The organism is Paenarthrobacter sp. TYUT067, assembly GCF_023656375.1.
Lineage (GTDB): Bacteria > Actinomycetota > Actinomycetes > Actinomycetales > Micrococcaceae > Arthrobacter.
On record NZ_JAMOIT010000007.1, the window covers coordinates 111975 to 167474 of the forward strand.

Genomic DNA, 55500 nt, shown 5'->3' on the forward strand with positions numbered 1-55500 from the left:
CTCGGAAAAAACCATGTAGGACGGGATTTCCACTGGTCGAGCCTTCAGGCCCGTGCCATCCCCAACACGTCCTCGATGATCTCCCGCCCAATAAACCGCAGCAACTCTGCCGACAACCCGGGGTCCTTGGAGGAGTCCCTGTCCGTGTAGTCGGTCAGTGCGTAGACGGACGTCAGGGACATTTCGGCCCACTGTTCACGTGCCAGCAGTGAGCGTCCCGCGACGGCGACGATGGGCCGCCCAAGGGAACGGCGGGCGACGGCGGCGGGCAGCTTTCCGGCCAGCGTCTGCTCATCGATGCTTCCTTCACCGGTGATGACCAGATCGCAGGCGTCTTTGCGGGTGTCGAAGTCCAGAAGGTCCAGGAAATAGTCTGCGCCGGAGACCTGCTCTGCGCCGAGGAGCAGGCAAGCGAAGCCGATGCCGCCGGCGCTTCCGGCGCCGGGGTGGTGGGCAAGTCCGGGATCAGCGAGTCCGGCGTCGGTGAGGACCGAAGCGAAGTGGACCAGTCCGGCGTCGAGTGTTGAGACCTCGGCGGGAGTGGCGCCCTTCTGGGGGCCGAAAACGGCCGCCGCGCCGGTGGGCCCGTGCAGGGGGTTGTGGACGTCTGTGGCGAGGATGAGTTCGACGCCGTCCAGCTCCGGGATGAGGGAGCCGGTCACCGAGTGGAGGCGGGGCAGCGAGCGGCCGGTGCCCTCCAGCAAAGAACCGGAGTTGTCCAGGAACTCCAGGCCCAGGGCGGTGAGCATTCCCATGCCGCCGTCGGTGCTGGAACTGCCGCCCAAAGCCAGCACAACCCGGGATGGACCCAGCGTCAACGCGAACCGGACGGCTTGGCCGAACCCACGGCTTGAAGCATCCAGTGGGGCAAGGGCGGAGCCCGGCAAGACGGCCAGGCCACAGGTGTTGGCGACCTCCACCACTGCCGTAACGCCGTCGAACGCTACGGTGGCGTGAACCGACTGCCCGGTGGGGCCGGTGACGGTGACGGAGTGGCGGCAGAAGCCGGAGGCGACGGCGGCGTCCACGCTGCCGTCACCTCCGTCTGCGAGGGGAAGGAGCTCACAGTGGACCGTTCCGGAACCATCCGACCCTGCTGAGCGGAGCCCTGCTGCCAGTGCAACGGCTACTTCGGCGGCGGTGAGGCTGCCTTTGAATTTGTCGGGAGCAATGAGAACGGTGCGGGTCATCTCAGACTGTCTCCGAGTAGGCGGGGCGGCGGTCGGCTGAGGCGGCTGGCCTGGATGGTCCATGGTCCGAGGCTGGTCCCGCACCAGATGAGGGGTCCTTTGGCCCGTGGTGCCCGTACTCGATCAGGTCGTCGTCGATGTCGGTGACCTGGTCAGCGTGGACGGGGTCCTCGGCGGGCAACGGTTCTACCGGTTCGCCGCGGAAGACCCGGCGGGCGCGGTCGGCGTCGAGGGTGCGGTCCCACCAGGCGATGAAGAGCGTGGCGACGGCGTTGCCGGTGAAGTTCACCAGGGCGCGGCATTCGGACATGAACTTGTCGATGCCGAAGATGAGCATGATGCCGGCCGCGGGGATGGTGCCAAGGGTGGTCAGTGTTGCGGTGAGGGCGATAAACCCGCCGCCCGCAACGCCTGCCGCGCCCTTGGAGGTCAGGAGCATGACGGCGAGGAGGCCCAGTTGCTGGCCGATGGTGAGGTCCGTGTTGGTGGCCTGGGCGATGTAGAGGGCGGCGAGGGAGAGGTAAATCGCGGCGCCGTCCAGGTTGAAGCTGTAGCCGGTGGGGACTACCAAGCCAACGGTCTCCTTCTTCACGCCGGCGTGCTCCAGCTTGCGCATCAGGCCGGGGAGGGCTGGCTCGGCGGTGGAGGTGCCCAGGATGAGCATGTATTCCTCTTTGAGGTGGCGGATCATGGTGAAGATATTCAGCTTCAGGAACGCCATGACGGAGCCGAGGACGATCACGACGAACAGGATCGAGGTGACGTAGAACAGTGCGATCAGTCCGCCCATGCTGGTCAGTGAGGAAACCCCGTATTTGCCCACGGCGTAGGCCATGGCCCCGAAGGCACCCAGCGGGGCGGCCTTCATGATGAAGCCCAGAATTTTGAACATCACGCTGGTGAGGCGTTGGACGCCGTCCAGCACGGGGGCACCGACCTTGCCCATGGCGTTCAGGGCGATGCCGAAGATCACTGCGATGAAGATGATCTGCAGGATGTTGCCTTCAACGAAGGGCGAGACCATGCTTTCGGGGATGATGTGCGTCAGGAACTGCCACCATTCCTGGTGCTGGCCGGCGTCGATTAGCTTGGCAGCGGAGTCGGAGGTTTCGATGGTGCTCGCATCTGCGTTGACGCCGTCACCGAGCCGGAAGATGTTGATGGCCACGAGGCCGAAAAGCATGGCGCAGATGGTCCCGATCTGGAAGTAGGTCAGGGCTTTCAAACCCGTCATTCCCACCTTCTTCAGGTCAGCCACGCTGGCGATGCCACCCACGATGGTCAGGAAGACGATGGGTCCGATGAGCATCTTCATCGCATCCACGAACGTGGTACCGATCGGTTCCATGGCGATGCCGGCCGCGGGGGCAAGCCATCCGACCAGGATGCCGACAACGATTGCGGTCAATACCCAGAAGTACAACTGCCTGTACCAGCGGGTCTTTGGTGGCGCCTTGGTGCCTGAAGTGGCTGATGTGCCGGAAGCGGCTGCGCCGTGGGTGCTGCTGTGGTCCATGATTCCTACCTCGTTGTGGAATGTCTCTGGAGTGAAACTGAAGGGAACGTTCGACGGCGGCGGGCCGGCCGCCGTCGAACGTTTGAGTCCGCGCTTTAGACGGTTGCGAGAGTGGTGACCAGTGCCTTGATGATGGCCTCGGTGACATCCTCGGTAGTGGCGTCGCCGCCGACGTCGCGGGTCAAGTGGCCTGAACCGGTGGCGGCTTCGATGGCGGCCTCCACACGGCGGGCTTCCTCATGCAGGCCGAAGTGGTCCAGCATGAGCGCGGCGCTGGCGATCGCACCGATCGGGTTGCTGATTCCCTGGCCGGCGATGTCCGGTGCGGAGCCGTGGACCGGTTCGAACATGGACGGGAAGCGGCGCTCCGGGTTCAGGTTGGCGCTGGCGGCCAGGCCAAGGCTACCGGCCAGTGCCGAGCCGAGGTCCGAGAGGATATCGGCATTAAGGTTGGACGCCACCACCACCGACAGGTCCTCGGGCTTGAGGATGAATTTGGCGCTCATCGCATCGACCAGCACGCTCTCGGTCTGCACATCCGGGTAGTCCAGGGCCACGCGGTTGAAGACTTCGTCCCAGAGCACCATGCCGTACTGCTGCGCGTTGGACTTGGTGACCGAGGAAACCTTCTTCACGGTGCGGGTCCGGGCGAGGTCGAACGCGAAACGCATGATGCGCTCGCAGCCCTTTTCGGTAAAGAGCGCAGTCTGAAGGGCGACTTCGTTGCCGGGGCCTCGGCCGCTCAGGTTGCGACCACCAAGGCCGGCATATTCGCCTTCGCTGTTCTCGCGGACAACCACCCAGTCGAGTTCGGTGTTGTCAGCCTTGCGGAGTGGGGACTGGACGCCGGGGAGGAATTTGACCGGGCGGATGTTGGCCCACTGGTCAAAGTTCTGCGTGATGTTCAGCCGCAGGCCCCAGAGGCTGATGTGGTCCGGTACGTTCTCCCAGCCAACGGCTCCAAAGTAGATGGCGTCAAAGTCCTTCAGGGCTTCCAGGCCCTTGGGATCCATCATGAGCCCGGTCTTTGCGTAGTACTCCGATCCCCACGGAAATTCGGTCCAGTCGAACGCGAACTTGCCGTTGGAGTTCTCAGCCAGAGCGTCTAATACGCGGCGGCCGGCGGAAACAACTTCCTTGCCTATGCCGTCGGCGGGGATCGATGCGATGCTGAATATCTGGGTGGCGCTCATGCCTACCTCCTCGTTGAGTTTGTTAGCAGTGAGCCTGTTAGCCGGGTCACACTGTTCTTCCTCTTCAAGTAGACGGCGGAGGGGTAGTCGGCGTCCAAGACCAGGTTTCGATACGGCTGATAGGTAGTACCTATCAGTCCCTGGTCCCAGCAGTGCTGGCGGTGTGGGAGGCAGCAACCTGTAGGAAGGCCTTGGCCGCAGGGGTGAGGTTTTCCTTCCGGCTGAGCACCGCGACATCCAGGTAGTTCACCGGTTCCACCAGCAAGGTCCGGAGCCCGGCCTTATGGGCAGTAGGCGCCCACGACGACGGCATCACGGCATGCCCCACACCGGCCAGGACCAGCGGCAAAATGGAGGTCCGGTGGGCAACTTCCACCACGATCTCCACCTCCACGCCATGGGCCAACGCATCATCCACGAGCCAGCGCATGAGTGATCCCCGCTGGCTGGCGATCAGCCGGTGGCCGCCGAGCTCCTCGCGCTGGATCGCTGTGTGGGTGGAGGGGAACGTGTCCGCCCGTGGATTGACGATTAGGATGAGCGGTTGCCGCTCCAGTTCAAGGACCTCGACGCCGGGTACCTTCACCGGCGTCGAAGAACCGGCCAGCCCTACCTCGTGGCTGCCGCTGCGCACCGACTCGATCACTTCCTCCGGAGTGAAAGCCGCACCAACATTGAGCCGAACGGACGGATGGCGTTGCGTGAACGCCGAGATCATGGAGGTCAGGGGCTCGATTCCCGGGGAGGGCATGGTGATGATGTCCAGCTTCCCGCTGCGGATCCCACGCAGGGACTGGACGGCTGCCTGTGCTGCATCCAGGTCCCGCATCACCAGCCTGGCTGGTCCCACCAACTCCTTGCCCGCCTCGCTCAGCACGGCCCGCCTGCCGATGCGGTGGAAGAGCGGAACGCCGAGTTCCTTCTCCAGGCCGGCTATGGTCTGGGACAGCGACGGTTGCGCAATGAGGAGATGCTCGGCTGCCCGGTTGAACCCGTCATGATCGACGACGGCGAGGAAGTACTTGAGCTTTCGCGTGTCCATGGGTTTCCTTCGGATCCTGGGTGGGGGCTCCGATAGTTTATGCCTATCAATCGGCTGGGTCAGTGGACGTCATGCCACCAGCCGTAGCGGCTTCTGCCCCAACTGCACCGTGATCTCCTGCCCCCACGATGCCGTGAGCCGGTCATCTTCCATGCCGTCGCCGAAGACCACCAGCTGATCGGAAGCGACGGTAATCCGCAGAACCTCGCCGCTTTCCAGGATGCCCTCGGTCAGTGAAGCTCCAGTGACGGGGGAGGGCCATGCTTCGCGGACGAACCACGCGAGCCGCGGATCGGTGGGTGCCGGGAGGGCCCGCCCTCCGCGTTCCAAGGCGATCGAGGCGCACCAGCCCGTGGCGCCGGTGCCCGTGGAAACGATAAGGCCCGACGACGACTGCCGCTCGTTCTGCCCGCCTGGAACCGTGACGCTCGGAACGGTGATGGAGTACTTGGCGGATTGGTGTGAGGCGTGCCCGATGAAAACTTCGTTGAGCGCCGAAAGCTGCTGACCGTCGTCGAGCGTTGCCGTCACGGTGGTGAGATTTTGGCAGCGAAGGCGGGCAACGTCTCCACTCCCCAGAAGGGCCGCGGCCGCTGCAGGGGTGTGCCGGACCAGGACGCCGGGGTTGGCGCCGGGCTCGGGGTCGATTCCGATCACCGGCTGCCCGTTCAGGTATTTAGCGACATTCGCTACGAGCCCGTCCTGCCCCACCACGGCAATGATGTCCTCGGCGGTGAGCAGGAAGCGGCTGAGGTCGGCACGTTCCACTTCGGCCTGCCGCCAATCAGATGGTACGGAAGCCCTGATGGTGGCGAGGGCGGAAGTGAGCCGATCGTGCCGGTCTTGAACGTCCTGGATGCTGCGGCCGCGGGTGCGGAGGAAAAATTCGGCCTGGCCGCGGGTAGCGTGCCGGTCCAGGAGTTCCTGGAGTTCCGTCCGCCGGTGGACGATGACGATGCGCGGGGTTGCCATGGGGTGACCTTACTTGGCTTCGGCTGTTGCGTTGGGTTCCTTCAACAGGCCGGCAAGTGCTCCGCTGAGCAGGTCCGGGGTAATGGTGAGGTTACCGATGTTCGGCAGGCTGCCGGCCGCATCCTTGAGTGCCAACGCGAGGAGCGTGGCCTGTTCCATGCCGCGGTAGACCTCCATGGTTGCTGCTTCGCGGGCCGCTGCTGCTTCGCCCACCAACCGGATCTGGTGTGCTTCAGCCTCGGCGCCAATACCTTTTCGTTCAGCTGAACCCTGTGCCTCAATCAGACCGGCGGCAGCTTTCTCTTCGGCGGCGCGGCGGGCGTTGGCACCCTCCTGGGCCACCAAGTTCTCCCGCCGGACGGCGAGTTCAATCTGGCTCGCCATCTCGTTTTCGGAAATAGTGCGTTCGCGTTCGACGGCGACTGCCCGCCTCTCGTACACGGCCCGGTCCGCTTCGGCTTGGAGCTGTTCACGCACGGGTGTCTGCAGGGCACGTTCCACGTCGGCTTCGGGGCGAATAGCGAGGACCTGAACGCCGAGGATTTCGATGCCGGTGGACTGGAGCCTCGCGTCGGCACGGAGTGCGTCGGTCAGCACCAGACGGAGTTGGCTGACTCCGCGTGCCAATGCTTCGGCCAGTGTGGTGGTGGCGATCTGGTCGATCGCGTGGCTCTGGCAGAGCTGGCCGATGATGGTGGACACCTGCTCGCGTCCGGTTGCAGGTGCTTTGCCGGCGGTCTGGAGCCCGAAGTCGAGTCGGGTGGAGACGGCCACGGGATCAATGAAGCGGTAGGTTACATTGGCCTGAACGCTGACGTCCTGGTGGTCGCGGGTGATGGCGTGGAAGAGGGTGGGCAGTTCCTGATCGTCCACAGGAACCTCGCTGAGGACGGAGTTTGCGGGGCGGAAGAAGAATGCCTGACCCACGCCCTGGTGCCTGACTGTCCCTTTCTGGAGGTGTACGACGTAACCGGTGGGGCTGCCAAGGAAGTGGCTGATCCAGGGGTAGCGCTTGATGATTGCCATGATGTTCGCCTCTTTCGTTTGTTTCTCGTCAAGTTGACGATAACTAAACAATAGAGTCACCAAGCTTTATTGTCAACATGACGATAACTATCTAGAATTGATGCATGCCTGCATCCCATCCAGCGCCCGAACGCTTCCCGGTGACGGTCGACGTCGTCGCCCTGACTGTGCGCGACGGCGAGTTGAACGTCCTTCTCATCACCCGCCTCATCGACCCCTTCAAGGGCAAGCCTGCGCTCCCCGGCGGTTTCGTTCTCGCCGGCGAGGAACTGTTTGAGGCAGCCGGCCGGGAGCTCGCGGAGGAAACCGGCGTCGAGCATCTTCCGGGACACCTGGAACAGTTGGGCAGTTACGGCCCGAAGGGGCGCGACCCCCGCGGTGACGTCCTCACTGTGGCGCACCTGCTCCTGGCACCGGACTTTCCGCTGTTGTCGGCGGGCAGCGACGCTGAACATGCCGCGTGGTATCCGGTGCGGGACATCCTTGACGGGAAGCTCGAGCTGGCCTTCGATCACGCACGCATCCTTGACGACGCCTTGGAGCGGGCAAAGTCCAAACTCGAATACTCACCCCTGGGCGCCGCATTCTGCGACGAGGAATTCACCATCGCCCAGCTCCGCGCAGTGTACGAGGCAGTGTGGGGGACGCGCCTTGACCCGCGGAACTTCCACAGAAAAGCCACCGGAACGCCGGGCTTCCTGGAGGACACAGGACGAATGACAACGGGCGACGCCGGTCGGCCGGCTGCCCTGTTCAGGCTCGCCCCCGAGGCGCGTCCGACGCCGGGCCAGCCCACCCGCGCGGTACTGAACCCGCCGCTGATGCGGCCGAGAGAATAACGTACCTGCGCACCCACCTGGGTAACAGCAAACGCTCTACTGAGGGCTCAATAGGCCGTCATCTGTCCCTCAGTTTGCCAGCATGGGTCAGGATGGACGCTGCTGTGGACTCGGGGTCCTGCGTGGAGATGAGCTACGTGCGGCTGGGGGTCTCCAGGACGATGGCCGGACCGCCGACCAGCAGCCCCCACGTTCGCTGGCCCAAGTACCGGACGCCGAAGCCTTCGATCATGGAACTGGATGGCGCAGGGGAGGCATCAACGATGTCCTGCAGCGGAATTGTCTTGGAGTAGAACGGCCGACATTTGACCGTCAGGTTCTGGCCTGTCGCTTCGATGGTCACGCTTATTCGGAGTACCGAAACTGTCAGGAGCGCAATCGCCGCAACCAGCGCTGCGCTCATCATCAGAACTCCGCTGGGAATGGCCGTTGCAATGATGAAGAAACAGAGCAGGCCCACCACGCTAGCGATGACCTTCTGAGAGCCGCGACCGATTCGGGCCTCTGAAATCATTGGTGACTTCCATGGGAGTGTTTGCCAAATGTGCGCATGGGGCGAGCCTACTTGTCGTGGAATGGGGAACCAGTCAAGTGGTCACGTGGCCAGAAGGTGACGGGCTGCCCAACTGGGTAGCAGCAGAGCGCGTTTTGAGCCGTCAAAACGCGCTCTGATGCGACTCAGTTGGGAGAGCGGGCGGGGGGTTTGGTGGCAGATGTGATCGCGCGGTTCAGCTGGGCCAGGGCGTCGCCGGGTTTGCCGTTGGCGTCCACCTCAACAAAGTTTTCATACTCGGGTAGCGAACGGTATGCCTCCCGGAACGCCCGCAGATCCGCCACGGTTTCCTTGTCCGTGCCACGGGCCATGACCCGCGCGTGGGCAACGGTGGGATCTGCGTCGAAGTGAACGTGAGCGTCGGCTGCGGGCAGCTTCTCCAGCAGCCACGGAAGCAGCCGCCCACGCCGCAAGCCGTATGCTTTCCGGAGTGCCAGCTGGCAGTGGAGATGGCGGTCCATCACCACCAAGCCATCAAAATGCCGGGCCCGCGCATGATTGACCAGCACGTTGAACAATCGAACGCCGGTTTCAATGACGTCCAATACGCGCGGTGGCAGCTGCCAACCGAAACGTTCAGACCACAGCGATAGTCGGCGCCGGGCGGCGTGATTACTGAGCAGCAGGGCGCTTCGTCCTTCAGCTCGAGCGGAATCGACCAAGGCATGGGCCGCCGTCGTTTTTCCTGAGCCGTCAATTCCCGTCAGAACAATGAGCATGAGCCCTCCCTTCGTCTTCTGTACAACTCGTTCCATGTACAACGCGGGGAGGGCGCCACTTGTGCCGATTGAGGCGCAGATCACATCACGGGGCAGCTTAGTCCACAGGCCGCCACGTGAAGCGGGGCTGTTCCCGATTCAGGAATGCGCTGATGCCGATCCCCATATCCGGGCTGTCCGGCATCGCCGACCAAGCCTCAGCCCATTCCCGATCAACATCGGATGGGGCGGCGTTCATCAGTCTTTTCATGGCATGCATGGAGAACCGGGAGCGGCTCCGCAGCGTGCTGACAAGTGCTGCGCACTTGTCCTCAAAGGATTCGGAAGGCACGACGTCGGCCACCAGCCCGAGCGCCCGGGCCTCGGTTGCGCTGAACGTCAGTCCGGTGAGGAGGATGTACTTGGCGTTGGCATGTCCCACAAGGCGGACGAGCCGTTCGATGCCCGGGCGGGGGTAAATGATCCCGATCTTGGCCGGAGTCAGCCCGATCACCGCACGTTCGTTGGCGATGATGAAGTCGCAAGCCGAAGCGATCTGCCAGCCGCCGCCCATACAGGCGCCATCCACCAAAGCGACGGAAGGCTTGGACAGGGAAGCGATGGCTGCATCGGCCCCACTGAGATGATCCACGGAGGTGCCGTCCGGTTGAGGATCCACCAGGACCGACGCCAGCTCACTGATGGAAGCCCCGGCGCAGAACGTGTCCCCGGCACCCCTCAGCACCACCACCGCAACATCCGGATCGGCGTCCAGGCGTGGCATGAGTTCCTGGATTTCCAAGCACATACCCCGGGTCAGGGCGTTCCGCTGTGCCAGGTTGCAGATCTCCACGGTGGCCACGCCATCAATGATCGAGACGGACATACGGCCTGCCCTGACGTCGGAAACCGTGGTCATCGCTGTGCTCCAATCTTTGCCGGCCCGCACATGATGCGGCCTTCGCGCTCAAGCCGGGTGACGTCGTCGTGCGTCATTCCAAACTCCATCAGTACATCCGCGGTGTGCTCGCCCAGAAGCGGTGGGGGCGAGAGGACCTCGCTGGCCTCGCCATTCAGGCTGAGGGGGCCACGGAGCAAGGGGAGCTCGGAGCCGTCCAGGCGCTCGCGGCGTTGCACCAGTCCCAAAGAAGAAACCTGCTCCGAGGCGAGGGCCTGCGTGTAGTCATAAATAGGGCCGCAAGGGATCCCGGCCTGGCTGATCAGAGGAACCCACTCGGCGGCGGATTTGGCCGCCAGGGCAGTTTCGATGAGCTCCGACAACTGATCCCTGTTGGCAGATCTGTCCGCCCCGGTAACGAACCTGGGGTCCTCTACAGCCCAGGGAACACCGATCAAGCCGCAGAACGCCCGCCACTGCTTGTCGCTTCCCACAGCAATATTGATGGACTCCGTGGCTGTGGCGAACATGCCGTAAGGGGCAATCACAGGGTGGTTATTGCCCTGCGGTGTGGGCGCTTGGCCGAGGCTAAGTGCCTTCTGTCCTTGGAAAGCGGACAAATTCAGTGCGGTTTCCAGAAGGGACGTGGACACCCGGCTGGGACGCTCGCCGTTCCGTGCACCCATGAGCGAGGCCACGATTCCAAACGCGCAGATCATTCCGGAGGTGATATCCACAATGGGCACACCTACGCGGTAGGCCGAGCCCGGTCCGGGGCCTGTCACCGACATCAGCCCGGACATACCCTGGATGACCTGGTCCAGGCCGGCGTCGTCCTTGAGGGGGCCGGTATTGCCGAATCCGGTCACGGATCCCACTACGAGCCCCGGGTTCAGCTCTTCCAGCCGGGCAGGAGTGAAGCTCATTTTCTCCAGTGTGCCGGGCTTGAAGTTTTCCACCAGGACGTCCGCGTCGGCGATCAAGCCTGAGAGGATTTCGCGTCCCTCTTCAGAGTAGAAGTCGATGCACACGGAGACTTTGTTGCGGTTAACGGAGTCGAAGTACAAGCTATGGCCGTCCTGGAACGGGGGCCACTGGCGGGCCGTGTCACCGCCGTTGACGCTTTCCACTTTGATGATCCTGGCACCCATGTCGGCCAGGAGCGCGGTGCAGTAGGGGCCGGCGAGGGCACGGCTGAGGTCGATAACGGTTATCCCGCGGAGTGGTTTGAGCATGGTGTGCACCTTTCGTGCCTTCAAAACTTGCGCTTGCTTCATCGGTTCACTGGATGAACCGTTGGTTCATTTTGGGAATTCGCCTGTAATGTAGGGCACTGAGGGAAGTCGGTCAAGCAGGAGTGTGGATGAGTACGCAGAGCGTGGTCACGGCGATTCGTGTATTGGAGGCTGTCTCGGACAACCAGCCGGCAGGCCTGTCCGAGCTGAGCCGCGAGGTGGATGTACCCAAGGCGACGGTGCTGCGCATGCTCAGGACACTGGGTGAATTGGGGTGGGTAACTCAGTCGGAGTCCCAGGCCGGCAAATGGGTGCTGACCAACCACGCCTTTGCTGTTGCGAGCCGTGGAAGCAGCGGCTCGGTCATTCGTGATGCCGCCATGGGCCCACTGAACGCGCTGCAGCTGGACACCACCGAGACCGTTCACCTGGCCGTGCCGGACCGCGGATACATGCTGATCATCGAGCGACTGGACACCCCGCACGTTCTCCGGGCGTTCCTGCCCCTGGGGTCGCGGCTCCCCATGCACGCTTCCTCCACGGGGATGGCCTACCTTTCGGCAGCCGACGACGCATTTGTGGATGAATATCTGGCCGGTCCGCTGGAAGCTTTGACGCCCCAGACCGTAGTAGACCCTGCCCGGCTTCGGGCGATGATCGCAGACACCAGGGCCCGGGGGTACTCCATCAACGAGCAAGGCCTCAGCACAGGAATCACATCAATCGGTGTTCCCTTGTTGGGCACGGGCGGTGTCGCGGCGGGCTCTATCTCCATTTCCGGACCATCAAGCAGAATTGTTCCGGCCAAGTACCAGGAGTACGGCGAGGCGGCGGCGGGGACTGCTTTGGAGATCAGCCGCGCCTTGGGAGCGTTCTCCACAAAGGGCTACTAAGTTTCCTCTCTGAATACTTCGTTCCGGCCTAATGCGCGCCTATCATGATGCTATGTACGTACCCCTTCACGGGCAGAGGGTCCGTTTGAACTAATTCCGTGGGGGTACGTAAGCGATATAGGGAAGAAATTCTCTCATCGGTGCCCGTTGGCATGGGTGGCGCTTCAGTAATGGAGTACCAGCGGACGCCTTCCTGAATAGACAACAGTTATTGAAAGGGATGCGTAGCTCAATGAACACTCTCTTAATAATCGCCGGTGTTATAGCGATCATCTTGCTCTTGGTAGGCGGATTCAATCAGGCCCTCAGCTTCCTGCTGTGGGTGGGAATCATCCTGCTGGTGCTGGCACTGATTGGCTGGGTAGTAGGCCGAGGCCGGTCGCGCGTATGACAACAGACCCAAGCGAAGTTGCAGGTTTTGCCCAAGTTCGCGATGGGACCACCACCCCCGGCAACCCCATTCCCAGGGATCCGGGGACGCCCGGCCAGAGCAGCCAAGTGCCTGCAGGTGATGCTTCGTCGGAAAGTCCGGACGACGCCGTCGATACCGGTCCCAGCGAATCGGCCAGTCCGCCCGGACCAGCCGAAGAAAAGGACGAGAAGACCGCGGACCCGCGTGGTCTGACTACCGAAACAAATCCTACGGATTGATCGGCACCAGCGCGGCCGCGAGCAGGAGATATCCCCTCCGCGGCCGCGCTCTCGTGGCAAACCAGGATCTGTGGTCTGCTGCTAATTGCCGGGCCTTGTCTTAGCGATTGGGAAAAAGATGCGAATCGGTTCAATCATCGGGTTGTTGGTGGTGGTGTGGCTCATTATTGGAGCTATTGCTGCCGGTCAGCGGGGATATTTCACATCACCGCCCGCGCAGTGTTCGCAGTTTGCCACCATAGCGCTAAATATCGTTGCCGGCCCGCTGAATTACACAGGCTTGGATCCTCAGGGTGGCTGTGAGATTCCACAGCCGTCTTAAGTAGATCCGCAGGACACCTCGTTGGCGCGTTGGCGCCCGCGCGCACTCAAGCCCGCCCGCTCATGCCGCACGCGCTGATGGCGCCTGCCGTGATGGCATCCAACCCGCGGCGGCATCCAACCCGCGGCGGCATCCTAGCCCCGAATAGCCTTTTACTAAGTTTGCTGACTATTATCGTCAAAGGCATGGACATGCCACCAAGGGGCCTTATAGGTTCGAAGTGTTCCATTAACACGTTCCACCGCTCAGGGAAAGGACAGTTCACATGGACAAGCAGAATGCCACACCGGAAGAGGAAGTGGGAGGCTACGGCACTCCTACCGCGGAGCAGGAAGCCGGCGGAGGGCAGGCACAGCCCCGCGTGGAAGAAGATATCGAGGAGGCTTCCCTCGGAGAGGGCACTGGCGCGCCAAACCTCAGCCACCTGAATCCTGAGGACTCAGACAGTGCGGGCGAGCCCGGTGCCGGCCGATTCGGCGGTACTGAGGAGCAGGCCCACGCGGAGCAGTCCTCGTTGCCTGACGGCAATAACGGCAACCTTCCGGACGGAAGCGGCAACGACCTTCCTGAGGAAGAGTCTCCCAACGACGATGACGAAGAAAGTTTCGACGCCGGCTAAGAGCTTTGGCTGGCGCGCTTTAGACAGGCGCGCCACTGGTTAAGCAGCCAGCTGGCTGGCGCGCCACCAGCAGTACAGCATGAGCACCCGAGACGAGATCGAAGGAGCAAAATCTATGGCTACCGTCCATAAATCAGTCGAAGTGGATGTCCCCGTATCTGTCGCCTACAACCAGTGGACACAGTTTGAGGCGTTCCCCCAGTTCATGAATGGAGTGGAGGCCGTACAGCAGATTGACGAGACCGGCCTGCACTTTTCAACCAACGTGGGTGGAGTGAAGCGCGAGTACAACGCGCAGATCATAGAGCAAGTCCCGGATACCTTGGTGAGTTGGGCCAGCGTTGACGGGCCCCGCAACGGCGGCACCGTAAGCTTTGAGCCCCTCGACGCCAGCCGCACGCGGGTGAACGTTGAGATTGTCTGGGAACCCGAGGGCCTTGCTGAGAAGGCGGGTTCAGCCCTTGGTGCGGACAGCCTCCGGGTTGGCGCGGATTTGGACAAGTTCAAGAAGTTCATTGAAGCCCAAGGCCATGAAACGGGTGCTTGGCGCGGCACGGTGTCCGGGGGCGATGTTGATGACACCGGTGAACCTTTGGGCAGCGGGGGAGCGGCAACAGCTGAATTCCCGTCCGTCGACCCGGATCTCTCAGCCCCCGCAGCCAATGAGGGGCCTGCCGAGCCGCCCCAGCCGCGTGCTCCTGGTCTCTAGGCACTCTGGCGCCAGGCTGAGGACTGGCTCAAACTGGATATCGAATCATCAGTAGCCCTAGCGAGGGCCGGCCACCACAAGGGCCGGCCCTCGCGGCATAGCTAAGATCAGCGGCAGAAGGAGTTCTGACAGCGATGGCAACGTCCTGGAGTGTGGAAGCTGAGCAGAAATTCGACGCCGAAGCGTCCACGCCGCTGCCACGCCTTGACGCGATTGACGGGGTAAGCCGGGCGGGTGAGCCTGACACGTACAACCTGGAAGCCGTCTACTTCGATACACGGCATTTGGCTCTCGCCGCCCGCGGGATCACGCTGCGCCGCCGCACGGGCGGACCCGATGCAGGCTGGCACTTGAAGCTCCCACATAGCGCGGGACGGCGAACGGAGATTCAGGCACCTTTGGGTACTGCCGATATTGTCCCGGTTGAACTCATGGACCGCATACTGGCCTACACCCGGGGTCATGCAGTGGCCGCCATCGCAACTCTGAACACGGAACGTACCAGCTACTCCTTGTACGGCAAGGATGGCCACCGCATGGCCGACTTTGTGGATGACCGCGTCCGCGCCCGGTCGATGCTCGGCGAACCGCGCGATATGACCTGGCGGGAATGGGAGGTGGAGCTGGCACCGGATGGAACTGACGACGGTGACGACACCCTGCTGCGCACACTGACACAGCAACTTTCCCAGGCCGGAGCAAAGCCGAGCGAGCGTACCTCCAAGCTGGCTACTGCGTTGGGCGACGCTTGGCCTACGTCGGAACAGACAGAACGTGAAGCGCCCAGCGATAGTGGTCCTGCAGTGACACCAGTGCTCCTTTATCTGGAGGAGCAGGTGGCTGAGATGCTCCTCCAGGACTCCCACGTACGCCTCGCCCGGGACGATTCAGTCCACCAAATGAGGTCCCAGATTCGCCGAATCCGTGCAGTGCTGCATGGTTATAGCGAGCTTTTCGCGCAGGCCGCGGTGAAGGATCTGGAAAGGGAGCTGAAATCGCTTGCAAAGACACTTGGCCGGTACCGCGATGTGGAGGTTTTGCACGAACGGTTGAAGGTCAGCCTCGATCAATTGCCGGGGAAGCTTGTCCTGGGTCAGCTCGGGGACGAGTTGGAAGAGCGAATGACCCTGAGGGCCCGGAATGCGATGTCTGCCGTGAAGAACCGGTTGAACACCCCGCGCTACTTCACGTTGCTGGACAATCTGGAGTCCTTTCTTAGTCATCCGCCGCTGACATCAGAGGCTTCCGCGCCGGCGAAGAAGGCCACGGCAAGGCTCGTCAACAAAGCCGGCAAAAGGCTCCGCAAACGGCATGACGCAGCGGTGGGAGCCGCCGTCGGGCCTCAACGCGACACGGCGTTCCACGAAGTGCGGAAGGCCGCCAAAAAGTTGCGTTTTGCCGCAGCGGCAGTGGAGGCCATCCACGGCAAACCCGCGGTGAAGCTGGAGGATGCCGCCCACAGGATTCAATCGATCCTTGGCGACCATCAGGACAGCGTCATGGCCCAAACGGAACTGCTGAAGCTGGGGTCCGCGCCAGGCGTCAGCAACGGCGCTTTCACCTATGGAGTGCTCCACGCGATGGAAAGCACCGCCGCTGAAGCGACGCTGGACGAGTACCTGCGGAAGGGAAAGAAGGCGCGAAAGCTTCGCCTGAAGAAGTAGGAGTTTGTGTACAGCAAATGCCCTTAAAACGCCTTCTAAAGGTCATCTGCTGTACAAAAACTCCGGGCTTTACTTCTTGAGGAACGCCAGCAGGGCCTCATTGACTTCGGCGCCGTGCGTCCAGAGCAGGCCGTGCGGTGCGCCTTCAATCTCCAAGTACTCGGCGCTGGGCAGGGCGTCCTTGAAACGCCGGCCGGTGACGTCGATCGGGAGGATGTTGTCCGCAGTGCCGTGAACAATCAAGGCAGGCACGTCAATCTTGGGGATGTCGGCACGGAAGTCGGTGAGCCACGTGGGCTGGGCTGCCCCCGAGGCGAAAGCACCCGACTTGCTGGCCAGGTTCCAGCTCGCATCCACGGCTTCCTGACTGAGACGATCCGTGCCCAGGAAGGTGTCGCTGTTGTAGAAGTTCTTGAAGAACTCGGTGAAGAAGGCGTAGCGGTCAGCCTTGACGCCGGCGGCGAGGCCATCGAAGACTTCCTGCGGCACGCCGTCCGGGTTGTCGTCGGTTTGCAGCAGGAACGGTTCCAACGAACCGAGGAACACGGCCTTTGCAACACGGGCCGAACCGTAGGTGCTGATGTAGCGCGCCACCTCGCCTGTGCCCATGGAGAATCCCACCAGAACGGCGTCGTTCACGTCCAGCGTGTCCAGCAAGGTCTTCAGGTCAGCGGCGAAGGTGTCGTAGTCGTAACCCTCCGTGGGCTGGCTGGACTTACCGAACCCGCGGCGATCGTAGGTGATGACGCGGTAGCCGGCGTCCAGCAGTGCGGCTGTCTGCTTCTCCCAGGAGGACCCATCCAAGGGGTAGCCGTGAATCAGGACCACTGCCTGGCCGGTCCCATGGTCCTCGTAGTAAAGCTCAATCTCAGTGCTGTTTTCGTTTCCGACGGTGATGTAAGCCAAAACTCAAGTCCCTTCGATGCGGTTCAACACGAACGTTTCCAGCCTACTGTCCGGCTGCGACGCCGGCACGGGTTTACAGGTTGGTCATTCGCTCGCCAGCCTCGTTGTAGCGGCCACCCTCCACGGTGATTTTCGCCGCGGCCGCCTCGATTTCGTCCAGCTCAGCAGATGAAAGTTCGACGTCGGCCGCGGCCAGGTTTTCTTCCAGGCGGTGCAGTTTCCGTGTACCGGGAATGGGAACAATCCAAGGCTTCTGTGCCAGCAACCATGCCAAGGCGATCTGGCCCGGCGTCGCGCCTTTTCGTTCAGCGATTCCGGCGAGGAGGTCCACCACGGCCTGGTTGTTCTGCATGGCCTCGGGCGTGAACCGGGGGATGGTGCTGCGGATGTCGTTGCCGGATTCGAAGCTGGTGGAAGCGTTGATGGTGCCGGTCAGGAAACCTTTGCCGAGTGGGCTGAAGGGTACAAAACCAATCCCCAGCTCTTCGCATACACCCAGGACTTCTTCCTCCGGACGGCGCCACCACAACGAGTACTCGCTCTGAACCGCAGCCACGGGGAGAACTGCGTGGGCTCGCCGGATGGTGCCTGCGGCTGCCTCCGACATACCGAAGTGCTTCACCTTTCCGGCGTCTACCAATTCCTTTACGGCACCTGCCACGTCCTCGATTGGCACCTCCGGATCGACGCGGTGCTGGTAGTAGAGGTCCAGTGCGTCCACGCCGAGCCGCCGCAGGGATCCCTCAACTACTTCTTTGATGACCTCGGGCCTGCTGGTGACCTTGCCGCTTGGCTTCCGCTCAGCGGGGTCGATGTCCCAGCCGAACTTAGTGGCGATGACCACCTGATCCTTGAACGGTGCCAATGCTTCGCCAACAAGTTCCTCATTGGCGTAGGGCCCGTAGATCTCGGCGGTATCGAAGAACGTCACGCCGCGTTCCACGCCTGTGCGGATGAGGGAGATCATTTCGTCGCGATCCGGCCGTTCGCTGTAGCCGCCGCTCATGCTCATGCATCCCATGCCAATCGCGGAAACCTCCAGGCCGCCGGTGCCGAGTGTGCGCTTCTCCATGGTTGTTCTCCTCTGCTGTTTGGGCTGATGACTACTTCGACGTTATGGGGCCGGACCGGTGTGAGGGAGTCCCTGACATTACCCCTCACATCCCTCTAGTTGCCCACAGCAACCAGACGTAAACTGGCCTTCGGTTTACATCGCTCTGGCTCGGAGACCCCATGCTGTGGAAGGTCCTTGTTCGGTTCCTGCGGCCGCATCAGCGGCTGCTGATCGCCGTCGTCGTCTTCCAGTTGGCGCAGTCCATTGCGTCCCTTTACCTTCCGACGCTGAACGCCGACATCATCGATAACGGCGTCGCCACCGGGGACACGGACTACATCCTGCGCATGGGCGGGCTCATGCTCCTCATTACCCTGGTGCAGATCGCGTGTGCGGTGGTGGCCGTGTATTTCGGCGCGAAGGCCGCCATGGGCATGGGCCGTGATCTCCGAGACGCCATCTTCAGCAGGGTGGGGGAGTTCTCCGAGCAGGAGGTCACCAAATTCGGGGCGCCGTCCTTGATCACGCGCTCCACCAATGACGTCCAGCAGGTGCAACAACTGGTGCTCATGTCCTGCACGCTCATGGTGGCGGCACCCATGCTCAGCATTGGCGGCGTGATCATGGCCGTGCGGCAGGACGCCCAACTCTCCTGGCTGATCGCCGTCTGCGTGCCGGTGCTGCTGGTGGCCGTCGGTTTGATCGTGACGCGGATGGTGCCGCTCTTCCGCAAGATGCAGGTCCGGATCGACGCCGTGAACCGGGTCCTCCGTGAGCAGCTCACCGGTATCCGTGTGGTGCGGGCCTTCGTCCGGGAGGACATGGAAGCCGCCCGTTTTGCCAAAGCGAACGACGACGTCACTGACGTTGCGCTGCGGGCCGGCCGTCTGATGGCTCTCATGTTCCCTGTGGTCATGTTGGTGATGAATGTTTCCTCCGTGGCGGTGATCTGGTTCGGGTCCTTTCGGATTGAGGACGGCTCCATGCAGGTGGGCACGTTGATCGCGTTCCTGAGCTACCTGATGCAAATCCTCATGTCGGTCATGATGGCCACGTTCATGGCTGTGATGATCCCGCGTGCGTCCGTTTCTGCCGACCGCATCGGCGAGGTTCTGGACACCGCATCAAGTGTCCAGCCGCCGTCGAACCCTGTCACGGGCGGCATCCGTCGCGGCGAACTGGAAATGCACGACGTCGGATTCGCCTACCCGGGTGCCGAACAGCCGGTGCTGAGCGGGCTTTCTTTCACCGCCCGAGCGGGGGAGACCACCGCAATCATCGGCAGCACCGGTGCCGGCAAAACCACGCTCGTGAACCTCATGCCTCGGCTGTTCGACGCCACGTCCGGGTCGGTTCGGATGGACGGCGTGGACGTCCGCGAACTGCACCCGGATCTGCTCTGGGGTCACATCGGGCTGGTGCCGCAGCGGCCCTACCTCTTCTCCGGAACAGTCCGCAGCAACCTTCAGTACGGCAAACCCGATGCCACTGAGGACGAGCTGTGGCAGGCGCTGTCCGTCGCCCAGGCCCGGGATTTTGTGGAAGAGATGGAAGGCGGACTGGATGCGGTCATTTCGCAAGGCGGCACCAACGTTTCCGGCGGTCAACGGCAGCGGCTTGCGATCGCCCGGGCGCTGGTGAAACAGCCGGAGCTCTACATCTTCGACGACTCCTTCTCATCCTTGGACACCGCCACCGATGCCCGGCTCCGGCAGGCCCTCAAACGCCACACCAACGGAGCCACGCTGGTGATCGTGGCGCAACGCGTGTCCAGCATCGCGGATGCGGACCAGATCTTAGTGCTCGACGACGGCAGGATTGTTGGGCGCGGAACGCACCATGAGTTGCTGGAGACCTCCGAAACCTACAGGGAAATCGTGTCCTCCCAGCCCGCGGCGGAGGAGGCAGCATGAGTGCAGTATCAGCCGGGCCGCGCGGTCCTCAACGGCCAGCCATGGGACCGGGCCGCGGAGGACCCTTCGCTGGGATGAACATCCCGGCCGAGAAGGCCACGAACTTCAGTGCCTCCGCCCGGCGCTTGCTGGGAACCTTGCGGCCGGAGCGATTCTGGCTGATCCTGGTGCTGGTGTTCGCCGTGGTCAGTGTTGCCTTGTCTGTCATTGGTCCGAGGCTACTGGGCGAAGGCACCAACCTGATCTTCGCCGGCGTCGTCTCAAAACAGCTTCCCGCCGGCGCCTCCAAAGCCGACGTGATCGCAGGGCTGCGCGCCTCAGGTGAGGACAGCAAGGCCGACATGTTGAGCGCCATGACCCTCACTCCCGGCGTCGGAATCGACTTTGCTGCGCTGTCCTCGGTGCTGCTGTGGGCGCTGGCGCTGTATGTCCTGGCCTCAGCGTTCGGTTGGATGCAGGCGTACGTGCTCAACGGCGTTGTCCAACGCACCGTGTACCGCTTGCGTGAACGGATCGAAGCGAAAATACACCGGCTGCCCCTGAGCTACTTCGACAAAATCCAGCGTGGAGAACTGCTCAGCCGCGTCACCAATGATGTGGACAACATCTCCCAAAGCCTCCAGCAATCCATCAGCCAAGTGGTCTCCTCCCTTCTGACCGTGCTGGGTGTGCTGGTGATGATGTTCCTGCTCTCACCGCTGCTGGCCCTGATCGCCTTGGTAACCATTCCGCTGACGCTGGGAACCACACTGCTGATCGCCAAACGCTCGCAGAAATTGTTCGTGGCGCAGTGGAAGAACACCGGTGAACTCAACGGCCAGATCGAGGAGACCTACACCGGGCATGCGCTGGTGAAAGTCTTCGGACGGCAGAACGAGGTGCAGGAAAAGTTCCGTCTCAAGAACTCGGAGTTGTACCAGGCGAGCTTCGGGGCGCAGTTCGTGAGCGGCCTGATCATGCCGGCCATGACGTTCATCGGAAACCTGGTGTACGTGGGGATCGCCGTAGTGGGTGGCCTGCAAGTCGCCTCCGGTTCCATGCAGTTGGGTGACGTCCAAGCCTTCATCCAGTACTCGCGGCAGTTCACCATGCCCTTGGCGCAGCTGGGGTCCATGGCCAACATGCTGCAATCCGGCGTTGCATCAGCCGAGCGGGTGTTCGATCTGCTGGATGAGGAGGAAGAGTCGGAGGAGCCCGTTGCTTCTGCTTCCGGGCCGTCGCGCGGGCGGCTCGTATTCGAGAAGGTGTCCTTCAGGTACTCGCCGGACAAGCCGCTCATTACGGACCTCAGTCTGGTTGCCGAGCCAGGCCAGAGCATCGCCATTGTGGGGCCGACAGGAGCGGGAAAAACCACCCTGGTGAACCTCATGATGCGGTTCTACGAGCTGGACTCCGGGCGCATCACCCTGGACGGCGTGGATATTGCGTCTCTCTCGCGGCAGGAACTGCGCTCGCGGATGGGGATGGTTCTCCAAGACACTTGGCTGTTCGGCGGGACCATCCGGGACAACATCGCCTACGGCAGGCCCACGGCTTCGGAATCTGAAATACAGGAGGCCGCCCAGGCAACCTATGTGGATCGCTTAGTTCGGTCCTTGCCCGAGGGGTACGACACCTTGCTGGACGACGAGGGAGGCAATGTTTCGGCCGGTGAGAAGCAGCTGCTCACCATTGCCCGCGCCTTCCTGTCCCGACCCTCGGTGTTGATCCTGGACGAGGCCACCAGCTCCGTGGACACCCGGACCGAGGTGTTGGTTCAGAAAGCCATGAACGCGTTGAGGTCTGACCGGACCAGCTTCGTGATCGCCCACCGGCTCTCCACCATCCGCGACGCCGATCTCATCCTGGTGATGGAGGCCGGGCAGATCGTGGAGCAGGGGACACACTCGGAGCTGCTTGCCGCGGGTGGGGCGTACTCGCGGCTGTACGAGGCCCAGTTCGCGGCGCCCGTCTCTGAGGTGTGAGGTCTGGCCTTTCGCTTCTGGCCCAACTTTCGACGCCGATGGGCCGCTTTGCAACTAGTATAGGTTGATTTTGGGGTATTGATGGCTCAAAGAAGGGCTGGAAGCGACGGGATTATGGCAACCTCGATGGTCTCAGCACGTTGGCGTCCCCGGCCTTAGCAGGGTCGAGCGGCACGGGGCTCACGAGTACTGCCGGGCCTCGATGCAGCACGCCGCCTGTGATCACCTGGCACCGTACGCCACCCCGCCCGCGCATCGCCTTGTGGGCGCCGGGAGCGAGCATTTCATCCATCCAGGCGCAGGGGTGGGCGGGTCGCCCGGCCTTGAGCCGCACGGTGTCTCCGCCGGCCTCAAGGGTGAACTCGTGTCCGAGCAGGGGAGCCAGCTCAACGCCTCGCAGCACCACATTTCGACGGGTCAGGAGAGGGTCAAAAGGTCCAGCGCCAAGCTCAGTTGCGATGGACTCAAGAGCCTCCACCGCGAACAACGTCACGGCAGCATCCATGTGTGCGGCCTTGCCGAAGAACCTGTCGCCAACAATGCCTTTGCCCGATACCAATTCCGCGTGGTCCGCGTCGGTGGTGGGGACATCTGCAGCTCCCTCGCGGGCGCGGCCGAAGTAGGCGTGGGCCGGCGACACCAGAAGGTGCAGCACCTCGACGTCGTATCTGTGGTCAGCGCTCATCCCTCAACGCTAGCGTCGATGCGCAACCATTGCCTCCACGTGTAAAGGATGCTTTACTTTGAAGATGAGTAAAGCTTCCTTTACATCTAGGCGGGCACCGTTCCATCACTACGTGTTGGCGGTGACGCTCGGCATCATCCTGACCATGGCGGTTTCTGTTCTGGTGGGTGCATCAAACCCGGATGACTTCTGGCTCGCTGCGGGGATTGGAGCCCTTTGTGCCGCCTACCCGGCCATGTCGCTGGGTGCCAAGGTTTTCGTGTCGAACCACACGGTGGCCCGCGATGCCCACGGCGAACAAAGCGTGGAGCTGCAGTGGATGCGCCAAGCCGGCGCCGGAGCTTTCATCGACGTCCTCGTCGCCACCATCGCGGCCGCTATGGTGCTGGTCATCGGACGCATCGCTGTGGATGCCCTTCCGATCCTTCTGGCCCTGGTCGGCTTGAGCGCGGTGGACGCCGGAGCGCGCTACCTCGTCATCCGCCACCGGGCTCTGAAGTGAAGAACAACCTCGCGGAGCGTCGCGCGGAACGGCGCTGGACGCAAGCGGATCTGGCTGCCGCGCTCGGAGTGTCCCGCCAGACGGTGATTTCCATCGAGCGGGAGAAGTTCGATCCCTCGCTGCCGTTGGCGTTCCAGATTGCCAGGACCTTCGACTGCGCCATCGAGGACATCTTCACTGCTGATTGACACACTGTGTCCTGCGCCGCAGCGCTTTGAGGGCGGCCCGGATACTGTGGCACGGTGAACTTTGCTGAGGCCGCCGACGGCGCTGAACTCGCCTGGACGTCCGAAGGCGAGGGTGAACCAATGCTCCTGATCGCAGGACAGGCCACGTCCATGGACGGTTGGGGTCCGACGGCGGAACTTCTGTCCCGCTCATACCGCGTCATTCGCTTCGATCACCGCGGGATTGGTCGGAGTGGGAAGGGTGACGCCGAGCGCTACACGACGCGGCTTCTCGCCGAGGATGCCGTAGCCGTCCTTGACGCCGCGGGTGTGGATTTAGCACACGTGTACGGTCACTCGATGGGCGGGCGTATAGGCCAGTGGTTGGCCATCGACTACCCGAAGAGAGTCCGTACGCTGGTTCTTGCCGCAACGAGCGGTGGAAAGTGGCCCGACGCTGTGACCCAGCCGGATCGAGAGGCATTGGACGCCTTGACCAGTGGAGATATGTCCCGGCTGGAGCCGCTCTTCTTCGATGCTGAATGGGCGCAAAGCAATCCTGCGGCGGTTCACACGTTCTTCAACTCCCACGCGTCGGCATGGGCCAAGGCGCGACACTTTAACGCTAGCCGCGAGCACGACGCCTGGAGTCATCTCGGTTTCATCCAAGCCCCCACGCTCTTACTCCATGGAACTGAGGACGTGCTCACGCCCTTGCCCAATGCACTGCTGATGCGCCAGCACATCCGTGGCTCCGTACTGGTGCGGCTTCCCGGCGCAGGGCACGGCCTCCACTTGGACCACCCCGAGACAGTTGAATGGATCCGGCAATTCATCGCCAGAAAGAGCCGCTAGCCAGCGGGAACCTTCAACACCTCCAGGGCAGCCAGCAGGTACGGGGTTGGGTCTGGCTCCGAGCCCGCGGCCCACTGCATCCATGCTTCGAAGGTGGCTGCGAGGTACGCGGCGCTCAGGTAGCGGGCAGCAGAGTCGGGCAAGCCATTCTCAACAAGGAAAGCCAGGGCCCTTTCGCGCTGGGGGGCCAGGGACTCGTAGCTGCGGCTGGTCAGTTCAGGGTGCTCGGCAATCAGGCGGAGTCTGCCGCGGGTGACGGACAGGTCCGGGATGACGGCTACTCCGGCGATCGCCGCCGCGCGCAACCCTGCCAGCACGCCGCCGTCGGGCGTTCCGGGGCCGTGGAACGAGCCGAAGGCGAGCGTCGAGGCTTCCACCACCGGTTCGCTTCCGCCCCACACGAGGTCGGCTTTGCTGGCGAAGTAGCGGTAGAGGCTCTTGCGTCCGATTCCGGCGGCCTTGGCGATGTCCTCCATGGAGGTGTTCTCGTACCCGTGTTCAGCGAAGAGGCCCAAGGCCAGTCCGGCCACGGCGTCTGGGTCAATGGTGGCGGGCCGGCCGCTGGGACGCGGGGGTTTGGCAACTTCCGAAGTCATTCCTCCAGTATTCACTCTTACATAATGACACAGAGTGTCATAAGCTGGCGGGATCACCCAGCAATCATCGGAAGGACATCATGGGCAACGACGCTTCATGGCAGGAGGCCATTACCAACGGCCGTTTCGCCGGCAAGACCATCATCGTCACGGGCGCAGCCTCGGGAATCGGCCAGGCGACCGCGCTTCGGATTGCAAAGGAGGGCGGCAGGGTCATTGCTGCCGACATCAGCCAAGAACGGTTGGAGGCTCTTGTGGAGGAGAACGCCGGCCTGGACCTGATACCGGTGGCTGGCGACATTTCCTCTGAAGAGACGGTGGCCTCTGTCATCGCCGCTGCGGACGGACGTGTGGACGCCTTGGCCAACGTTGCGGGAATCATGGACAACTTTGCGCCGATTCACGAGGTTGATGACGAGCTCTGGGAGCGGGTTTTCCGGATCAATGTCACGTCCCTCATGCGCCTCACCCGCGCAGTGGTACCACTGATGCTCGATGCCGGAACGGGCTCCGTCGTGAACGTTGCTTCCGAGGCAGGCCTGCGTGGTTCGGCCGCCGGGGCCGCCTACACCGCGTCCAAACATGCGGTGGTGGGCCTGACCAAGAATTCTGCCGTGATGTACGGACCCAAGGGGCTTCGCTTCAACGCTGTGGCTCCGGGGCCAACCATCACCAACATTGTGGCGAACTGGGGATCGCAGTTGGCTGCTGAACGCTTGGGTCCCCTGATGCAGGCCACTGTTCCCACCCCCGCAACCGCAGCACAATTGGCTGCTTCCATCACCTTCCTGCTCAGTGACGACGGCACCAACGTCAACGGCGCCATTCTGGCGTCCGACGGCGGCTGGTCGGCCTTATAGGGTTTTCTCACCAAGGTGCCGGACCAGTGCGTCCACAATGGGCACTTGCCCTTTGACGAGCTTGGTCCGGGCCACTGTTTCCTCAAACCACCTGGCGTCGTCGATCTCCGGGAAATCCTTGATGGCACCCGAGCCCTTGGGCCATTCCATGGGGAAGGTGTTGCTGACAGTCTTTTCCGGTTGAAAGTCGCTGGCTTCTGCTGTGAACGCGGTGATCAGCTTTCCGGAGGGCTGTTTAAAAACGCCCAAAAGTTCGTAATCCGCCAACGGTGGCGGTGTTCCTATTTCTTCAGTGAATTCCCGCTGGGCGGCATCCAATGCGTCTTCGTCCTCAGGGAATTCTCCCTTGGGAATGGACCAAGCGTGTTCATCTTTGCGGGCCCAAAAGGGTCCGCCCATATGGGCTATCCAAAGCTCCAATTGCCCGGCCGTGTTTCGCCGGTGAAGGAGGATGCCAGCGCTGCGGATTGTGATGTTCCCTCCCTGGTTTGGCGAGGCGGAAAAAGTCTCTCGGACAGGTCAAGGCTACTCGTGGAGTTGGCGCCGTTATCCAACTGATGTCGGGCCAATGATTTTTGCTTGTTCATTTTCCTTCCGACAGGGCCCTTGCTACTTGATAATCGAGGACAGGCGTTCCTCGGGGGTGGAACGTCGTTGCGGTCACCGGCATCAGCCGTTGACGGGTCTGGGCGCATCAGCAGGAGGAAACAGCTATGGCATTGTCAGTGAGGCTCCTTCCACATGGGGGAAGAAAAGCAATGGGGTTGGCCGTCATCGTTGCGGTCGGTTTATCGATGTTCACAGGAATAGGTCCATCACATGCGGCGGACACCACGCCCATGGCTGAGGATCCCGGCCCGGTGGGAAGTTTTGCCTGGAAAGGATTCAACTGGCAGAAGCGTTTTTGGGGCGGTGCGCCCATGTATAACGCCAGTTGGGATGCGAATAATGTGAGTAACCCGGATGCCAACGGGTACGTCAAGCTCTCCATCAGCAACCCCACGGGCTCGGCTCCGAAGGGTGCTGAGTTCCAGTCCACGCGTGAAGGTTTCGGGTACGGAACGTACAGCACCACCGTGGAAAAAGACGTTAGCTCCCTGCAGAAGGAAGTGGTGTGGGGTTGCCTGTTCACGTACGATCCCAATGCCGAGCCCGGATACACGGAGATTGACCTTTGTGAGGCCTCGGCCTGGGGCGGGGGCGCCGCGTACGGTGAGGATTGGCCGGTGACCCAAGGGCATGGATATTGGTTTGACGCCACCTTGCCGCCCGGACAGGGAAACAACACTGTCACCTTCGATGTCACCAATGCTCCGATTCTCACTCACAGGATGGTGTGGGAACCGGGCAAGCTGACGTATGAGACGTTTGCAGGCGAGGGCTACGACGGAACCCTCCTGAAGCGGACTGTCCTTGAAGGTTCTACTGTCCCGCTTCCGGCAAAGGAGCAAATTCACTTCAACCTGTGGGTCACCGGTGGTGGCGGAGGGGACGCCGCACACGTTTCTCCTGAAACGGTGACCATCCGTGACTTCTCCTTCGTGCCTGCAGATCAAGGTCAGCTCACCGCACCAACGCCCACCGTCTCAGGCACGGCCGCTGTGGGCTCAACGCTGACAGCAGCACCGGGAACCTGGACCACAGGAACCGCCCTGAGCTACCAATGGTTCAGGAACGGCACAGCAATTGCCGGCGCAACCGCGGCCACACGGCTCCTTGCAGCAGCTGACCAAGGTAGCACTCTGACGGTTCGTGTGACGGGAACCAAAGCCGGATTTACCACGGTAACCAAGGAGTCCGCACCCACGGCAACCGTGGTGGCAGGGACGCTGGTAGCCCCAACCCCCGTCATCACCGGAACGCTCGCAGTGGGTTCTACGCTTACGGCCAACCCCGGGACGTGGACGTCCGGGAGCACCCTGACGTATCAGTGGTACCGGTCGGGTGCGGCAATCGCCGGAGCTACCTCCAGGAGCTACAAGCTGGTGAGCGCTGACCAGGCTGATTCCATGAGTGTGCGGGTAACAGGTTCTAAGGCCGGGTACACCACGGTGGCTAAATTCTCGGCCAGCACGGCACTGGTTTCCTAGTGCGGTAGCACGTAGCCCGGAAACGGGTCACACCCAGCCCGCAGTCGTGTCGCGCTGGGGGTAGCGACACAACTGCGGGCTAAGTGGCCGGCCTGGATGCTCCGGCCTAGCCCTTTTGGGCCCGGACAGGGACGATCCTCTTGATGGCAAGGCCGAGTGCCAGCATGGCGAAGGCTGCCAGTGCGAACCAGAAGAGGTCCCCTGCACCGGTCAATGCGAGCGTTCCGGAACCCATTCCGGCTGCTGCTGCCCCTGTCACTGGGGCTACTGGGTTGTTGTACATGAGTCAGTTACCAAACTTTCTTTCTGTTGAATGCTGCATCCAGGTACGCCTTGGCGTGAACAGCCTGGAGGAAGATGTCGATCACGGTTTCGTACATGGTTGCGGCCAGGAGCATGTACCTCCAGCCCCGGAAGCGCACAGTAACTATGCGTTCCAGGATGAAAATGCCGGTGACGGTAATCCAGAAAGGCTGAAGGTTCAGGCCCATTCCGGATATCAGCGCGAACAGGAGGGAACCAAAGTAAGCCAGCGTCACTACGACGCCGATCATGGAGAGGAACTGGCGTCCCCAGTACGGCCGAGTCACTTTGGTCCATCCGTATTGCACGCAGTTCTCCACCGCGCCGCGCTTCCACCGGAGCCGCTGGGACCACAGTTCACGCCACGTGGGCATGACCTCTGTGACCAGCGTGCAGTTCGAGGGAGATGCGATGCGGTAGCCCAAGGTCAACAGGGCAAAGGAGAGTTCGTTATCTTCGGTCAAAACCGACGTATCGTAGACGCCGCCCTTGCCGTTGCCGGGAGGGAGTGTGCCCTTCAACCGGGCGGCTACGACGTCGCGCAATGTCTTGACACGGAAAAGGGCTGCTGTGCCGGTAACCACCAGGCACTTGCCGTGAAGCCGCTTCACGTCCCGGGCGTAGCGGGCGTATTCGTTGCGCTGGAGGTGGCCCACAAAGCCGCCGCCGGGGCCGCCGCTGAACACTCCGCCAACGGCGCCGAGCAGTTCGTCGGCCAGCAGGTTCTTGGTGGCGTTTTCAATGAAGTCCAGGGCCAGTTGTGAGTCGGCATCCTGTACCAGGACCAAGTCCTCGGGGTCGGCATCAGGAAGGAGCTGACTGAGGGCGAAGTTCAGGGCACCGGCTTTTTTGTCCTTGTTCCCCACAGTGCGGATCACCTCGGCACCCTGGGCCAGTGCAAGTTCCTCAGTATCGTCAGTGCAGTTGTCTGCCACCACAATGACGCGATCCGGGCGATGGGTCTGGTTGTTCAGGGAGTGGAGCGTCTCGGTGATGCCGGCGGACTCGTTGTGCGCCGGAACCAGGACGGTGACTACCCCGCCGGCCGCACGGTGGGATCGGCGACGCCTGGTTGCAGTGTCCGGGGCGCTTGCCGGGGCAGGTGCCGCTGTTGTTTCCGTGAGCATTGTGATCCCTCCGTTCGTGCCTTGAAGCGTTGACTCACTTAGAGTTCCAACGCGAACGCAAGATCAGGGGAGGGAAACCATCAAGGAAGTCTCAAGGTTTGCTCAGGACTTTCTGAGCGCCGTCACGTTTCGGGGTCGGGGCCCACTTGTACTGACTTTGGGATGTACTGACGTGGTGTGGCGCGCTTAAACGAAAGAGGACGACGTCGGGGCGTCCCGGCGTCGTCCTCTTGCGTGTAGCTTGAGCTGCTTAGCGGTTCAGGCTGACCGTGAAGGTCTTGGGGCCGCTAAGGGTTACCGCGATTCCGCAGTTTTCGGCGGCAGCGCGGTGGGAGAGGGATTCAATAGCGGCATCGATCGTGTGGTCGATTGCCGACTTGTCCCAGATTTTCAGCGTGATGGAGTCAGTATGTGTCGTCATTGTCAGTACTTTCACTCAGGCCGGTGACAGCCCCAAGCTTCTTCGCCCGGGGCCCGCATCCTCGTCGGTGAGGATTGCTGATTCAGCTTGTGCGGGAACGAATTCCCTCATTCATGGTTCATGCTGCCCGGCGCCGTTGACAAGTCAATCCGGCTAAGTGTGACCGATTACACGTTGCTCGTGACGCCGTGTATCGCCGCTGGAGTCACCTCGATGCAGCCAGTTCCAGCGTGTAAACAACCAGTTGGACCTTCGGCGCAGGGCGCTCCTTTTCACGCTCCAGCCGGCGGACGTAGCCAAGGCGGCGGTAGAGCCGCTGCGACGGTTCATTATCGACGGCGGTGTCCAGGACTACGCGGTCTGCGCCCCGGGTGGCGGCAATACGGGCGGATTCATCCAGGAGCCGCTGGCCAAGCCCCGCGCGGCGGGCCTCCGGGAGCACGGCCAGCAGCCTGAGCTCCACTTCACCTTCTTCGGCCTGCCGGCTGAGGTGTGAGCCAAAGGGCAGGAGGCTGGCGGTGCCTACCAAGCGTCCGGTTTCCACGTCTTCGGCAACCAGCAGCACGCCTTCGCGTGCCCTTGCCGCGGCGTCCAGCAAGAGTTCAAGACGCTGTTCGTCGGGCTGGCGTGCGCCGGGTTGATGATGACCAAACCCTTCGTACGTCAGCCGCCCCACGGCGTCGTACTCTTCGGGGCGGGCGTGCCGAATCACGTGGGTGCCGGTGGCAACGGTTGGTGTGGTGGTCATGATTGTCCTTTCGGCTGCGGATCGAGTCCGAGGTGCGATTTCAGGGTGGTGCCCGCGTACTCAGTGCGCGCAAGGCCGCGTTCCTGGAGCAGAGGGATGACGCCGGTGGCGAAGCGCTCCAGGTCCTGGGGGAGGAGGGAGAACATGAGGTTGAAGCCGTCCGCGGCGCCTTCGGCGTGCCAGCGGGCCAAGGAGTCGGCCACATGGCGGGGCGTTCCGATGAAGTCGAGGTTACGTTTGTCGCCTGTGAGGATGGAGTAGAGGTCCTTGAGCGTGACCTCGTCCTCGCGTCCGCGGATCTGTTCCCCGGCGGAGCGGAAGTCCGTCCTGGGCTGCGTGATGGTGGGAATGCCGGATTGGGCCACTGTGGCGTCAGCACCGAGCCCGGTAAAATCCAGCTGGCCGGCGAAGTATTCCTGCAGGAAATCCAGCACCTGCTGATCGGTGATGAGGTTGTCCAACTCCCGGATGCGTTCCAAAGCTTCGTCCCGGGTGTCCGCGACCACGGGCGAGATGGCCTGGTAGACGTAGATTTCCTCGGGATTCCGGCCGAACGCCTTCGCCTGAGCCCTGACGGACTCCCGGTACTGCCGAGCCTGCGGAATGTCGGGGTGGCTCGCGAAAAGGGCGTTGGCGAAGCGTGCCCCTAGCTTCTGGCCCGGCACGGAAGTGCCTGCTTGGGCCAGCAAAGGGGAGTGCTGCGGAGAGGGCCCGATGTTCAGGGGGCCGGCGACCTTGAAGAACTCGCCTTGGTAGTCCAGCCGGCTGAGTTTGCGGCGATCAAAGAAGCGTCCTTGCGCTTTGTTGTAGAGGAAAGCGTCCCTATCCCAGGAATTCCAGAGCCCTTGGGTGACCTCCACGAATTCTTCAGCGCGGCGGTAGCGGAGGCTGTGGTCGAAGTGCTCAACGGCGCTGAAGTTGCCGGCTGTGCTATTGGTGAGGTCCCGCGTGGTGACGATGTTCCAGCCAACACGGCCGCCGCTGATGTGGTCAGCTGTGAGGGCCGCCCGGGCAAAGTTGAAGGGCTCGTCATAGGACGTGGAGGACGTGGCGATGAGGCCGATGTTACTGGTGACCGCGCCAAAGGCCGTGACCAGGCCGATGGGCTCGAACCTGTTGAGGATGCCCGGATTGGACGTCTCATCGATCGCGAGGGAGTCGCCCAGGAAGATCGCGTCGAACTTGGCTTCTTCGGCAGTTTTGGCGAGCTGTACCTGGTGGGCGAAGTCGATGCTCGCCTGAGGGAACGCTGTCTCGTGGCGCCATGAAGCCAGATGGATGCCTGTGCCCACAAGGTAGGCGAAGAAGTGAATCTGTTGGCGTTCACGGATGAGTGTCTGATTCATGGGCCTGTTTCGGTGCTGTTGCTTCTTGGGGTCAGGAAGGTTGAGGGGCGGCGGCACTCTGTGGCGCAGGGCCGCCGCCCCTCAAGTGCTATTTGCTCTTCTTGATGGCTGCTTCTTCAGCAGTGAGGACTTCCTGCAGCTTCGCAGCGGTCCAGTCAGCCTTGAACTGCAAGTTGCCGTCGTTGAGCTTGGTCACCGAGGCCTCAACTTCGGGGGAGTGGTAGGCATCAACGATCTTCTTCCACGTGGCGTCGTCCTTACGGTCGGCCTTCACCACGAAGCCGTTGATGTACGGGGCCAGGGACTCGGAGTTCAGGTCTTCCTTGAAGATGATCTTCTCGTCACCCAGTCCACCCTTCTGGGCTTGGGTGTTGTTCACGACGGCGGCGTCCGTGGTTCCCTTGAGCGCGTTCACCGTTTGGTTGCTGTCAACGGGGACAACCTTGATCTTGCTCGAGGTGATCTCAGCCGGAGTGGACAGCGAGTTGCCGCCATCCTTGAGCTGCAGCAAGCCGGCGGTCTGCAGGTTCAGCAGTGCGCGGGCCTGGTTTGTGGGGTTGTTCGGAATCGCAACCTCGGCGTCCGCCGGCAGCTCACCAACGGATTTGAACTTCTCCGAGTACAGAGCCAGCGGGTAAACGGCGGTAGCGCCTACCGGGACCAGCGAGCCATTGCTGTTGACGTTGAACTGGGACAGGTACTTCAGGTGCTGAAAGAGGTTGATGTCCACCTGGCCCTGCTGGGTTGCCGTATTGATCTGCGCGCCATCTGTGAAGTTCTTGACCTCAAGATCAACGCCCTGATCCTTGAGCTTGTTCTTCAGGATGGTCCAGTGCTCCTCGGCACCGTCGTCCACGCCGATGACCACCTTGGTGTTCGCAGAGGTTGTGGAACCACTTGACGCACCCCCGCATGCCGAGAGCGATAGGGCGGCGATCAGGCCGACGGCGGCGACTAACAGGCGGTTCTTCATGATGCTTCTCCGTACAAAGGGTCTTGATGCGAATGGAAGGTGCAGGGTGTTCCCCTCGGCTCACGCTAGGCACGGTGGATGGTGTGAATCGAATGCCTGCGCAACACTCCGACGCGGGCCGTCAAGGGAAGAAACCGCAGGTCACAGGGCTTCACGCGGTTCGGTCACCCGGTGACCGCGCTGCTGGAATGGGCATTCAATCAACCCCGAAGGAGGCTCCGGTGAGCGCGATCGTTTCCCTGCGCGGAGTCAGCAAGCTGTTCCCGATCCAAGGAAGCAAGCGCAGCCAACGCACCGAAGCAGTGCGGGCCGTAGACGACGTCACCTTGGACATTGAAGAGGGCACTGTAGTAGGCATCGTGGGATATTCCGGTGCCGGAAAATCCACGCTGGTCCGCCTGCTCAACGGCTTGGAACGTCCCACCGAGGGCCACGTTTACGTCAAAGGCCAGGACATCTCGTCGCTCCCCGAAAGCCAGTTGCGCACAGTCCGTGCCGGCATCGGCATGATCTTCCAACAATTCAATCTCCTGAAGTCCCGCACCGTGTTCGGGAACGTCGCGTATCCGTTGAAGGTGGCAGGGTGGCCCAAAGAGAAGATCAAGCCGCGCGTGGAGGAGCTTCTTGAGTTCGTGGGTATCGCGGACAAGGCAGGCTCCTACCCACGCCGGCTCTCCGGAGGGCAGCAGCAACGCGTAGGCATTGCCCGTGCGCTGGCAAACGCCCCGGACATCCTCCTCGCTGACGAAGCAACCAGCGCACTGGACCCGGAAACCACCCGCGACGTCCTGCGCCTTCTACGCCGCATCAACAAAGAACTCGGCACCACCGTTGTGGTGATCACCCACGAGATGCACGTTGTCCGGGAAATCTGCGACACCGTAGTGATGATGGAATCCGGCCGGGTAGTGGAATCCGGGCCTACATACTCCGTATTCGCCGACCCCCGCAGCGACTCCACCCAACGCTTCGTTTCCACGGCCGTCCACGGCACCCCGGGACCGGACACCGTCAGCCGCCTCACCGCGGCACACCCGGGCCAGCTCGTCTCCGTTGGCATCTCAGAGGCAGCGCCCACCCCTTTGGTTGCGGCCACGTTCGAGCGCCACGGCGTGGGTTCCAGTGTGGTGTTCGGCGGCGTCACCGAGATTCAGAACAAGATCCTCGGCACCCTCACCTACGAGCTCACGGGCAGCGACGCCGCGATTGACGCTGCGCTCGCCGACCTTGGTGACGTCACCGCCGTCGAACGCCAAACGCCGACGGCGGCCCCCGCCGATAGTGCCGTTCCGCACCTTCCCGTCCCCGCGAACGCCGGAGAATAGCCATGACCGACTGGACAACCCTCCTGCCCGTGCTGGGCGAATCCTTCCAACAGACCATCTACATGGTGGTCATCACCGTCCTGCTCAGCGGCATCGCCGGGCTGGCGCTGGGCGTCACCCTCTACGCCACCAGGCCCGGAAACCTGTTTGCCAATAAGGCCGTATTCTCGTTCCTGAATTTTCTGGTGAACATCATCCGGCCCATCCCGTTCATCATCTTCATCACGGCCATTGCGCCGCTGACCCTCATCATCATGGGCACCACTATTGGCACTACTGCCGCGATCCTGCCCATGGCGCTGATGGCCGGTGTGGTGATTGGTCGGGTAGTGGAGCAAAACCTGGTGGCGTCAGACCCTGGCGTGGTTGAGGCCGCCCGGGCCATGGGCGACAGCCGACTGCACATCCTGTGGTCCGTGGTGATTCCCGAGTCGCTGGCACCGCTGATCCTGGGCTACACGTTCATGATCATCGCGATCGTGGACATGTCTGCCATGGCCGGGTACATCGGCGGCGGTGGGCTGGGCAACTTCGCCATCATGTACGGCTACCAGCAGTTCAACTGGGAAGTCACCCTGGTGACAGTCCTGATCATCATCGTCATGGTCCAGGCCGCGCAGTTGCTGGGTAATTTCCTGGCCCAGCGCATCCTTCGCCGCTAAGTCTTTTTGGAGAATTATTATGCCTATCGAGTTCCTCGGCATGGGCGCCGGCAACGACTCCACGGAGACTTCGCCTGCCACCACGTCTTTCTTCGACCCCCAGTACGCGGCCCGCATTGCGCGGATCCACGAGGACAACAACTGGGACCACGTACTTTTTGCGTACAACTCCACCACGCAGGATCCCTCAGTCCATGCGGCATGGGTCGCTGCGAACACGGAGCGAATCCAGCTGCGTTTGGCACACCGGCCCAACGTTTCCCATCCGACGTTCGCCGCCCGCTCCTTCCTGACGCTGGACCACATCGCGCAAGGCCGGCTGACCGTGCACTTCATTACCGGCGGAAGCCAAGCGGACCAGGCCCGCGAGGGTGATTTCCTGGCCAAGGATGCCCGGTACGGCCGGACGCAGGAGTACATGCAGATCGTTCGGCGGTCGTGGTCCGGGGAGTCGTTCAGCTGGGACAGCGAGCACTATCGCTTTGAGGACTTTGCCTCTGGTTTGGGGCCCTTTGCCGGCAAGAGGCCGGGTATTTCCTTTGGCGGCTCCTCCGAAGCCGCGTGGTCTGTGGGCGCCGCTGAAGCAGACATCTATGCGCTCTTCGGCGAGCCGCTGGCCGACGCCGCTTCGCAGCAAGAGCAGATCCTTGCGCGGGCCGCTGCTTTGGGCAGAGTTGAACCGTTGCGCTGGCAGATCGCCTTCCGGCCCATTGTTGCTGCCACCGACGAATTGGCGTGGGAGAAGGCACACGCCATCCTTGGAACGTTCGAGGCGCGACGGTCTGCCGGCGAGGTCATTGATCCTGTGCGCCACTACAACCAGAAGCCTGAAGCTGCCGGCACCCAAAGGCTGCTCGCTGCCGCGGAACGTGCTGACCTGCACGACCGCGCCCTCTGGACGGCCCTCGCCAAAGCAGCAGGCGGCGGAGGCGGAAGTGCGACGGCGTTGGTTGGCAGCTACGACACCGTCACCCAAGCGATCCTGGACTACCACGACCTCGGATTCGAGATCTTCGGCCTCCGCGGTTACGACTTCGTCCCGGACGCACTCGAGTTTGGCCAGCACGTCATCCCGCAGTTGAAGCAGGAAGTGGCGCATCGGGAGCAGGGCCGGACCGCCGAGGAGCTCCGGGCAGGCCAAGCCGCCGCCCGAGCGCGGGTGCTGGCTGACGCTTCCTGACCCTCTCTCACATCCCGCGGGTTTTTGGGCGTCCCTCTCTCACATCCCGCGGGTTTTTTGGCGTCCCTCTCTCACGAACCGCTTTCCCTTCAGGTGCAATGCCGCCCGTCGTTCCCCGCCGACGCTATGACCCGCCGACAAACGGCACTCCGGATGCTCCATTCGGGAGTGTCCGTTTATCGGTGGGTCCGGGCCTTGGGTGCTGATTCACACACGGTCATGCGGTTCCTGCAGGCACACGGCGCCGCCACCGGCCAAGCTTCCAAGAACGCCTTCCACCAAGGCATCGTCATGTGCCGCATTTTTCTGGGCGTCGCCCCGCTCGCCGCTGGAATCGACTGGCTTCGTGAGGCGCGGGATCGCGCAAAGACGAGTGCCGCCGTCGTGACTTCCGGAAAGGAAGCCGCGACGACGGCGGTGGTGCTGACGCCGGAAGGCCCGACGGCGGCAGGTACTCAGCGCTCGGAAGCCACCGAATCGGTGGACGCCTGAGTGGTGGCTGCGGGCGGAGTCGCTTCGACGGGCGGGGCGGTGGGCCCGGTGGTGGGGACGCCGGCATCGCGGAGGGCCGGGAAGCCGCCGTCCACGTGGACAGCTTTGGTGTAGCCGAGGACCTTGAGTTTTTGCGCGACGGGTCGTGAACCGTTCACGGAGCCGCAGAACACCACGATTTTCTGGTCGGTGCCGCTGAGCTGGGCGAGGCGGTGTGCGGATTCAGGGCTGAAGTCTTCGTCCACGTGCTCGCGGTTCACCACCACAGCGCCGGGGACTGCGCCGGTGCTGGCGCGGCCGCCTTCGCTGCGGACATCGATCAGCAGGGCACCTTCTTTGATGAGCTTGGCCGCGGCATCGGCGGTGATCAGTTGGGTGTCCTGGACTGATTCCTGGACGGGTTCCTGGACGGCGGTTTCGTTGGACATGGTGCTCCCTTGCTAGGTGGTGGTTGGAAAATCGGAAAAGGCTAGAGGCCCCAGGCTTCGGCCAGCAGCTGGTAGGAGTTCTGACGGTCGGCGGGGTCATGGGCAATGGTGGTGATGAGCAGTTCCTGGGCGCCGGTGGCTCGCTGCAAGGTACGGAGACCTTCGCTGACCTGGTGGGGATCGCCCACGAACCGTGTGTCCAAGCGGTCCTTGATGAGGTCCTTGGCTTCCGCATCCAAGGTGAGCTCCAACGCATCGTCTGGTGACGGGTACGGGATGGCGCCGTGGCCGCTGCGGATGCCGTGCACCCAGTGTTCGTAGCCGCGGGCCAAGCGCTGGGCCTGGCGTTCGTCCGGAGCTACCAGCACGTCCGCGGAGACGATCACATGCGGTTCCCGCAAGGCTGCGGAGGGTTCGAAGTGGGCCCTGTACTCGGCAATGGAGTCCAGAACCCCCGCCGGTGCCACGTGGTAGTTCGCGCCGAAGGGGAGGCCCAACTTGCCGGCCAACCGTGCACTGGGTCCGGCTGTTGAGCCGTGGACCCAGAACTGCGGCGCCTGGCCGAGGGCGGGTGTTGCCGTGACTTCCTCGCCGTGTTTGGTCCTGTACTCGCCGGTGAAAAATCCGATGATGTCCTGGATGTCATTCTCAAAGTTGTCCGCGTCTCCCGGGAAGCGGCCCAGCAGTTCACCCTGCAGCCGGAACTTCCTGGGCAGGACAGCGCCGAAGATGGGGCGCGGCGCGGGGATCAGCAGTCCGTCAACCTCGCGATCGGTGGGCTCCGAAGAGTCAGCGGCCACCACCCCCGGTGCGGGCTCGCTGGGCGACTTGGGCGGACCGGAGCGGCCAAAGCCCAAGTCCACGCGGTCCGGGAAAACGGCGGCGAGCGTCCCGATGCTCTCGGCAATCTGGAGAGGCCGGTAGTTCCCCAGCAACGTTGCCGCGGTGCCCACCCTGATGGTCTTGGTGGCGGAGGCAACCAACCCGGCCAGAATATGCGGGGCTGACCCGGCAACGCCGGTGTTGAGGTGGTGCTCGGCCAGCCAATACCGCGAGTAGCCGGAAGCCTCGGCAGCGGCGGCAAGGGCAAGGGTGCTACGCAGGGCATCGCCGGGAGTCTGACCGGCCGATACCGGGCTCAGATCGAGGACGGAGAGCGGAGTGGCTGAAGGCTTCGGCATGGCTCGACACTACGGAGCGAGGTGCTTGCGCCCAAGCCGGTCCGTCACCCCGCTCAACCGTGCTAAATCCTACGAAACGCAGCGAAACGGGTCGTCACAAGGGAGGAGGGATTAGTGCTGTCCCGGCAGGAAGCCGCTCTGTGGCGGTATGAAGCCCGGTCCGCGCTCCTCGTCCTGCTTCCGTTCTGCGGCACTGCGCGTGTCGCTCTCGGCGGTTTCGTCGGAGTCACCATCCACGTCGGCCAGGCCGTTGGTCTGATCGAACGGGTGGGTGATGGGATCCACGATCGGTGTCGAGTCCGAGGCGGGGGTAGCCGACGCCCCGGCAGCGGCAGTCCCTGGCCTGGGGTTCTCGTCGCCGGTCTCCGGTGCCTGCTTTTCGATGTACTCCTTGAACTTCTTCAAGTCTGACTCAGCCTGCCTTTCAACAATGTGCAACCTGTCGCCCAGGAACTCGAGGACGCCGTGCGGTTCGTATTCCAAGGACAGATGCAGTGACGTCTGGCTTGGGCCTGCTTCTTTGAAATCAACCCAACCTGCGTTCTTGGCACCCTCAACGGCGGCCCATGCCACCGCTCGGTCCAGGTCCTGTTGGACGATCTTGGCTTCCCAGCGGCGATGGACGCCCGCGATTTGGGCCACCCATTCCAGCCGGTCGTCGCTGAGCCGTGTCACGCGCTCAACGCCGCCCATGAAGTGTGGAAACTCCTCGAACTTGGTCCACTGCCTGTAGGCCGTACTGACCGGGACATTGACCATGATTGTCTTGTTCACTTTCGTGGTCACTGTGTCCTCCTCTTAGTCTTGCCCGATAATAATCAGCATACTTACATTGTCGGTCTTTGAGGAGGGAAATAACAGGCCCGGTCAGCCCAAGCGCTCTCTCACATAACGGGCCCTTCCGCCCAACGCTCTATCACCCGGTGATAGAGCGTCGGCGGAAATGGCGCGTTATGTGAGAGAGCGCCGGGAAGGCGATTGGTGGCGCGGGTGGGTGGCCCTGGTGAATGTGCGTGTCGCCAGCGAACTGTCGCCGGCGAACTGTCGCGTCGGTAACCCGTTGACACCCTTACGAGTCAGCGATATCGTACAACCAAATGGTTGTAGATCAGCTCCGTACACACCTCTCCGACGCCGAGATCGACCGGATCTTTCAGGCTTTGGCCGATGCCACCCGTAGGGACATCGTGGCCCGGGTGACCGAGGGGGAGTACTCGGTCTCCGGGCTTGCTGCGCTCTACACCATGAGTTTCGCGGCCGTACAAAAACATGTTGCGGTCCTGGAACGGGCCTCCCTGGTGACTAAGGAGAAGCGTGGGAGGGAACAGATCGTGCGGGGAAACCATGAAGGACTACAGAAAGCCCGCCATCTGCTGGATCAACTGGAAATGATCTGGAGGCAACGAGCCGACCGGATTGCGGACATACTCGCCGAAGATGATGAAAGGGATCTGCCATGACTGTTGTCAGCGTAAACAAGGATGTTGAGGCACTGAGCTTCAGCATTGTTTCTGAATTCGATGCCGACGTGAAGCGCGTCTGGCAGGTTTGGGAAGACCCCCGGCAGCTTGAGCGTTGGTGGGGACCGCCCACCTGGCCGGCCACTTTTGAGACGCACGAATTCACCGTTGGCGGGAAGGCCGCGTACTACATGACCGGTCCGGACGGCACCAAAGCGCGGGGCTGGTGGAAGTTCACCGCCGTCAACTCCCCGGACCACCTTGAGTTCGACGACGGATTCGCCGACGAACAAGGCGAGCCGGTAGATGACCTGGGTATCACCCACGCCACCGTGAAACTTGAGCCCCTGGAAAACCGCACCCGCATGACCATCACGTCCACCTTCGACTCCGAAGAACAGATGCAGAAGATGGTCGAGATGGGCATGGATGAGGGAATGCGGGAAGCAGTCGGGCAGATCGACGCCATGCTTGCCAATGCCTGATCACTGAACCCAAAGCAAAAAGATGCCGACGACGGCGGGCGCCTCCCGCCGTCGCCGGCGTATGGTTAAGTCCCTGTTGCCTCTCGAAACGGACCAGTGTCATGGCGCGAATGATCATCATGGGTCCTCCCGGTTCCGGTAAAGGTACGCAGGCAGAGCACATTGCCCGGCATTTTGGGATCCCCGCCATTTCCACTGGTGAGCTGTTCCGCGACCACGTCCGCGACAAAACGGAATTGGGGGCAGAAGCCAGCGGCTATATGGATCGCGGGGAGTTTGTGCCGGATCACGTCACCACGGCCATGCTGAGGGCGCGGCTTGATGAAGAGGACGCGGCGGCCGGGTTCCTGTTGGACGGCTACCCACGGACGGTCATCCAGATCGGCGCCCTGGACGAGATCCTGGCCGACCGTCAGCAAACCCTTGAAGTAGTTCTTGAGTTGACCGCATCAGACGACGAATTGCTTTCCCGGATGCTCCGCAGGGCGCACGAACAGGGACGCGCCGACGACACCGAACCCGTGATTCAGCGGCGGCTTGAGCTGTACCGGGACCAAACGCAGCCAGTGCTGACGGCATACTCGCATCGTGGGATTCTGCTCAGTGTCGACGGGACGGGCGCAAGGGAAACCATCACCAAAGCTGCGATCACCGCCTTGGAGGGAGCGCTGGCGGGTTAGCTGCCGGCGGCCGTGGGAAGCTCGGCAGCAGGTACGTGGGCAGCCGGAATCTCCGCAGCGAGCGACCGCAGGTACGCCGCAAATCCTTCCGGCGCGCGGGAATGCGTCCGCCCGGAGGTCACAACGCGGATGGAGTCCGTGGCTATCACTGCGAAACCTCGGTGGCGGAGCCGTTCCACCAGGACGCGGTCCTCATGGGCCCGCAACTCGGGAAACCCGCCCGCGCTGATGTATGCCGAGGCCCGGATTCCCATGTTGGCGCCGTAGATGTGCTGATGGTCCTCCCGAAAAGGGTGGAGTTCCAGCCAGCGGCGATGGATGGCTGGCTCCATGTCTGCTGGGTCGGGTTCAACCGACCCAAGGACGGCGTCCGCGCCGGCATCGGCCAGTTCCACCTGCCGCGTCAGCCAATGCAGGGGTACAGCGGAGTCGGCGTCCGTGGTGGCCAGCCAGATACCGGCAGCGTCATCAGCACGCAGGCTTTCCAACGCGGCGCGCAAACCAAAGTCCCGGCTGGCCCCCGTGCTCCGCAGCTGCACGTTCACCACGCTGAAGCGGTTGTCGCCGGAGGTATGGGCAGCGGCAATCTCTGCTGATCGATCGGTGCAATGATCAAGAACCACCACGATCCTGGCTTCAATGTCCTGGCGTTCGTGGTGGAGAGCGTCCGCGGAGGCTTTCAGTGCGGCCAAAGCTTTGCCGATGTGCTGGTCCTCATTATGGGCGGGCATCACCACTGCCAGGCTCTTGATCTCCAGCGGCCGGGGCATGGTTATGCTGTCCTCTCAGGTGCCAGAAGGATCTCCAACATGAAGTCTTTCTCACGGTAGAGGCCGTGCGTGGGCCAGCCGAGTTTCTTACGAGCCATGGCATGGACCGCTTCGGCGTCCAGTTGCCAGCCCGAAATGGGGTGCCGCCAATGGCACAACACCAAGGTGCCGCCGGGTCGCGTGGACGCCTCAATCCGTGCCAGGAGCTCAGAGAGTTCATCCGGCGAAAGGTAGTAACCCGTCTCGGACAACACCACAAGATCGAACGTTCCCTCAGGCCATTCACCGGGCATGGTCAGGTGCTTGGCTTGGGCGGAGGGGAATCGGGCCAGCCGCTTAGCTGCCTGGGCAAGGGCTGCGCTGCTGGCGTCCACTCCAAGGAACTGTTGGCAGCGCTGGGCGAGTTCCTCGCTGAGAGTGCCAATGGAGCAACCCAGTTCCAGCCCGGATTCATACGATTCCTCCGGCAGCGCGGCCAAGGTCATTGACCGTTTGCGCCGTTCGTACCAGCTGGTGGTGTAACTCCAGGGATCTTCCTCCCTGGAGTGGACCTCGTCGAAGATCCGCTCGGCGTCTGCGGCACTGTTGCTCCCGGCCGCGGAAGGATGCCAAGAGAAGGTCTCCCATGGCCTTCTGAAGTGTTCAAGGAACGTATCTGAAAGGAGCGTCTCATCTCCGGGTTGATCGGACAGCGGCTTCGTTTGGGAGAGGTGGGCGCCCATTGCCCGTTGTTTGGCGCGCTGATCCTGATCCGCTAACGGCACCCGCACCCACGAGTTCCATGTGGAGTCATCCGGACCAGCCCACAACCAGTACCAGATGGGATACTCCAGCAGGCCATGGCCGCCCTGTGCCGCGACGTCCGCGGCGATGCTGCCAAGGGTGTCATGGTCGGTGTGCCCGTCATGGCGATAGGGGGCAATAATCGTGACGCTGTCTGCCGGCCTTCCCGCAACCGCTGCCCGAAGAGAGTCCGCGATCCTCTCCGTACTGGCCGCGAGCTGCCCATCGGCAAGTTCCAGGAACCGCCACGTGGCGCTGGGATTCAACCCGGACACTGCCGAGTCGAACTCCGTGAGCCTGACAGCCGCAAGCTGTTCCGGCGTCGTGGTTTGCGAGTCAGGATGCGAAGCTTCGCCGGCGGTGCACAGCAGAACCTCCACTGCAGCTCCGGCTTCATGAAGTTTGGCAAGGAAACCGCCTGCGCCCAGTGTTTCGTCGTCCGGGTGGGCCGCGAGAACTACGAACGTCATGTCAGCCAGTTCGTCTGCGCTCAGGGGCAGTTCGGGCAAGGCAGCAACCCCGCTGGCAGCCCATTCAGACTCCGACGTGCCGGTGTCCGTGTGCGAGAAAGCTACCAACTGCGGTCCCCTTTCAGAGCCAGGGCGCCCAACTGGGCGTCGTCCCGCATGGCGTGATGCTGCCTGATGTACAGCGACAGGTCCGCCATGCGCTTGCCATAAGCTTCGTCGAAAGCCAGCGGGCCGGGGCCCAGGTTCTGCGTCACCAAGGTTTGCACACGCTCGACGGCGGTGGCAACAGTTCCGCGGATACGGAGGGCTTCCGGCCAGGGGCTTGGGCCGTCAGGATCTGAGCCTTCCAAATCACCGGCGTCGATTCGTTCCGCTGCCTGGGCGAGGTGGCTCGTGGTGGTGGCAAGGATACGGTCGATCTCGCCCAGGGAAGCCAGCGCAAACTGGTCCGGTTCGCGGCCGTTGGCTGCGGCCTTGGTCAACGCATCCGTGTAGTCTCGCGCTACGGCGACGGCTCCGCCTAACCAACACGCAGCCACACCCATGCCGCCCCAAGCGAAACCCGGGCGCTGGAAATACCAGCTTCCTTGGTTGACGGGCTGCGCTGCGACTTGGTCAAAGTGGACTGTTCCGCTCGGAATTTCCTGCAGGCCGCGACTGGTCCACGCGGGTGTCTCCGCTGTCACGCCTTGGTGCTTTAGGTCAACGGCGAAGGCCGCTCTGGTGTTGTTGTCTTCCGTGTGGGCGGTGATCACTGCGCCGTCCAGCTGCGCGGCCAGTGAGCACCACGGCTTGGATCCGTTGAGGACGTAGCTGCCGTTTGCGGTTCGCTTGGCCTCGAGCTTTGTTCCGGGGCCTTCCGCTGCGAAGACTCCCCATGTTCCCTCTTGCGGTTCTTCTGCCCCCGCTTGAGAGAGGATTGCCAAGGCATCAAGGTGTGGTTCGAGCACTCGCCCGGCCGCGACATCCACGGCTGTGACGGAGGCCAACAGTTCCCACAGCTTGGCGGTGTTTCCTTCTCCGGGCTTTGGGGCGGTCCGGCCGATGTCCTTGGCCAGGGTCAGCAAAGTCGGCACGTCGCCCACTGCTGCCCGCACTTTTTCGAGCACAGGCTCCAAGGCTTGCAGCTGCGCAGGTTCGGAACTGATGCGGACGGGCTGGGCTTCGGAATAGCTCATGATGCCAAGCCTAAACTAAGGAACCTTAGGTTATCTGTGCGGAAAGCAAACGGACGACGGCGGGAGGTTCCCGCCGTCGTCCGCTTTGCTTTGTTTCGTGGTGCGCTAGATGATCAGGTTCATGGCGTTCCAGCCGGAGCCGACCAGGCCGCGGGGGAGCCAGCCTCCTTGGGCGTTGCTGGGGTAGAGCCAGAGGGCTCCGCCTGCGTCGCGGGCCAGGAGGTCCACGTTGCCGTCGCCGTTGAAGTCGCCGGGGCCGATGATTGAGGTCATGGCGTTCCAGCCGTTGCCTACGGTGGTGGGGCCGGTGAAGTACGAATGCACTCCCCACTCATACCGTGTCTGGTGACCTCTGTATTCCTGCAATGCTCCGGGGCCGTCAGTAGCCAGAAGATCGGGAACGCCGTCCTTGGTGATATCGCCGGGCCCCATCATCGCAGTCAATACATGCCACCCGTTCCCCATCCGGCTCGGCGGAAGCCAGCCACCTTTTCCGTTCCCTCGATAGAGCCAGAGGTAGCTGTCCGCGTCCCTGGCTACCAAGTCGGCACTTCCGTCAAGGTCGAGGTCTCCGACTGCTGTGACAGCGCTCATCGAATTCCATCCCTGTCCCACTTGGACTCGAGCAAACCAACCGCCTCCGCCGTTGCCTGGGTAAAGCCAGAGTGCGCCGCCGCCATCACGCGCCAGAACGTCGGCATTGCCGTCCCCATTGAAGTCTCCGGGGGCAACCATGGACGTCATCACGTTCCAGCCTTGGCCAACCTGAATCCGCGGAAGCCAGCCACCGTTGCCCTGACCGGGGTAAAGCCACAAGTTCCCGTTTCCATCGCGGGAAAGGACATCGGGCTTTCGGTCTCCGTTGAAGTCGTGCCCCACGCTAGCCGCTTTGATCGTGATGGTCAGGAGTGCGCTGATCGCATCTGAACCGTAGCCATTAGTGGACGCGACGCGGAACGTGTAAGTGCCTGGTGTGGTGGGAACGCCGGTTAGCACCCCGCCAGGATTTAGTGATTGCAGAGTGAGGCCGGGCGGTAATGAGCCGCTTGCAACCTTGAACTGGGGTACCAGCGAGCCGCTAGCCGTGAAGTAGTGATGGTACCGGACCCCGACAGTCCCTGCGTTTGGCGGGTTACCGGAGGTGAAGACCGGCGCAACGTTCTTCCCGTCAATGATCCGGATTTCAGCGGCACCTGAGTCGAGGACATAGATCTTGTTCGTGGCCTCGTTCACGGCCAGGTCAGCCGGATTATTGAAGTCCCTGACATCACCCAGCAGGTTTGCCTGCGAATCAAATACCGTTACACGGTAGTTGTAAAGATCAGATGCATAGACCTTATTGGTGGTTTCGTTGACTGCCATGCTCTGATAATTGGTGTCGTCCACCGGGGTATTAGTAACTTTCAGGGTGGCACCGTCGAGCGCCGTCAGGTACTGGCCGCCTTCATCTGAGGCATAGACCATGTTGGCTTTGCGGTTGATGGCCATGACCCCGGGACGCGCATCTGTTCCAGTTGGAGCAACAGTCACAGCATTGGTTTGTCCATCGAGAACCGCAAATGCCTTGGCGGCCGGGCAGGCAAAGAAAATCTTTTGGGCAGCGCTATTCAAGACCATGGACTGGGCGACACATCCAAGGTCAATGGTGCTGAAAGTGTGGTTAGCTCCGTCGAGAACCGCAGTCTTCTTACCGACCCAATCCGTGACAAAGATCCGGTTCGTTGTCTCATCAACGGCCATTGATTCAACAGCCAAGGGCGAAGGCAAAAGAGTAGCTGTCCGAGTGGACCCGTCGATAACTGAGAGTCCTGCGCCCCTGTGGCTAACGTAGATCTTGTTGGTTTTGCTGTTGACGGCGAGAACCGATGGGCGTGCCGCGAGAGCGATGGTCGTCGTCACTTCAGATGCGCCGTCGATTACTGTGACCAGTTTGCTGCCAGCATGGGAGACGTAAATCTTGTTGGTAATTTCATTGACGGCAATTTCCTCGGGAAATTCGGTAACGGCGATCGATTTCGAGGTCATGGTGTTTCCATCAACGACCATCACCGACTTGGCGGTGTAGTTCGTTACGTAGATCTTGTTGGTCTTGGCATTCAACACTTCGTCTATAGGCATGCTGCCTTTGAACTTTTGGTCAGTCAGAATGTCAGCCTGCGCCGACCCGGCTCCCACTCCGACCAGGATGCTCGCCGCCGTGAGCAGCACAAGAAGCCCGGCAGCAAGACGCCTCCCCGCGGCACCGACAAAAGACCTGGATATACCCCGAGCAGCCAAGGCTCAACCCCCAATAAATTCGATGAGCGACTATCGCTTCAACCAGCGAAGTTTACAGCCGGCCGAGCATTGGATGTGATCCGGGTCCCAATGTTTCGTCCAGCGGCCAAAGCTTCGGACCCCCAACGCGCTCAACCCCCGCCAAAGTTCCCATTGGTCCCAACATGAAGCGCATCTTCACAGCTTTTGTCACGCTTGTCACATCTTGTTGTCATTAACGGTGACAAGTTCCGTAGCTTGGAAAGGTCAGCAGTCCAGAGCTAGGAGTTCCCATGCCGCAGTCCAACGAATCCGCCACCGTTCCCGCCGACTCACACAGCCCGCCAGGCCCCAAGGCCCGTAAGACCAGCCTCCTGAGCAACCTGGGAGCAGACCTACCCGCATCGCTCGTCGTCTTCCTCGTAGCGCTCCCGCTTTCCCTCGGCATCGCCGCCGCCTCAGGTGCTCCGATCATGGCGGGCCTCATTGCCGCAGCCGTCGGCGGCATTGTTGCAGGCAGCCTGGGCGGCTCCCCACTGCAGGTGAGCGGCCCAGCCGCCGGTCTGACCGTCGTCGTTGCCGGCCTGGTAGACGAGTTCGGCTGGCAGGTGACATGCGCAATCACCGCTGCTGCCGGCGTCGTGCAGCTCCTCATGGGTGTCAGCCGCATCGGGCGTGCTGCGCTGGCAGTCTCGCCGGTGGTAGTCAAGGCGATGCTCGCGGGCATCGGCATCACCATCATCCTGCAGCAACTCCACGTACTTCTTGGCGGTCAGGCCGCTGGATCTGCCCTCGAAAACCTCACAGCGCTCCCCCCAGCCATCACCAACGTCGAGCTGCACTCGGCGTTGCTGGGCGTGGCCGTCGTCGCGATTCTACTGACGTGGAAGTTCCTCCCCGCCGCAGTCCGGAAGATCCCCGGGCCGCTTGCCGCCGTCGTCGCCGTGACGGCGCTGTCCGTCGCAGTTGCGCCAAGCGTGGAGCGCATTAGCTTCAGCGGATCCATCTTCGACGCCATCGCCCTCCCAAGCCTGCCCGACGGAAACTGGCGCGCCGCGGCCATGGCCGTCATCACGGTGGCTCTGATCGCTAGCATCGAGTCGCTCCTGTCAGCCGTCGCCGTAGACAAAATGGGCGGCTCGCGCACCAACCTCAACCGGGAACTCGTGGGCCAAGGCTCCGCGAACGTCGTTTCCGGCATGCTCGGCGGGCTGCCCGTCACCGGTGTGATTGTCCGTAGTGCCACCAACGTAGAAGCCGGAGCGAAGAGCCGTACCTCCGCAATCCTGCACGGCGTGTGGGTTCTGGTGTTTTCGGCCCTCTTCGCCGGACTCATCCAACTGATTCCGTTGTCCGTGCTCGCCGGGCTCCTGCTGGTGATCGGCGCCAAGCTCATCAAAGTCGCGGACATCCGCACCAGCCTCCGCACGGGAGACCTCCTCGTCTACAGCGTCACCCTGGTCTGCGTGGTGGCCCTCAACCTCCTTGAAGGCGTCATCATCGGCCTCGCACTGGCCGCCCTCTGCGTCCTGTGGCGCGTGCTCCGGGCACAGATCCATGCGCACGCTCCCTCTGCAGAAGCACTGCCGTGGCGCGTGACCATCGCCGGCTCCTGCAGCTTCTTCGCGCTGCCCCGGCTCAACCGCGTCCTCCATTCCGTGCCAGAAGGCCAGGATGTGGTGGTGGAACTCAACGCCGACTACCTTGACCACGCCTTCCGCGAAGCACTGGTCGCTTGGCAGAAGCAGCAGCGCAACACCGGCGCCTCCGTGATCCTCGAAGAGCACGGAACCACTGCATTCAGCGACGCCGCGGACAACACCCCGCAGCGCCAAGACCCGCGCGAATTCCCGCTGCCGCCCCGTACGTCCTGGTTGCCTGCCGGTGTCACCCCAGCTCACGACGACGACGGCGGGCGGCTGCCGCTGCGGTCAATCCTCCTGGGCATCGATAAGTATCACCGGCGGCACGCAGACAAGGTCCGTCCCCTGGTTCAGGACCTCACCGAAGGGCAGAATCCGGACACGCTCTTTGTTGCCTGTGTGGACTCCAGGGTCAATCCCAACCTGATCACCAGCAGCGGGCCCGGCGACCTCCTCACTCTCCGGAACATTGGCAACGTGGTGTGCAATGACGGCAGCGATGCTTCGATCGACTCTGCCCTGTCCTTCGCCGTCAAAGGCTTGTCCGTGGACTCGATCGTGGTCTGTGGGCACTCCAACTGCGGTGCGATGAAAGCTGTCATTGCCGATGCTGAGGGGGCTTCGCCGGGCATGGGTGCCGGCTTCGATACGTGGCTGGAGCACGCCCGGCCGAGCTACTCTGCCCTGATGACCGGCCACCCTGTAGCGATTGCTGCAGCGGCTGAGGGTTACAGCCGGCTGGACCAATTGAGCATGGTGAACGTGGCCCTCCAACTCCGGAAGCTGGAAGAACACCCGGTCACCGGGCCTGCCCTGGCATCCGGTCAACTTGAGGCCACTGGCTTGTTCTACGACATTTGCACGGCCCGGGTTGTCCTGGTGACGCCGGAGGGCATCGAGCAACTGGACCCGAGCATGGCGGTTCGCGCGTAGCTCCACGTGCCCCAGACTGGCCCCATCCACCCACTTTGGGAGGACAACAGCCCCGACACTCCGCTTCGGCGGCGTGTCGGGGCTGTTTCAGTTTTAATGTGGGTGGTGGAGGCCCGGGCCACCCACAGCGTGCGCAATACTGGACTCAGAGACCACGATTTCCGGCAGGCGAGGGCTGCCGTGTGAGGAGGTGGCGGGGAACGTGAATGCCGAGAACAACGCCTTCAGACGGAAGCTCGAGCGGGGCGCGGAACTGCGGGCAGTACGGTCTTGGGGCGGGAATGCCGAAGAAGACGCAGAGCTTGAGGCCGCGGATGCCGAAGAACGCGAGAAACGCCGCAAGGTGGATGACGCTGCACGGGTTGAATACCTCATCCGCGATGCCATGAACCAGGGCAAGTTCGACAACCTGAAGTACGCCGGCAAACCAATCCCCGGTTTGGGGGAGCACTACGACCCCGACTGGTGGGTCAAGGGGCTCATCCAGCGTGAACGGCTCAGCGGCATCGGGCCGCCCGCCATCTTACTGCGGATTGAGGACTCGGAACTCGACGCCAAGGTGGACCTGCAATACACCGAGAAACAAGTCCGGGATCTGCTGGAGGACTTCAACAAACGCGTGGTGGAGGCGCGGCGGCAATTACAAGGCGGCCCGCCAGTGATCACTAAGCTCCGCGACGTGGAGGCTGAAATTGTAAGGTGGCGGGAGCGCAGGGCCGCAGCAGCCCCACCCGAGCCGGAGCCTGACCCGCCCGGCAAACGAACGTGGTGGCAGCGACTCTGGAACGGCCCCGGGTGAGGGGCACACAACGGCAGCCGACGGCGAAACAAACCTGAGTTCCGCCGTCGGCTGCTGTTCTGTGTGAGAGGACTTTAGGCGAAGCTGTCTTCCTTGGCCTCCGGGGCAGCTGGAGCCGGTTTCCGGGCGATCAGGGCTGAGAGGTGAGCTTGCTGCTGGCGGAAGTGGCCGTGGGCGGTGAGGCCAAACTCGTACGCGGACTCTGCGTGCTGGGTGAGGTCCACGCCGGTGACTTCGTGCTCCAGGGGAACCCGGAATCCGATGGTCTTGTGGATGATCCGGCCGATCACCAGTGTGCCCAAACCGGACAGGACGATGGTGATCAGTACGGCAACTGTTTGGGCAATCAGCTGCTGCGGGCCGCCGCCGTAGAAGAGGCCGCCGGCCGTGCCCTCGGTGGGGAACGCGATGAAGCCCAGGGAGAGCGTGCCGATGACGCCCGCACCGAAGTGCACGCCCACCACGTCCAGGGAGTCGTCGAACCCGAACTTGTACTTCAGGTCCACGAACACGGCGCAGGCGGCGCCGGCAACCAGGCCAAGTCCCAGTGCGGCAAGCGGACTGATGTTGGCGCAGGAAGGCGTGATGGCCACCAGGCCGGCCACGACCCCGGACGCCGCACCCAGCGATGTCGGGTGACCGTGACGGACTTTTTCTACAATGAGCCAGCTGAGCATTGCTGCTGCCGGTGTGACCAGGGTGTTGATCCAGATGAGGCCGGCTTGCTCGGCGGTGGTTGCTGCGCCGCCGTTGAATCCGAACCAGCCGAACCAGAGAATGGCCGCGCCGATCATGATGAACGGCACGTTGTGCGGGCGGTGGTTGGGGTCTTTGGCGAATCCGTGACGCTTTCCCACGATCAATGCGAGGACGAAAGCGGCGGTTCCGGAGCTGACCTCAACCACTGCACCGCCGGCGAAGTCGATGACCTGACCGAAGATTTGGGTGACGGCACCGCCGGCGCTCATGAGGCCGCCGCCCCAGATCATGTAGGCCAGCGGGCAGTAGACCACGGTGATCCAGATCGGTACGAACAGTGCCCAGGCTCCGAACTTGGCGCGGTCGGCAATTGCTCCGCTGATCAGGGCCACTGTGATGATGGCGAACGTGGCAGCGAAGCCTGCCTTGATGAGATCGGGCGAGCCGATCAGATCCTGCAGGCCGAAGTGTGCGAAGGGGTTGCCGAACAGGCCGAGGAAGCCGTCGCCAGTGGTCATCGAGTATCCCCACAGAACCCACACCACGCCGACGATGCCCGCAGAGATGAAGCTCATCATGATCATGTTGAGCGCTGCCTTGGCGCGGGTCATGCCACCGTAAAAAAGGCCGAGGCCGGGGGTCATGAACAGCACCATTGCCGCCGACAACATCATCCAGACGTGTTGCGCAGAGATCTCCACCTGCGTTCCCTTCTCGTTGAGTCCAACCCCCCGATCAATATTCGGTGAGCTATGTTTCCGACTCAGAAGAGCTAAGTTGCAGCTAAGTTACAGAAATACCCCGTTCGTGAAGATCACGTCACTGGCATGTTTCGGAAATGTTAACGGCGCTTCTCCCGGGGTCCGGCGGGGTAGCCTCCGCGACGGCTGGCGATGATGATCACCAAGGCGATAGCCGTGGGCAGGGCCGCGGCCAGAGGCACCAACTGTGCCCCCACCGAGGTGAGGGCGAAGGCGCCATAGACAGCCCCAACGGCGATACCCAGCTGAATGGTCACCACGGTGAGGCCGTTGGCAGCATCCTTGTGCTCACCACCGGCACGGAGAATCGCGGCCTGATTGTAAATACCCACCGCGCCAAAGGCGATGCCCCACAGCGTCATCAGTCCGAACGCGCCCACCCAGGTGCCGCCCAGCGCCGGCAGCAGGGCGAACGCCAACGTCAAGAGTCCGACGGCGGCAATCACCGAAGTGCGCGGGCGGGAGTCAGCTGTCATGCCGGCAATCCAGATACCCACGAGGCTTGCCACGCCCACCACCGAGAGGGAGAGGCTGGTGGCGGACTCCGGCAGTCCTGACGCGAGGAGGAAGGGCGCAACGTAGGTGAACAGCGTGAAATGGGCCAGCAACAAGAGTGGCCATGCGATGGCGATTGCGACCACGCCAGGCAGTTTCATGGCCGCCCGGAGGGAAGGGGTTTTCTGGCTGGCTTGGTCGTGGGCGCCGGGGAGGAGCCAGAAAGCCAATACGGCCAGCAGGACGCCCACCCCGGCCAACACCAGGAACGAGGCACGCCACGTCATAAGTGAACCCATGAGCGTTCCGATGGGAGCACCCACGGCCAGCGCGATGCTGTTGCCGCTGAACACCACAGCCATGGCCTTGCCTACTGAATGGGCGGGAACGATGCGGGCCACATACGGGGCCATGCTGGACCACAACATGCCATGCGCGATGCCGCCAAGGAGCCGCGCCCCGATTGCCCAACCCAGTGTCGGGCTCAAGGCCAGGAGAACGTTACTGAGGGCAAACGTCAGCACGGTGGCGATCAGTAGCGTCTTGCGGGGGACCCGTCCAGCGAGGAACCGGGAAAGCGGCAGGGCAGTGAAAACGATAATCGCAGCGTAGACAGCAGTCAGGGAACCCACGGCCGATTCGTCCACTCCCAGATCACGGCTGATTTGAGGGAGCAGGCCGGAGGGCAGGAGCTCGGTGGTCACGGCGGTGAAACCTGCAGCCGCCAAGACCAACAGCCCGCCCCACGGGATCTTCTTCGGTTGCTGCGTTGCAGCACGCGACGCCTCGGCTGATGGCGTTCCGACGACCACGGGGTCCTGCTTCAAAGATTGCTCCTCTGGAATGAATAAAGGGTTAGTTCATAGGGGTCCCTACAACGTTATGCAGCCACGGCGATGCGAGGGAGTCTCTGTCAGAAACCCCCTCCGGTTAGCAACACACTTTGTCCGTCAGTCATTCCTCGCGCAGACTGGGCCTGTGAAGCCCTTTCTCTTGCTGGCCACCCGAGCCGAAGACGCCGCAGCCGATGACGAGTACCAGGCCTACCTCCGGTACTGTGGCCTGAAACCGGAAGAACTGGTCCGCATTCGGCTGGAATCCGGGCCTTTGCCGGCCCTTGAACTGTCCGACTATTCCGGTGTGATCGTCGGCGGCAGCCCGTACACCTCCAGCGATCCTGTGGAGGAGAAGAGCGCAGACCAGATCCGGGTTGAGGCCGAACTCTCATCGTTACTGGACCGAATCGTGGCCGATGACTTCCCGTTCCTGGGTGCGTGCTACGGCGTTGGTACCTTGGGCGTGCACCAGGGCGCTGTGATTGATCGTCGGTTCGGGGAGCCCGTTGGAGCCACGGAGATCACTCTAACGGCTGAGGGAGAACGCGATCCCTTACTTCGCGGAGTCCCCCGCTCCTTTGAGGCGTTCGTTGGCCACAAGGAAGCGTGCAGCAAACTTCCCGAACATGCAGTGTTGTTGGCCAGTTCAGCTGCCTGCCCGGTGCACATGTTCCGGATCAAGAACAACCTCTACGCCACGCAGTTCCACCCCGAGCTGGACGCCGATGGCCTGATCACCCGTATCAACATCTACAAGAACTCCGGCTACTTCCCGCCCCACGAGGCCGACCAACTCATCGCCGCCGCCCTTGAATCATCCGTGACGGAGCCCATGCGGGTGCTCAGGAACTTCACGGAGCGCTACGCCCGCTAGCCGTGCGTTGTGGGGCCCGCTTTGCGCCCCTCGCGCACGGAATGCCGCGCAGAGTAGGCCCCGCAAGGTGGGGGGTGTTTGTTGTGGGGCCTGCTTTGCAGGGTTTGGCGCTGGAATTGGGTGGAGAGCGGGCCCGGCAACGTGGGGGTGTTTGTTGTGGGGCCTGCTTTGCGCCCCTTGCGCACGAAATAGGGCGCAGAGTGGGCCTGGCAACGTGGGGGGTGTTTGTTGTGGGGCCTGCTTTGCGCCCCTTGCGCACGAAATAGGGCGCAGAGTGGGCCTCGCAACGCCCAACGCTCGACGGCGGTAGTCGCCGTCGAGCGTTCGTCCCCCAAAACGTAGGTGTCCCCTAAGGTGCGGCTACGTGAGCCGGGCAGCCAGGTCCTCTCCAACAGCGAAGGCACGCGTGATCGCCGAGCCCAGTGTGGCGCCCCCGCCGGGGTAATTGTTTCGGAACACACCGGCTGATACGTTGCCTGCCGCGTAGAGCCCCGGAATGGGCGATTGCCGATGGTCAAGCACCCTCCCGTTGGCGTCCGTGGCAAGCCCGCCGGAAGTGCCCAGTACCCCGGCGTGGATAGGAACGGCGTAGAACGGTGCCGCAAGTAGAGGCGCAAGGCAGGGGTTGGGAGTGTTGCCGGCGTCGCCCAGGAAACGGTCCTGTGGGGTGGCGCCGCGTCCGAACTCCGTGTCCACGCCCAAGGCAGCGTCTGCATTGAACCGGGCAACCGTAGCGTCCAGCCCGGCCGGGTTGATGCCCAGATCCAGTGCCAACAACTCAAGGCTCGGTGCGGACACCATCCACTCGGCTGCCAAGCCCGGAGTGGAACCCGCCACGGGGTACTTGGCTAAGTAGGTGGAGTCGAACACCAGCCAGGCGGGGTTGTTCTGTTGCCTGCCCGTATGCGGGTTGATGGACGCGAAAACCCGGCTGGCATCGTGATAGTTGAGGGCTTCGTTAACGAAACGCTTGCCGTCGCTGTTCACGGTGATGGACCCCGGGAGTGTCATCTCGACGTTCCCCATTCGGCCGGAACGCTGCCCAGCGTACTGATGCGCCGCCGTAGATATGACAGGAACGCCCCACACAGCGGACATGTCCTCCACAGCCGCTCCGGCATTAAATCCCAGTTCCAACCCGTCGCCCTCGTTGGACGGTGCGCTGATGGGCGTCACCGGATACGGCAGGAAGGCGCTGCGGAGCCGTGGGTTCCATTCGAACCCTCCGGAGGCGAGTACGACGGCGGTCGCGGCCACGTGCGCTCCGGCGCCGCCGCCGAGACGCACGTTCCATCCGGTGCCGGACGGCGACAAGTCCTCCACGGGACTGGAGGCAACGATGTGAACTCCACGATCCAAAGCGCTCGCAACAAGGCTGCCCACCAGTGCACCGCCCATGGTCCGGATCCCTGCGGAGGCCCGGCGCGACAGGAGTGCAGGATCGGCGGCGCGGCCATTGAGTTCGTCGCGCTCGGTCATAGTGAGCAGCGGGAAGTAGGACGAGGGCCGGATCAGTTCCGAAAGGCCCGGGTAATCCTGGGGATCGAACGCGTTGTTATCCAGGCCCCGGCCGCCGTCCGCGGATCCTTTCCACTCCATGTGGTAGTCCGGGCGGGCGATCGGAACCATGGAAACCTTCGTGTTCCGGTTGAGGAATTCCACGGCCCGCGGCGCAGTGGACACGTACCATTCGATCTCCTCGGCCGTCATCACATGGCCGGCTGCCTCGGTAAGGTAAGCGACGCCGTCGGCATGGCTGTCCTGGTATCCCGCAGCCTTGGCGAGGTGGTTGTTCGGCGCCCACATCACGCCACCCCCAGCCGCCGTGGTGCCTCCCAGCAGGTCGGCCTTTTCCACAACCAGGACGCTGAGACCGGCGTCGGCCGAGCGGACGGCAGCCACCAGCCCGGCGGCGCCACTGCCCATGATGACGACGTCGTAGCTTGCGTTGAGTTGCTCGGGTGCGGTGAGGATGGGGGTGCTCATGCGGTGGTTCCTGCTGGCATCTCGATGAGGATCTTGCCGATCTTTTCCGTGCGTCCCTGCATCAGGCGGTATGCCTGTTCCAAGTCCGCGAAGGCGAAGCGGTGGGTCATGAGGGCCCTGGCCTGCTTTGGGTGTCTGGCCAGGAGGGCCAGACCGTCAGGGATGAGGTTGAGACTCATGCGGCTTCCCATGATGTCCAGTTCCTTGTAAGGGATGTCCTTCATGGACACGTTGGCCTGTCTGGGCGAAATGCCTACTTGGACGATTCTCCCGGCACTTGCCACAAGCCTGATGGCGTTCTCCAAAGACGAAGGGACGCCTGTGGCCTCGATGACCAGCTGGGGCCCGTAGCCATCGGTGAGTGCATCCAACCGAGGTCCCTGATGTGCGTCCGGGAAATCGCTCCCCGGGGACACCAACAAAGTGTCCGTGGCGCCGAACTCGACGGCGAGATCCAGACGGTGCTGCTCGGTATCAGCGCAGACCACGGTGACTCCCAACTCTGTCAGATACAGGGTGGCCAATAAGCCGATGGGACCACTGCCCAGCACCAGCGCGGTTTCCCCGGTCAGAGGCCGGCCCCGGTTGACTGCC

At 62.6% G+C, this 55500-nt stretch carries 56 protein-coding genes (1 of these 56 cut by a window edge); 24 read left to right on the forward strand and 32 right to left on the reverse strand.

Annotated elements, in window-relative coordinates; genetic code table 11:
* Nucleotides 1-44: 44 nt before the first annotated feature.
* The 6 genes from MOD31_RS08305 to MOD31_RS08330 all read right to left on the reverse strand — a co-directional run bounded on the left by MOD31_RS08305 (nucleotide 45) and on the right by MOD31_RS08330 (nucleotide 6939).
* The gene (locus MOD31_RS08305; RefSeq protein ID WP_250820306.1) at nucleotides 45-1190 is read right to left on the reverse strand and encodes a glycerate kinase; all 1146 of its coding nucleotides are present in this window, start codon (nucleotides 1188-1190) and stop codon (nucleotides 45-47) included.
* 1 nt (nucleotide 1191) lies between these two features.
* A complete protein-coding gene (dctA, locus tag MOD31_RS08310) occupies nucleotides 1192-2706 on the reverse strand; it encodes a C4-dicarboxylate transporter DctA (protein ID WP_223940938.1) in 1515 nt (504 codons plus the stop codon).
* A 95-nt stretch (nucleotides 2707-2801) separates the two neighbouring features.
* On the reverse strand, nucleotides 2802-3899 hold the full coding sequence (locus MOD31_RS08315) for a tartrate dehydrogenase (RefSeq protein ID WP_250820307.1): 1098 nt from the start codon (nucleotides 3897-3899) through the stop codon (nucleotides 2802-2804).
* Nucleotides 3900-4032: 133 nt separating this feature from the next.
* Nucleotides 4033-4941 (reverse strand): LysR family transcriptional regulator, encoded by a 909-nt coding sequence (locus MOD31_RS08320; protein WP_250820308.1) that lies wholly within the window; start codon nucleotides 4939-4941, stop codon nucleotides 4033-4035.
* Nucleotides 4942-5010: 69 nt separating this feature from the next.
* The gene (locus MOD31_RS08325; protein ID WP_250820309.1) at nucleotides 5011-5913 is read right to left on the reverse strand and encodes a hypothetical protein; all 903 of its coding nucleotides are present in this window, start codon (nucleotides 5911-5913) and stop codon (nucleotides 5011-5013) included.
* A gap of 9 nt (nucleotides 5914-5922) precedes the next feature.
* On the reverse strand, nucleotides 5923-6939 hold the full coding sequence (locus MOD31_RS08330) for an SPFH domain-containing protein (protein ID WP_250820310.1): 1017 nt from the start codon (nucleotides 6937-6939) through the stop codon (nucleotides 5923-5925).
* A gap of 104 nt (nucleotides 6940-7043) precedes the next feature.
* Between MOD31_RS08330 and MOD31_RS08335 the strand changes: the two genes are divergently transcribed.
* The gene (locus MOD31_RS08335; RefSeq protein ID WP_250820311.1) at nucleotides 7044-7778 is read left to right on the forward strand and encodes an NUDIX domain-containing protein; all 735 of its coding nucleotides are present in this window, start codon (nucleotides 7044-7046) and stop codon (nucleotides 7776-7778) included.
* Between the two features lie 133 nt (nucleotides 7779-7911).
* On the opposite strand, the gene MOD31_RS08340 is transcribed toward MOD31_RS08335, so the two are convergent.
* From MOD31_RS08340 to MOD31_RS08355, 4 genes are all read right to left on the reverse strand, one after another.
* Nucleotides 7912-8292 carry a hypothetical protein gene (locus MOD31_RS08340; RefSeq protein WP_250820312.1) on the reverse strand — a complete coding sequence of 127 codons (381 nt, stop codon included), beginning with the start codon at nucleotides 8290-8292 and terminating at the stop codon, nucleotides 7912-7914.
* 164 nt (nucleotides 8293-8456) lie between these two features.
* Nucleotides 8457-9050 (reverse strand): AAA family ATPase, encoded by a 594-nt coding sequence (locus MOD31_RS08345; protein ID WP_250820313.1) that lies wholly within the window; start codon nucleotides 9048-9050, stop codon nucleotides 8457-8459.
* Nucleotides 9051-9147: 97 nt separating this feature from the next.
* The gene (locus tag MOD31_RS08350; protein WP_250820314.1) at nucleotides 9148-9948 is read right to left on the reverse strand and encodes an enoyl-CoA hydratase/isomerase family protein; all 801 of its coding nucleotides are present in this window, start codon (nucleotides 9946-9948) and stop codon (nucleotides 9148-9150) included.
* Nucleotides 9945-11162 carry a CaiB/BaiF CoA-transferase family protein gene (locus MOD31_RS08355; RefSeq protein WP_250820315.1) on the reverse strand — a complete coding sequence of 406 codons (1218 nt, stop codon included), beginning with the start codon at nucleotides 11160-11162 and terminating at the stop codon, nucleotides 9945-9947. The genes MOD31_RS08350 and MOD31_RS08355 overlap by 4 nt, the downstream gene beginning before the upstream one ends.
* Before the next feature lie 128 nt (nucleotides 11163-11290).
* On the opposite strand from MOD31_RS08355, the gene MOD31_RS08360 reads away from it, so the two are divergent.
* From MOD31_RS08360 to MOD31_RS08385, 6 genes are all read left to right on the forward strand, one after another.
* Entirely contained in the window at nucleotides 11291-12055 is a 765-nt protein-coding gene (locus tag MOD31_RS08360) for an IclR family transcriptional regulator (protein ID WP_142937946.1), read from the forward strand.
* Nucleotides 12056-12287: 232 nt separating this feature from the next.
* Nucleotides 12288-12446, forward strand: coding sequence for a hypothetical protein (locus tag MOD31_RS08365; protein ID WP_018778776.1), 159 nt, complete (start codon nucleotides 12288-12290; stop codon nucleotides 12444-12446).
* Entirely contained in the window at nucleotides 12443-12706 is a 264-nt protein-coding gene (locus tag MOD31_RS08370; protein WP_142937947.1) for a hypothetical protein, read from the forward strand. Before MOD31_RS08365 ends, MOD31_RS08370 begins: the two co-directional genes overlap by 4 nt.
* Before the next feature lie 587 nt (nucleotides 12707-13293).
* Nucleotides 13294-13647, forward strand: coding sequence for a hypothetical protein (locus tag MOD31_RS08375; protein WP_165450170.1), 354 nt, complete (start codon nucleotides 13294-13296; stop codon nucleotides 13645-13647).
* A gap of 115 nt (nucleotides 13648-13762) precedes the next feature.
* Nucleotides 13763-14356 (forward strand): SRPBCC family protein, encoded by a 594-nt coding sequence (locus MOD31_RS08380; RefSeq protein WP_250820316.1) that lies wholly within the window; start codon nucleotides 13763-13765, stop codon nucleotides 14354-14356.
* Nucleotides 14357-14490: 134 nt separating this feature from the next.
* Nucleotides 14491-16020, forward strand: a complete 1530-nt coding sequence (locus MOD31_RS08385; RefSeq protein ID WP_250820317.1) for a CYTH and CHAD domain-containing protein — start codon at nucleotides 14491-14493, stop codon at nucleotides 16018-16020.
* 69 nt (nucleotides 16021-16089) lie between these two features.
* On the opposite strand, the gene MOD31_RS08390 is transcribed toward MOD31_RS08385, so the two are convergent.
* Nucleotides 16090-16926, reverse strand: a complete 837-nt coding sequence (locus MOD31_RS08390) for an alpha/beta fold hydrolase (protein WP_250820318.1) — start codon at nucleotides 16924-16926, stop codon at nucleotides 16090-16092.
* 73 nt (nucleotides 16927-16999) lie between these two features.
* Entirely contained in the window at nucleotides 17000-17998 is a 999-nt protein-coding gene (locus MOD31_RS08395) for an aldo/keto reductase (protein WP_250820319.1), read from the reverse strand.
* A 161-nt stretch (nucleotides 17999-18159) separates the two neighbouring features.
* On the opposite strand from MOD31_RS08395, the gene MOD31_RS08400 reads away from it, so the two are divergent.
* Complete coding sequence (locus tag MOD31_RS08400; RefSeq protein ID WP_250820320.1) at nucleotides 18160-19893, forward strand: ABC transporter ATP-binding protein; 1734 nt, start codon at nucleotides 18160-18162, stop codon at nucleotides 19891-19893.
* Complete coding sequence (locus tag MOD31_RS08405; RefSeq protein WP_284705321.1) at nucleotides 19890-21857, forward strand: ABC transporter ATP-binding protein; 1968 nt, start codon at nucleotides 19890-19892, stop codon at nucleotides 21855-21857. Before MOD31_RS08400 ends, MOD31_RS08405 begins: the two co-directional genes overlap by 4 nt.
* A gap of 112 nt (nucleotides 21858-21969) precedes the next feature.
* On the opposite strand, the gene MOD31_RS08410 is transcribed toward MOD31_RS08405, so the two are convergent.
* Nucleotides 21970-22542, reverse strand: a complete 573-nt coding sequence (locus tag MOD31_RS08410; RefSeq protein WP_250820321.1) for an MOSC domain-containing protein — start codon at nucleotides 22540-22542, stop codon at nucleotides 21970-21972.
* A 64-nt stretch (nucleotides 22543-22606) separates the two neighbouring features.
* Between MOD31_RS08410 and MOD31_RS08415 the strand changes: the two genes are divergently transcribed.
* Genes MOD31_RS08415 through MOD31_RS08425 form a run of 3 tightly spaced genes read left to right on the forward strand, consistent with a single transcriptional unit; the run spans nucleotide 22607 to nucleotide 24066 of the window.
* Nucleotides 22607-23044 carry a hypothetical protein gene (locus MOD31_RS08415; RefSeq protein ID WP_250820322.1) on the forward strand — a complete coding sequence of 146 codons (438 nt, stop codon included), beginning with the start codon at nucleotides 22607-22609 and terminating at the stop codon, nucleotides 23042-23044.
* Nucleotides 23041-23232, forward strand: coding sequence for a helix-turn-helix transcriptional regulator (locus tag MOD31_RS08420; RefSeq protein ID WP_166842360.1), 192 nt, complete (start codon nucleotides 23041-23043; stop codon nucleotides 23230-23232). Before MOD31_RS08415 ends, MOD31_RS08420 begins: the two co-directional genes overlap by 4 nt.
* Before the next feature lie 54 nt (nucleotides 23233-23286).
* Nucleotides 23287-24066 (forward strand): alpha/beta fold hydrolase, encoded by a 780-nt coding sequence (locus tag MOD31_RS08425; protein WP_250820323.1) that lies wholly within the window; start codon nucleotides 23287-23289, stop codon nucleotides 24064-24066.
* Here MOD31_RS08425 and MOD31_RS08430 read toward each other — a convergent pair.
* Nucleotides 24063-24662, reverse strand: a complete 600-nt coding sequence (locus tag MOD31_RS08430) for a TetR family transcriptional regulator (RefSeq protein WP_250820324.1) — start codon at nucleotides 24660-24662, stop codon at nucleotides 24063-24065. The two genes, MOD31_RS08425 and MOD31_RS08430, sit on opposite strands and share 4 nt — an antisense overlap.
* Before the next feature lie 80 nt (nucleotides 24663-24742).
* On the opposite strand from MOD31_RS08430, the gene MOD31_RS08435 reads away from it, so the two are divergent.
* Nucleotides 24743-25522: an SDR family NAD(P)-dependent oxidoreductase gene (locus tag MOD31_RS08435; protein WP_142937958.1), complete on the forward strand. Its 780-nt coding sequence runs from the start codon at nucleotides 24743-24745 to the stop codon at nucleotides 25520-25522.
* Here the strand turns inward: MOD31_RS08435 and MOD31_RS08440 are convergent.
* Nucleotides 25517-25996 carry an NUDIX domain-containing protein gene (locus tag MOD31_RS08440; RefSeq protein ID WP_250820372.1) on the reverse strand — a complete coding sequence of 160 codons (480 nt, stop codon included), beginning with the start codon at nucleotides 25994-25996 and terminating at the stop codon, nucleotides 25517-25519. The genes MOD31_RS08435 and MOD31_RS08440 overlap by 6 nt on opposite strands.
* Nucleotides 25997-26361: 365 nt before the next feature.
* On the opposite strand from MOD31_RS08440, the gene MOD31_RS08445 reads away from it, so the two are divergent.
* Nucleotides 26362-27612, forward strand: a complete 1251-nt coding sequence (locus tag MOD31_RS08445) for a hypothetical protein (protein WP_250820325.1) — start codon at nucleotides 26362-26364, stop codon at nucleotides 27610-27612.
* 106 nt (nucleotides 27613-27718) lie between these two features.
* Here MOD31_RS08445 and MOD31_RS08450 read toward each other — a convergent pair whose 3' ends face one another.
* The 6 genes from MOD31_RS08450 to MOD31_RS08475 all read right to left on the reverse strand — a co-directional run bounded on the left by MOD31_RS08450 (nucleotide 27719) and on the right by MOD31_RS08475 (nucleotide 32530).
* Complete coding sequence (locus MOD31_RS08450; protein ID WP_165450171.1) at nucleotides 27719-27895, reverse strand: hypothetical protein; 177 nt, start codon at nucleotides 27893-27895, stop codon at nucleotides 27719-27721.
* 7 nt (nucleotides 27896-27902) lie between these two features.
* Nucleotides 27903-29042, reverse strand: a complete 1140-nt coding sequence (locus tag MOD31_RS08455; RefSeq protein ID WP_142937960.1) for a glycosyltransferase family 2 protein — start codon at nucleotides 29040-29042, stop codon at nucleotides 27903-27905.
* A 250-nt stretch (nucleotides 29043-29292) separates the two neighbouring features.
* On the reverse strand, nucleotides 29293-29463 hold the full coding sequence (locus MOD31_RS08460) for a hypothetical protein (protein ID WP_178994140.1): 171 nt from the start codon (nucleotides 29461-29463) through the stop codon (nucleotides 29293-29295).
* Nucleotides 29464-29668: 205 nt separating this feature from the next.
* A complete protein-coding gene (locus MOD31_RS08465; protein ID WP_250820326.1) occupies nucleotides 29669-30211 on the reverse strand; it encodes a GNAT family N-acetyltransferase in 543 nt (180 codons plus the stop codon).
* Entirely contained in the window at nucleotides 30208-31557 is a 1350-nt protein-coding gene (locus MOD31_RS08470; protein ID WP_250820327.1) for an LLM class flavin-dependent oxidoreductase, read from the reverse strand. Before MOD31_RS08470 ends, MOD31_RS08465 begins: the two co-directional genes overlap by 4 nt.
* Before the next feature lie 88 nt (nucleotides 31558-31645).
* Complete coding sequence (locus MOD31_RS08475) at nucleotides 31646-32530, reverse strand: MetQ/NlpA family ABC transporter substrate-binding protein (RefSeq protein WP_223940916.1); 885 nt, start codon at nucleotides 32528-32530, stop codon at nucleotides 31646-31648.
* A gap of 221 nt (nucleotides 32531-32751) precedes the next feature.
* Between MOD31_RS08475 and MOD31_RS08480 the strand changes: the two genes are divergently transcribed.
* The 4 genes from MOD31_RS08480 to MOD31_RS08495 all read left to right on the forward strand — a co-directional run bounded on the left by MOD31_RS08480 (nucleotide 32752) and on the right by MOD31_RS08495 (nucleotide 36189).
* A complete protein-coding gene (locus tag MOD31_RS08480) occupies nucleotides 32752-33855 on the forward strand; it encodes a methionine ABC transporter ATP-binding protein (protein WP_250820328.1) in 1104 nt (367 codons plus the stop codon).
* A 2-nt stretch (nucleotides 33856-33857) separates the two neighbouring features.
* Entirely contained in the window at nucleotides 33858-34517 is a 660-nt protein-coding gene (locus MOD31_RS08485; protein WP_011776065.1) for a methionine ABC transporter permease, read from the forward strand.
* Nucleotides 34518-34536: 19 nt separating this feature from the next.
* Complete coding sequence (locus MOD31_RS08490; RefSeq protein WP_250820329.1) at nucleotides 34537-35697, forward strand: LLM class flavin-dependent oxidoreductase; 1161 nt, start codon at nucleotides 34537-34539, stop codon at nucleotides 35695-35697.
* Between the two features lie 126 nt (nucleotides 35698-35823).
* Nucleotides 35824-36189 (forward strand): hypothetical protein, encoded by a 366-nt coding sequence (locus MOD31_RS08495; RefSeq protein ID WP_250820330.1) that lies wholly within the window; start codon nucleotides 35824-35826, stop codon nucleotides 36187-36189.
* Here the strand turns inward: MOD31_RS08495 and MOD31_RS08500 are convergent.
* From MOD31_RS08500 to MOD31_RS08510, 3 genes are all read right to left on the reverse strand, one after another.
* Nucleotides 36153-36617, reverse strand: a complete 465-nt coding sequence (locus MOD31_RS08500; RefSeq protein WP_250820331.1) for a rhodanese-like domain-containing protein — start codon at nucleotides 36615-36617, stop codon at nucleotides 36153-36155. The genes MOD31_RS08495 and MOD31_RS08500 overlap by 37 nt on opposite strands.
* 41 nt (nucleotides 36618-36658) lie before the next feature.
* A complete protein-coding gene (locus MOD31_RS08505; RefSeq protein WP_250820332.1) occupies nucleotides 36659-37798 on the reverse strand; it encodes an LLM class flavin-dependent oxidoreductase in 1140 nt (379 codons plus the stop codon).
* A 111-nt stretch (nucleotides 37799-37909) separates the two neighbouring features.
* A complete protein-coding gene (locus tag MOD31_RS08510) occupies nucleotides 37910-38584 on the reverse strand; it encodes an SRPBCC family protein (protein ID WP_250820333.1) in 675 nt (224 codons plus the stop codon).
* Between the two features lie 311 nt (nucleotides 38585-38895).
* On the opposite strand from MOD31_RS08510, the gene MOD31_RS08515 reads away from it, so the two are divergent.
* The 3 genes from MOD31_RS08515 (at nucleotide 38896) to MOD31_RS08525 (ending at nucleotide 40423) form a co-directional block, all read left to right on the forward strand.
* A complete protein-coding gene (locus tag MOD31_RS08515) occupies nucleotides 38896-39258 on the forward strand; it encodes a helix-turn-helix transcriptional regulator (RefSeq protein WP_166842373.1) in 363 nt (120 codons plus the stop codon).
* A complete protein-coding gene (locus tag MOD31_RS08520; protein WP_250820334.1) occupies nucleotides 39255-39743 on the forward strand; it encodes an SRPBCC domain-containing protein in 489 nt (162 codons plus the stop codon). The genes MOD31_RS08515 and MOD31_RS08520 overlap by 4 nt, the downstream gene beginning before the upstream one ends.
* Before the next feature lie 101 nt (nucleotides 39744-39844).
* The gene (locus MOD31_RS08525) at nucleotides 39845-40423 is read left to right on the forward strand and encodes an adenylate kinase (protein WP_250820335.1); all 579 of its coding nucleotides are present in this window, start codon (nucleotides 39845-39847) and stop codon (nucleotides 40421-40423) included.
* Here MOD31_RS08525 and MOD31_RS08530 read toward each other — a convergent pair.
* The 4 genes from MOD31_RS08530 to MOD31_RS08545 all read right to left on the reverse strand — a co-directional run bounded on the left by MOD31_RS08530 (nucleotide 40420) and on the right by MOD31_RS08545 (nucleotide 45742).
* Nucleotides 40420-41193, reverse strand: coding sequence for a glycosyltransferase family 2 protein (locus tag MOD31_RS08530; protein WP_250820336.1), 774 nt, complete (start codon nucleotides 41191-41193; stop codon nucleotides 40420-40422). The two genes, MOD31_RS08525 and MOD31_RS08530, sit on opposite strands and share 4 nt — an antisense overlap.
* 2 nt (nucleotides 41194-41195) lie before the next feature.
* Nucleotides 41196-42554, reverse strand: a complete 1359-nt coding sequence (locus MOD31_RS08535) for a PIG-L family deacetylase (RefSeq protein WP_250820337.1) — start codon at nucleotides 42552-42554, stop codon at nucleotides 41196-41198.
* Nucleotides 42548-43624 (reverse strand): acyl-CoA dehydrogenase family protein, encoded by a 1077-nt coding sequence (locus tag MOD31_RS08540; RefSeq protein WP_250820338.1) that lies wholly within the window; start codon nucleotides 43622-43624, stop codon nucleotides 42548-42550. Before MOD31_RS08540 ends, MOD31_RS08535 begins: the two co-directional genes overlap by 7 nt.
* A gap of 105 nt (nucleotides 43625-43729) precedes the next feature.
* Nucleotides 43730-45742, reverse strand: a complete 2013-nt coding sequence (locus tag MOD31_RS08545) for an FG-GAP-like repeat-containing protein (protein WP_250820339.1) — start codon at nucleotides 45740-45742, stop codon at nucleotides 43730-43732.
* Between the two features lie 431 nt (nucleotides 45743-46173).
* Between MOD31_RS08545 and MOD31_RS08550 the strand changes: the two genes are divergently transcribed.
* Together MOD31_RS08550 and MOD31_RS08555 are read left to right on the forward strand one after the other, a co-directional pair.
* Nucleotides 46174-48456 carry a bifunctional SulP family inorganic anion transporter/carbonic anhydrase gene (locus tag MOD31_RS08550; protein ID WP_250820340.1) on the forward strand — a complete coding sequence of 761 codons (2283 nt, stop codon included), beginning with the start codon at nucleotides 46174-46176 and terminating at the stop codon, nucleotides 48454-48456.
* A gap of 202 nt (nucleotides 48457-48658) precedes the next feature.
* Nucleotides 48659-49255 (forward strand): DUF1992 domain-containing protein, encoded by a 597-nt coding sequence (locus MOD31_RS08555; RefSeq protein WP_142937970.1) that lies wholly within the window; start codon nucleotides 48659-48661, stop codon nucleotides 49253-49255.
* A 74-nt stretch (nucleotides 49256-49329) separates the two neighbouring features.
* Here the strand turns inward: MOD31_RS08555 and MOD31_RS08560 are convergent, their stop codons facing one another.
* Both MOD31_RS08560 and MOD31_RS08565 read right to left on the reverse strand, forming a co-directional pair.
* Nucleotides 49330-50655, reverse strand: coding sequence for an ammonium transporter (locus MOD31_RS08560; protein ID WP_142937971.1), 1326 nt, complete (start codon nucleotides 50653-50655; stop codon nucleotides 49330-49332).
* Between the two features lie 140 nt (nucleotides 50656-50795).
* Complete coding sequence (locus MOD31_RS08565) at nucleotides 50796-52022, reverse strand: MFS transporter (protein WP_250820373.1); 1227 nt, start codon at nucleotides 52020-52022, stop codon at nucleotides 50796-50798.
* A gap of 166 nt (nucleotides 52023-52188) precedes the next feature.
* Here MOD31_RS08565 and MOD31_RS08570 point away from each other — a divergent pair, with 166 nt between their 5' ends.
* Entirely contained in the window at nucleotides 52189-52920 is a 732-nt protein-coding gene (locus MOD31_RS08570; RefSeq protein ID WP_250820341.1) for a glutamine amidotransferase, read from the forward strand.
* A gap of 360 nt (nucleotides 52921-53280) precedes the next feature.
* On the opposite strand, the gene MOD31_RS08575 is transcribed toward MOD31_RS08570, so the two are convergent.
* Together MOD31_RS08575 and MOD31_RS08580 are read right to left on the reverse strand one after the other, a co-directional pair.
* Nucleotides 53281-54906 (reverse strand): FAD-dependent oxidoreductase, encoded by a 1626-nt coding sequence (locus MOD31_RS08575; protein WP_250820342.1) that lies wholly within the window; start codon nucleotides 54904-54906, stop codon nucleotides 53281-53283.
* Nucleotides 54903-55500 carry the 3' portion of an alcohol dehydrogenase catalytic domain-containing protein gene (locus tag MOD31_RS08580; protein WP_250820343.1) on the reverse strand. It continues 464 nt past the right edge of the window, so the window shows 598 of its 1062 coding nt (coding positions 465-1062); its start codon lies beyond the right edge, outside the window — the gene reads right to left on this strand; the stop codon is at nucleotides 54903-54905. Before MOD31_RS08580 ends, MOD31_RS08575 begins: the two co-directional genes overlap by 4 nt.

Excerpts from the sequence above, each read along its gene's own strand:
- MOD31_RS08305 (WP_250820306.1), bottom strand. The coding sequence starts at position 1,190 with ATGACCCGCACCGTTCTCATTGCTCCCGACAAATTCAAAGGCAGCCTC.
- dctA (WP_223940938.1), bottom strand. The coding sequence starts at position 2,706 with ATGGACCACAGCAGCACCCACGGCGCAGCCGCTTCCGGCACATCAGCC.
- MOD31_RS08315 (WP_250820307.1), bottom strand. The coding sequence starts at position 3,899 with ATGAGCGCCACCCAGATATTCAGCATCGCATCGATCCCCGCCGACGGC.
- MOD31_RS08320 (WP_250820308.1), bottom strand. The coding sequence starts at position 4,941 with ATGGACACGCGAAAGCTCAAGTACTTCCTCGCCGTCGTCGATCATGAC.
- MOD31_RS08325 (WP_250820309.1), bottom strand. The coding sequence starts at position 5,913 with ATGGCAACCCCGCGCATCGTCATCGTCCACCGGCGGACGGAACTCCAG.
- MOD31_RS08330 (WP_250820310.1), bottom strand. The coding sequence starts at position 6,939 with ATGGCAATCATCAAGCGCTACCCCTGGATCAGCCACTTCCTTGGCAGC.
- MOD31_RS08335 (WP_250820311.1), top strand. The coding sequence starts at position 7,044 with ATGCCTGCATCCCATCCAGCGCCCGAACGCTTCCCGGTGACGGTCGAC.
- MOD31_RS08340 (WP_250820312.1), bottom strand. The coding sequence starts at position 8,292 with ATGATTTCAGAGGCCCGAATCGGTCGCGGCTCTCAGAAGGTCATCGCT.
- MOD31_RS08345 (WP_250820313.1), bottom strand. The coding sequence starts at position 9,050 with ATGCTCATTGTTCTGACGGGAATTGACGGCTCAGGAAAAACGACGGCG.
- MOD31_RS08350 (WP_250820314.1), bottom strand. The coding sequence starts at position 9,948 with ATGACCACGGTTTCCGACGTCAGGGCAGGCCGTATGTCCGTCTCGATC.
- MOD31_RS08355 (WP_250820315.1), bottom strand. The coding sequence starts at position 11,162 with ATGCTCAAACCACTCCGCGGGATAACCGTTATCGACCTCAGCCGTGCC.
- MOD31_RS08360 (WP_142937946.1), top strand. The coding sequence starts at position 11,291 with ATGAGTACGCAGAGCGTGGTCACGGCGATTCGTGTATTGGAGGCTGTC.
- MOD31_RS08365 (WP_018778776.1), top strand. The coding sequence starts at position 12,288 with ATGAACACTCTCTTAATAATCGCCGGTGTTATAGCGATCATCTTGCTC.
- MOD31_RS08370 (WP_142937947.1), top strand. The coding sequence starts at position 12,443 with ATGACAACAGACCCAAGCGAAGTTGCAGGTTTTGCCCAAGTTCGCGAT.
- MOD31_RS08375 (WP_165450170.1), top strand. The coding sequence starts at position 13,294 with ATGGACAAGCAGAATGCCACACCGGAAGAGGAAGTGGGAGGCTACGGC.
- MOD31_RS08380 (WP_250820316.1), top strand. The coding sequence starts at position 13,763 with ATGGCTACCGTCCATAAATCAGTCGAAGTGGATGTCCCCGTATCTGTC.
- MOD31_RS08385 (WP_250820317.1), top strand. The coding sequence starts at position 14,491 with ATGGCAACGTCCTGGAGTGTGGAAGCTGAGCAGAAATTCGACGCCGAA.
- MOD31_RS08395 (WP_250820319.1), bottom strand. The coding sequence starts at position 17,998 with ATGGAGAAGCGCACACTCGGCACCGGCGGCCTGGAGGTTTCCGCGATT.
- MOD31_RS08400 (WP_250820320.1), top strand. The coding sequence starts at position 18,160 with ATGCTGTGGAAGGTCCTTGTTCGGTTCCTGCGGCCGCATCAGCGGCTG.
- MOD31_RS08405 (WP_284705321.1), top strand. The coding sequence starts at position 19,890 with ATGAGTGCAGTATCAGCCGGGCCGCGCGGTCCTCAACGGCCAGCCATG.
- MOD31_RS08410 (WP_250820321.1), bottom strand. The coding sequence starts at position 22,542 with ATGAGCGCTGACCACAGATACGACGTCGAGGTGCTGCACCTTCTGGTG.
- MOD31_RS08415 (WP_250820322.1), top strand. The coding sequence starts at position 22,607 with ATGAGTAAAGCTTCCTTTACATCTAGGCGGGCACCGTTCCATCACTAC.
- MOD31_RS08430 (WP_250820324.1), bottom strand. The coding sequence starts at position 24,662 with ATGACTTCGGAAGTTGCCAAACCCCCGCGTCCCAGCGGCCGGCCCGCC.
- MOD31_RS08435 (WP_142937958.1), top strand. The coding sequence starts at position 24,743 with ATGGGCAACGACGCTTCATGGCAGGAGGCCATTACCAACGGCCGTTTC.
- MOD31_RS08445 (WP_250820325.1), top strand. The coding sequence starts at position 26,362 with ATGGCTGAGGATCCCGGCCCGGTGGGAAGTTTTGCCTGGAAAGGATTC.
- MOD31_RS08450 (WP_165450171.1), bottom strand. The coding sequence starts at position 27,895 with ATGTACAACAACCCAGTAGCCCCAGTGACAGGGGCAGCAGCAGCCGGA.
- MOD31_RS08455 (WP_142937960.1), bottom strand. The coding sequence starts at position 29,042 with ATGCTCACGGAAACAACAGCGGCACCTGCCCCGGCAAGCGCCCCGGAC.
- MOD31_RS08460 (WP_178994140.1), bottom strand. The coding sequence starts at position 29,463 with ATGACGACACATACTGACTCCATCACGCTGAAAATCTGGGACAAGTCG.
- MOD31_RS08465 (WP_250820326.1), bottom strand. The coding sequence starts at position 30,211 with ATGACCACCACACCAACCGTTGCCACCGGCACCCACGTGATTCGGCAC.
- MOD31_RS08470 (WP_250820327.1), bottom strand. The coding sequence starts at position 31,557 with ATGAATCAGACACTCATCCGTGAACGCCAACAGATTCACTTCTTCGCC.
- MOD31_RS08475 (WP_223940916.1), bottom strand. The coding sequence starts at position 32,530 with ATGAAGAACCGCCTGTTAGTCGCCGCCGTCGGCCTGATCGCCGCCCTA.
- MOD31_RS08485 (WP_011776065.1), top strand. The coding sequence starts at position 33,858 with ATGACCGACTGGACAACCCTCCTGCCCGTGCTGGGCGAATCCTTCCAA.
- MOD31_RS08490 (WP_250820329.1), top strand. The coding sequence starts at position 34,537 with ATGCCTATCGAGTTCCTCGGCATGGGCGCCGGCAACGACTCCACGGAG.
- MOD31_RS08495 (WP_250820330.1), top strand. The coding sequence starts at position 35,824 with ATGACCCGCCGACAAACGGCACTCCGGATGCTCCATTCGGGAGTGTCC.
- MOD31_RS08500 (WP_250820331.1), bottom strand. The coding sequence starts at position 36,617 with ATGTCCAACGAAACCGCCGTCCAGGAACCCGTCCAGGAATCAGTCCAG.
- MOD31_RS08505 (WP_250820332.1), bottom strand. The coding sequence starts at position 37,798 with ATGCCGAAGCCTTCAGCCACTCCGCTCTCCGTCCTCGATCTGAGCCCG.
- MOD31_RS08515 (WP_166842373.1), top strand. The coding sequence starts at position 38,896 with ATGGTTGTAGATCAGCTCCGTACACACCTCTCCGACGCCGAGATCGAC.
- MOD31_RS08520 (WP_250820334.1), top strand. The coding sequence starts at position 39,255 with ATGACTGTTGTCAGCGTAAACAAGGATGTTGAGGCACTGAGCTTCAGC.
- MOD31_RS08525 (WP_250820335.1), top strand. The coding sequence starts at position 39,845 with ATGGCGCGAATGATCATCATGGGTCCTCCCGGTTCCGGTAAAGGTACG.
- MOD31_RS08530 (WP_250820336.1), bottom strand. The coding sequence starts at position 41,193 with ATGCCCCGGCCGCTGGAGATCAAGAGCCTGGCAGTGGTGATGCCCGCC.
- MOD31_RS08540 (WP_250820338.1), bottom strand. The coding sequence starts at position 43,624 with ATGAGCTATTCCGAAGCCCAGCCCGTCCGCATCAGTTCCGAACCTGCG.
- MOD31_RS08545 (WP_250820339.1), bottom strand. The coding sequence starts at position 45,742 with ATGCCTATAGACGAAGTGTTGAATGCCAAGACCAACAAGATCTACGTA.
- MOD31_RS08550 (WP_250820340.1), top strand. The coding sequence starts at position 46,174 with ATGCCGCAGTCCAACGAATCCGCCACCGTTCCCGCCGACTCACACAGC.
- MOD31_RS08575 (WP_250820342.1), bottom strand. The coding sequence starts at position 54,906 with ATGAGCACCCCCATCCTCACCGCACCCGAGCAACTCAACGCAAGCTAC.